Here is a 57159-nt window from a genome sequence, read left to right as displayed (position 1 = left end):
GCCTTCATTCAACCGCAACCCACTATCAGTGGAATTGCTCTTCCTCGGTAGAGCCGGTCAGCGCCGTCACCGACGACGCCCCACCCTGGATCACGGTGGTCATGTCATCGAAGTAGCCGGTGCCCACTTCCTGCTGGTGCGCCACGAAGGTGTAGCCCTTGCTGGCGTCAGCGAATTCCTGCTCCTGCAGCTTCACGTAGGCGGTCATGTCGTTACGGGCGTAGTCATGTGCCAGGTTGAACATGCCGTGCCACATGTTGTGGATACCCGCCAGGGTGATGAACTGATGCTTGTAGCCCATGGCCGACAGCTCGCGCTGGAACTTGGCGATGGTCGCGTCGTCCAGGTTTTTCTTCCAGTTGAAGGAAGGCGAGCAGTTGTACGACAGGATCTGGTCCGGGTACTCCTTCTTGATCGCTTCGGCGAAGCGGCGGGCTTCGTCCAGGTCTGGCTTGGCGGTTTCGCACCAGATCAGGTCGGCATACGGCGCGTAGGCCAGGCCGCGGGCGATGGCCTGGTCAAGGCCGGCGCGCACCTTGTAGAAGCCTTCACGGGTACGCTCGCCAATGACGAATGGCTGGTCGTACGGGTCGCAGTCGCTGGTCAGCAAGTCGGCAGCGTTGGCGTCGGTCCGGGCCAGGATGATGGTGGGCACACCCGCCACGTCGGCAGCCAGGCGCGCAGCCACCAGCTTCTGAACAGCTTCCTGGGTAGGCACCAGTACCTTGCCACCCATGTGGCCGCATTTTTTCACCGAGGCCAGCTGGTCTTCGAAGTGCACACCGGCAGCGCCTGCCTCGATCATGTTCTTCATCAGCTCGTAGGCGTTCAGCACACCGCCAAAGCCGGCTTCGGCGTCGGCCACGATCGGCGCGAAGTAGTCGATGTAGCCATCGTCACCCGGGTTCTTGCCGGCCTTCCACTGGATCTGGTCGGCGCGGCGGAACGAGTTGTTGATGCGCTTGACCACGGTGGGTACAGAGTCAACCGGGTACAGCGACTGGTCGGGGTACATCGACTCGGCCGAGTTGTTGTCGGCAGCAACCTGCCAGCCCGACAGGTAGATGGCCTGGATGCCGGCTTTTACCTGCTGCACGGCCTGGCCGCCGGTGAGGGCGCCCATGCAGTTGACGAAGTCTTTTTCTGGGCGGAAGGACGGGTGGGCACCTTGGGTGACCAGCTTCCACAGTTTTTCGGCACCCTGGCGCGCCAGGGTGTGCTCCGGCTGCAGGGAGCCACGCAGGCGAACGACATCGGCGGCGGTGTAGGTACGGGTCACGCCTTTCCAGCGCGGGTTCTCGGCCCAGTCTTTTTCGAGGGCTGCAATTTGCTGTTCGCGTGTCAGTGCCATGGAAATAAACCTCGTCGCATCGATCTTGGGGTAATTGTGCTGATGCTCGGGGCCGGTCAGGGGCCAGGCGGTTGTCCTGTATGCAGGCGTGCGACGACGAAGGTGAAGGCGCGAAGGGGAAGGGTGTGCAGGCCAGGCAAACATGTGCTTCGGCAGGTCGGCTCGTGGTTGCCTTGCTGCCCAGCGCTGCGGTTGCCAGTACTGCGGTGATGCGCTTCCGTCCCTCGGGACAACTTCTTCGTTGCAGTCGCAATCCTGTCGAACCGCCTTGTGGGCCGTGTGGACGCGAGGTTACCCCTGGGGTGAGCGGAGTGCACCTCGAAGGCCCCGTTCAGGGCCCCTGATTAGCGGGAGCGAGGCCATCATGCCCTTGGTAAAAAGAGCCTGTCAAACGTTTTGTAGTGCTTTTTTTGGTCTACTACATCTTTGGTCTAATACGACTCGTCAGTCAGTTTCAAGGCCGTTGGTCGAGCCCTTGAGTGGCCTGGATTCACTCCAGAAGCTCCACTTTCACCCGCAGCGTCATGCTATCCCCCCGCTGCGTGCCGTAAGTGCGGCTTGAATCGCTACGCCCTGCGATGCTTTGCGGGTTGTACCCTGCCAGGGGCAACCACTCGCCGAGCTTGCCGGTGACGGTCGTGTCGGTACTCTGTACTTTCACTACATCAGCACGTTCGCTGCTCATTCGGTCATTATTGGTGCTTATTTGCAGCCTGACGGTGTCGCCGCTCAGGCTTGGGGTCACGTAAAAACCCTGGGTTACATTGCGGTACTGGGTATCACTGCGCAGGCGCCCGTAGTCATCGGTGCCCACCTGGGTAATAGGGATGCTCTGGCCCAGTTGAATCAGTGCCGGTTGCCCCTCGCTGGCCTGGATTTGTTGCACGCCCCCTTCGCGGTTCTGCGTGCTGTGGCGGATGACCTGGCCGTTGCCGCGGTTATCCTGGTAGTTGCTGTCGTCATTGTCCACGCTGATGAGCAGGCGTTTCGGGGCGGTGTCCAGCTGCTGCAACAAGGTGCGCAAATCATCGATGCGCTGCGTACTGGCGTTCACTACCAGCTTGTTCTCGAAGGCGGTCACCGTTCCATCCCCGCCGATGAATGCCTTGGCGGTAGGCAGCAGTTCGGCGCTGCTGCGGTGTTGCAGTGGCAGTACCTCGGTGGCGGCGTGGGCAGCAAAGCTGGCAATGAGCAGCAGGCCGAAGGCAAGAGGGCGTAGCGGCATGGCGTTGATCCCCGCATGGTGGAATAGGCATGTTGGCAAATCTAAAGCACTGTGGCTGAGCCTGAGTGATCCAGGCCCCATTATCTATATTTATCCGTTAAGCTATAAAATATAGTCCGCTAGATAATAAAGGATAAACCTATGAGCCCGTCCCGCCCCATTTTCCGCCGTACCGCGCTGGCAGAGACCCTGGTGCGCGACCTTGCCGGTGAATCACTGGTGGATTACAGCTCGGGTATGTTCCTGGCCGCGCCCAGGCGCACCGGCAAGAGCACCTTCCTCAACAACGACCTTGTGCCGGCGTGCGTGCAGCGCGGCTGGTTGCCGGTATACGTCGACTTGTGGTCGGACCGCGATACGGACCCGGCCGAACTCATCAGCGGGGCCATCGGCACGGCACTGGCTGGCTTCGAGGGTACGCTGGCCAAAACGGCGAAGAAGGCCGGCATCGACAAGATCAACCTGCTGCGTACCTTGAGCTGGGACTTTACCCGGCCGCAACTGCCTGCCGGCACGACCCTGGCACAGGCACTGGCCGTGCTGCACCAGGTGGCTGGCCAAATGGTCATCCTGATCATCGACGAAGCCCAGCATGCACTCAACAGCGCAGGCGGGCTGAATGCCATGTTTGCCCTGAAGGCTGCGCGCGACCAGCTTAACCGGGGTGACCGGCCAGACGGCTTGCGCCTGGTATTCACAGGTTCCAGCCGCGACAAGCTGGCCAACCTGGTGCTCAAGAGCAAACAGCCGTTCTACGGCGCCAGCATTACCCCGTTTCCCTTGCTGGGGCGTGATTTTGTCGAGTTCATCACCCAGGTGTGGAACAGCCGGCTGGCAGACAGCAACCAGTTCAAGGTCGATGACCTGGAGGATGCCTTCGAGCGGGTAGGGCGGCGGCCAGAAATGCTCGGCAAGCTGCTGGCTGAGGTAAGCGTGGGGCTCGGCGCGGCGGGGAACCTGGGGGCGCTGTTGCGTACGGGGGCGCTGAACCACCAAGCCGGCGTGTGGAGCGACTACGAAAGTGCCTGGAACGACCTGTCGCCGCTGCAGCAGGCGGTGTTGGCGGTGATGGCTGGGCGGGCGCTGGCCGGCCAGCCTTTCACGCCGTTCAGCGAGCAGACCCTGGCCGACGTAAACCGCACCCTTGAGCGCCAGCAGGCGGAACCCAATGCCAGCACGCCGAACGTACAAAAAGCTTTGGACGCGTTGCGCGAAAAGGAACTGGTGTGGAAGGCCAACCGTGGCGAGTACGCGCTGGAAGATGCCTCCATGGCCGAGTGGCTGGTGAAAGGCAGTTTGGCGTAGGTGTCACCCCGGGCAGGCCGCTAACGATGAACGGTGGCCGCTGTCAGACAAATTCCGTAACATCGCGCCCCTGCTTTTTCACTGCCCTTCGCGGGCCGCAATACAGGATGCTCATGAAACCTGCCAACCAACGTGCCGACCTGCTGGCCGGCCTGACGACTTCGTTTGCGCTGGTGCCTGAGTGCATCGCCTTTGCCCTGGTGGCCCACCTCAACCCGCTGATGGGCCTGTACGGCGCGTTCATCATCTGTACCCTGACTGCGCTGTTCGGTGGCCGGCCGGGGATGATCTCCGGTGCTGCGGGCTCGATGGCCGTGGTGATCGTGGCGCTGGTGGTGCAGCACGGCGCCCAATACCTGCTCGCAACAGTATTGCTGGGCGGTGTGGTGATGATCCTGTTCGGTGTGTTGCGCCTGGGCAAACTGGTGCGCCTGGTGCCTTACCCGGTGATGCTGGGCTTCGTCAACGGCCTGGCCATCGTTATCGCCATGGCCCAGCTGGAGCACTTCAAGCAAGGCGAGCAATGGTTGACGGGCACGCCGTTGTACCTGATGGCCGGGCTGGTGGGCCTGACCATGCTGGTGGTCTACGGGCTGCCCAAGCTGACCCGCACGGTGCCCCCGGCGCTGGTGGCGATCCTCGGCGTGGGCCTGTTGGTGTACCTGCTCGACCTGCCCACCCGCACCCTGGGTGACATGGCGCACATTGCCGGTGGTCTGCCGCCGCTGGCGCTGCCCGATGTGCCCTGGAACCTGGAAACCCTGCGCATCATTGCCCCTTATGCGGTGCTGATGGCCATGGTCGGCCTGCTGGAAACCCTGCTCACCCTGAACCTTACCGATGAAATCACCGAGAGCCGCGGCTACCCCGACCGCGAGTGCGTGGCGTTGGGTGCGGCGAACATGGTGTCTGGCCTGTGCGGCGGCATGGGCGGCTGCGCGATGATCGGGCAAACCGTGATCAACCTCAGTTCCGGTGGCCGTGGCCGCTTGTCGGGGGTGGTCGCCGGGGTGATGATTCTGCTGTTCGTGTTGTTTCTGTCGCCACTGATCGAGCGGATTCCGCTGGCCGCGCTGGTGGGCGTGATGTTCGTGGTGGCCCAGCAGACGTTTGCCTGGGCATCGCTGCGGGTGTTGCACAAAGTGCCGGCCAGCGACGTTCTGGCAATCATTGCGGTGACCATCGTCACGGTGCTGACCGACCTGGCCATGGCTGTGCTGTTCGGCATCATTGTCGCGGCGCTGAACTTTGCCTGGCAGCATGCGCGGGAGTTGTATGCCGACAGCCATGATGACGGGGAGGGCGGCAAGCGTTACCAGGTGCATGGCACGCTGTTCTTTGCCTCCACTACGTCGTTTCTCAACCAGTTCGACACGCCCAACGACCCCGCCCAGGTTACGCTGGACTGCCAGCACCTGAGCTTTGTCGATTACTCGGCCATTGCCGCCTTGAAAACCCTGCGTGAACGCTATGCAAAGGCCGGCAAGCATTTGCGGGTGGTGCACCTGTCTGAGCGGTGCAAGAAGCTGTTGAAGCGGGCAGGGGAGCAGCATTAACGGTTCAGGGCGGGCTGTTTACAGCTAAAACCGCCCCTACCCGCCGCGGTTTTTCTTGACGAGGGTGTCGGCGATGCTGGCCGGTGCCTCGGCATAGCGGGTGAACTCCATGGAGAAGCTCGCCCGGCCCTGGCTCATCGAGCGCATCGACGTGGCGTAGCCGAACATCTCGCCCAGCGGCACTTCCGCGCGGATGACCTTGCCGGCCGGCGTTTCATCACCATCCTGGATAATGCCCCGGCGCCTGCTGAGGTCACCCAGGATGTCCCCCTGGTACTCCTCTGGGGTGACCACCTCTACCTTCATCACCGGCTCCAGCAATACCGCGCCCCCTTGTTGTGCCAGTTGCTTGGTGGCCATGGAGGCGGCGATCTTGTAGGCCATCTCGTTGGAGTCCACGTCGTGATAGGAGCCGTCATACACCGCAGCCTTCAGGTTGATGAGCGGGTAGCCGGCCAGCACGCCGTTCTTCATCTGTTCTTCGATGCCTTTCTGAATGGCCGGGATGTATTCCCTTGGCACCACGCCGCCCACAATCTCGTTGATGAACGTTAGCCCCTCGGTGCCTTCGTCACCCGGCGCAAAGCGAATCCAGCAATGGCCATACTGGCCACGGCCACCCGACTGGCGAACGAAGCGGCCTTCAATCTCGCAGGTGTTGCGAATTTTTTCGCGGTACGCCACCTGCGGCTTGCCGATGTTGGCCTCCACGTTGAACTCGCGGCGCATGCGGTCGACGATGATGTCCAGGTGCAGCTCGCCCATGCCGGAGATGATGGTCTGGCCGGTTTCCTCATCGGTGCGTACGCGAAACGACGGGTCCTCCTGGGCCAGCTTGCCCAGGGCGATGCCCATTTTTTCCTGGTCGGCCTTGGTCTTGGGTTCTACCGCCACGGAAATCACCGGGTCGGGGAAATCCATGCGTTCCAGCACGATGGGCTTGTCCAGGTCGCACAGGGTATCGCCGGTGGTCACGTCCTTCATGCCGATCAGCGCGGCAATGTCACCGGCGCACACGTCCTTGATTTCTGCACGCTGGTTGGCGTGCATCTGCACCATGCGGCCAATGCGCTCCTTTTTGCCCTTCACCGAGTTGAGCACGGCATTGCCAGAGCTGAGCACGCCGGAATAGACCCGGGCAAAGGTCAGCGTACCGACGAAGGGGTCGGTGGCAATCTTGAACGCCAGGGCCGAGAACGGCTCGTTGTCGTCGGCGTGGCGCTCCAGGTGCTTGGTGTCGTCGTCCGGGTGGGTGCCACGGATAGCCGGGATCTCGGAGGGGGCAGGGAGGTAGTCGATCACCGCGTCGAGCATCAGCGGCACCCCCTTGTTCTTGAACGATGAGCCCAGCACGGTGGGCACGATTTCGTTGTTCAGGGTGCGCTTGCGCAGGCCGGCCTTGATTTCGTCGGTCGTCAGCGGCTCGCCTTCCAGAAACTTCAGGGTGAGTGCGTCGTCGGCTTCGGCAGCAGCCTCCACCAGGTGCGCACGCCACTCATCAGCCAGCGCCTGCAGCTCAGCGGGGATGTCCTCTTCGCGGTAGCTGGTGCCCTGGTCGGCGTCGTTCCAGTAGATGGCTTTCATCTTCACCAGGTCGATCTGGCCCATAAAGTGTTCTTCGCTGCCAATGGCCAGCTGAATGGGCACCGGGTGATGGCCCAGGCGCTGGTCGATCTGCTTGACCACCCGCAGAAAGTCGGCGCCCTGGCGGTCCATCTTGTTGATGTAGGCCAGGCGTGGCACATGGTACTTGTTGGCCTGCCGCCACACCGTTTCGGACTGCGGCTCTACCCCGTCGGCGCCGCTGAACACCACCACCGCGCCATCGAGCACGCGCAGCGAACGCTCCACCTCGATGGTGAAGTCGACGTGGCCGGGGGTGTCGATGATATTGAAGCGGTACTTGTGGGCGAACTGCTTGGCCGAGCCCTGCCAGAACGCCGTGGTGGCGGCTGAAGTGATGGTGATGCCGCGCTCTTGCTCCTGGGCCATCCAGTCCATGGTCGCGGCGCCGTCATGCACCTCGCCCATCTTGTGGTTGACCCCGGTGTAGAACAGGATTCGCTCGGTGGTGGTGGTTTTGCCGGCATCCACGTGGGCAACGATGCCAATGTTGCGGTACAGCTCGATGGGGGTTGTGCGGGCCATGACAGACTACCTGCGCAGAGGCGGATCCCCCCACGTTAGCAGATGCGGGGGATCCTGCCGTACCGCCTGGCTGTCAGTCGGCCGGGGCCTGCAACTGCCACTGGCCGTCCACTTCGCGGGCCAGGCCACTGGCGGGCAACAGGGCCAGCAGGCGTGGGTGCAGGCTGGCCTCGGTGAAGGTTTTGACGGTGGTCAGGTCCAGCGGGCCGAACAGGCCCAGGTCAGCCTTGGTGTACGATAGCCAGGCCTTTTTCAGTACCTGGGCCACGTCGCTGGCGCAGGTGCTGGCGAAGCGCCGGTGCCATTGGCGGTTGTCGAAGGTAAAGTTGTGCGCAAGGCTGTAGCTGGCCTGGTCCTGGCCTTCGGTGCAGCGGTGGCAGCGGCACGGCCCTTCGCCGAAGGCATTGCGCAGGTAGCTGTTGAAATCCACCACAGGCTTGAGGGACAGGCGTTTGTCCACATCGAACAGGTCGGCGATCAGGGGTTCTTCGGCGCTCACTCGGTATCCTCGTGTGGTGTGGCGTGCATCGGCGGGCACCCTAACAGATCGGGGCAGGCAGATCATCTTTTGCAGGGCTGGCTGCAACATAGCTGGCCCCGTGATCAGGTCATTAGAGACAACCCCAACCACCTGCCGTACTCTACGCCCCTACAACCCTACCCACCCCCTGAGGTAACCCGTTTGAGCAGCAAGTACCCGTACACCGCCACCGTCACCATCAGCGCCGAAGACCGTGGCGGCGACGCCGAAGCGTCAGAAAATACGGCCATGCGCGTGGGCCTGGAGGCAGTGACCGAAACCTTGAAGAAGGTGCATTTCGTAGGCACCCTCGCTGCCCCGGACAAGCCAGCCACGCACATCTGCGTCACCCTGGAGAATGGCCTCACCTACTACGGCCCGATCGTGAACGGCCACGCCGAACTCGAAGGTGGCTGGATCGCGTTCGAGTCCGACATGCTCACCCCTGAAGAGCTGGGCCTGTAAGCCTCAGTTCAACGCCGCCAGGCACTGCTCGAGGATATCCAGGCCTTCTTCGAGCACCGCGGCCTCGATGGTCAGCGGTGCCAGCAGGCGGATGATGTGCCGGGCCTTGCCGCTGGGCATCAGCAGCAGCCCCTTGGCCCGCGCCGCTTCCAGCACCTTGGCCAGTTGGGCGGGCGCCGGCTTGCCCTCGGCGTCCACCAGCTCGATGCCACGCATGGCCCCCACGCCGGTCAGCCGGCCAAGCGCCGGGCACAGCCCGCTGGCCTTCCATTGCTCGAACCGCTGCGCAATGGCCTGGGTCTGGTGCTCACCCCAGGTCGCGATGTTGGCGTCGGTCATTTGCGCCAGGCTGGCCAGCGCTGCCGCACAGGCGATCGGGTTGCCGGAGTAGGTGCCGCCCAGGCCCCCCTTGGGCAGCGCGGCCAGTAGCGCCTGGCGGCCAACCAACGCCCCCAGCGGCATGCCGCCTGCAATGCTCTTGGCCAGCAGCACGAGGTCGGGCTCGATGCCCAGCCGGGTAAAGCCGAAGCGCTGGCCGGTGCGGCCAAACCCGGACTGGATCTCGTCAACGATCAGCAGAATGCCATGGCTATCACAGAAGCGGCGCAGCGCCTGGGCAAACCCAGGGTCCATGGCCAGGAACCCGCCTTCGCCCTGTACCGGTTCGAAAATGAACGCGGCCACGTCTTCTACGGCCAGCTCCACACTGAACAAGCGCTCCATGGCCGCCAGCGCCTGGTCACAGCTAACGCCGGTGTCGGCGCTGGGGTAGGGCAGGTGGTACACCGGGCCCGGTAATTCACCGACCCGCTGCTTGTAGGGCGCCACCTTGCCATTGAGGTTCAGGGTGGCCAGGGTGCGGCCGTGGAACCCGCCGTCGAACGCAATGACCGCGCGCTTGCCGGTGGCCGCGCGGGCTACCTTCAGGGCGTTTTCGGCCGCTTCGGCACCGCTGTTGGTCAGCATGCCTGCCACCGGGTAGCTGACCGGCACGAACTGGCTCAAGCGCTCCATCAATGCCAGGTAGGGGCCGTGCGGGGCGGCGTTGAATGCGTAGTGGGTCAGCTGGGCGGCCTGTGCCTGGATGGCCTGCACCACCGCTGGGTTGCAATGGCCCAGGTTGAGCACGCCGATGCCGCCGACGAAGTCGATGTAGCGCTTGCCGTCGGTGCCCCACACTTCGGCGTTACGGCCATGGGAAAGGGTGATGGGGTGAACGATGGCAATGGACTGGCTGATACTTTCCTGGAGCATGGGGACGGGCACCTGTGGTCGGTCAGGTGCTTATCCAAGCCTTTTGGCTGGTAGCCGCGCAAACGAATTATTCGATTGGGGTCATTCCGTGTATTCCTGCAAAATTGAGCTGAAGGGCAAGCTGAGCGCCGGGCTTCTTTGATGTAGTGGGGTTCTGTTAGCCGGTGATGAGGGCATGGGTACCCATATCATTCCCTAGCGGAATCACATACTTCTAAAAGGTCGTTTGTTGCCCCCCGTCGCAGGTTGAATACTGGCCCGGATCCATCAAAAGCATGGCCGATCCAGTAGAGGGTTCTCATGGCTTCCCCAAACAATAAGAAACAGCGTTCACTGCAACATGGCCTTACGTCCCGCCAGGTGTCGATGATTTCGATCGCCGGCATCATCGGCGCCGGCCTGTTCATCGGCTCGTCCAACGCGATTGCCACGGCAGGCCCCGCGATTCTCATCTCCTATGCCATGACCGGCCTGCTGGTGCTGCTGGTGATGCGCATGCTTGGGGAAATGGCCATTGCCAACCCCACCAGTGGCTCATTCTCCACCTACGCCAGCGAAGCCATCGGGCCGTGGGCCGGTTTTACCATCGGTTGGCTGTACTGGTGGTTCTGGGTGCTGATCATTCCGGTGGAGGCCATTGCCGGCGCCGATATCTTGCATGCGTACTTCCCTCAGGTGCCGTCCTGGCTGTTCGCTTTCGTGATCATGCTGGTGCTATCGGGCACCAACCTGGTCAGCGTCAAGAACTTCGGGGCCTTCGAGTACTGGTTCGCGCTGGTGAAGGTGGTGGCGATCATCGCCTTCATCGTGGTGTGCACCTTGGCCGTCACCGGCTTCTGGCCGCTGGCGCAGGTGTCCGGGGTCAGCCGCCTGTGGGACCAGGGCGGCTTCATGCCCAACGGTTTCGGCACTGTACTGGGCGGTGTGCTGATTACCATCTTCTCGTTCTTCGGTGCCGAAATCGTCACCATTGCTGCAGACGAAACGGCCAACCCCAAGGATAAGATCCGCCGTGCCACCAACCTGGTGGTGTACCGCATCGCCATCTTCTACCTGGCATCGATCTTCCTGGTGGTGTCGCTGGTGGCCTGGAACGACCCCGGGCTGAAAGCGGTGGGTTCGTTCCAGCGGGCACTGGAGGTGTTGAATGTGCCCGGTGCCAAGCTGCTGGTGGATGTGGTGGTGCTGGTGGCCGTGACCAGTTGCATGAACTCCGGCCTGTATACCGCCTCGCGCATGCTCTATTCGCTGGGTGCCCGCGGCCAGGCGCTCAGCGTTACCCGGCGCATCGCCGGCTCCGGCGTGCCGACCGTGGCGGTGGTGTTCTCTACCCTGGCCGGCTTTGCCGGGTGCCTGGTCAACTATGTGTTCCCGGGCAAGGTGTTCGGCTTCCTGCTGTCTACCACCGGTGCGATCGCCTTGCTGGTGTACCTGGTAATCGCCGTGTCGCAGTTGCGCATGCGGGCCCGCGCCGAACGGGAAGGGCGGCCGCTGGAGCTGAAGATGTGGCTGTTCCCCTGGCTGACCTGGCTGGTGATCGGCACCATCGTCATGGTGCTGGGGTACATGCTGTTCAGCGACGCCTACCGCTACGAGACGCTGATGACGGCAGCGGTGACGGCGTTCATTCTGCTGGTGTCGCTGACCCAGCGGCGCGGCGCGCAGCTTGCCCAAACGGCTTGAGGCTTCTGCTTTAATGGGGGCGTTGCGCGCCCCCATTCCAACAAGCACAGGAAGCGTATGAACCACACCCTCACTTGCCTGCAGGCCCTGGCTGCACCAGACGGTATCTGCTACGGCTGCGGTTGCGCCCACCCCAGCGGCCTGCACGTGCAAAGCCACTGGGATACAGACGGTATTCACCTGGTCTGCCGCCACACCCCCGACAGCACATTTACCGGTTGGCCCGGCCTGGTTTACGGCGGCCTGCTGGCAATGCTGGTGGACTGCCACTCCAACTGGACGGCCATGGCCTACCACTACCGCTGCGAAGGGCGCGAGCCTGGCAGCCTGCCCCGCATCGACTGCGTGACCGGCAGCCTCGGCCTGAACTACCTGAAGCCCACGCCCATGGGCGTCGAGTTGTTGCTCAAGGCCCGGGTAGAGGGGGAAGTGGGGCGCAAGAGCCGGGTGGTCTGCGAAGTGTGGGCCGGCGATACGCTAACCGTTACCGCCGATTCTGTTTTCGTACGGGTAGACACCGACAAGCTCAGGCTCAAGGCCCACGGGCACAGCTGAAGGCGTTCAGAACACCTGGCTCAACACCCAGTACAGGCAGCCGGCAAGCAACATGGCGGCGGGCAGGGTCAATACCCAGGCCATCAGCAGGTTCAGCAGTGTGCGTTTCTGCAGCCCTGAGCCGCTGGCCACCATGGTGCCGGCCACGCCCGAACTCAGCACGTGGGTGGTGGATACCGGCAAGCCGAACATGTCTGCCGCGCCGATGGTGCACATGGCCACTACCTCTGCCGAGGCGCCCTGGGCGTAGCTGAGGTGCTGCTTGCCGATCTTCTCGCCCACGGTAACCACAATGCGTCGCCAGCCCACCAAGGTGCCCAGCCCCAGGGCGATGGCCACCGCCACCTTGACCCACAGCGGAATGTAGCGGGTAGCGTCGTCCAGTGCCGCCTTGAACTGTTTCAGTTGCTGGGCAGTGGTGGCATCCAGCGCTACCAGCCGGTTCTTGTCGATCAGGCGGATGCTTTCGCTGGCCAGGTACATGTCATTGCGTATGTTGGCCATGGCCTCGGCGGGTACCCGCTTCAGCGAGCCGTAGCCTGCGACCTGCTCGCCAATCATGCCGCTGAGCGCGGCCAGCGCTGGCAGCAGTTGCGGGCTGGCCTGCGGCTGAACCAGAAACGCCGTGAGCACCTGGCGCGGGTCGCCCTGGATGGGCGCGGCACTGCCAAGCGCCTGCCGGGTACCCTGCGCTATGGCAGCAAAGCCTTGTGCCTGGTCATCCGGCATGGTCTTGTTGAGGGCATAGGCCATGGGCAAGGTACCCACCAGTATCAGCATGATCAGGCCCATGCCTTTTTGCCCATCGTTGGAGCCATGGGCGAATGACACACCGGTGCAGGTAAGGATGAGCACGCCGCGAATCCACCAGGGCGGTGGTGTGTTGCCTTCAGGCGCCTGGTACAGGGCCTTGCGCTTCACCAGCGCCCGCAGCGCCACCAGCAGCAGCGCGGCACAGGCAAAGCCAATCAGCGGCGAGAACAGCAGGGCGTAGCCCACCTTGCTGGCTTGCGCCCAATCCACGCCACTGGTGCCTGCCCGCCCGTGCATCAGGGCATTGGCCACCCCCACACCGATGATCGAGCCGATCAACGTATGGGACGACGAGGCCGGCAGCCCAAGCCACCAGGTGCCAAGGTTCCAGATAATGGCCGCCAGCAGCAGCGCGAAGACCATGGCGAAACCGGTGGTGGAGCCAACCTGCAGAATAAGCTCTACCGGCAGCAGGGCGACGATGCCGAATGCGACCGCGCCGCTTGATAGCAGCACCCCGAGGAAGTTGCACAACCCTGACCACACCACCGCAACGGGTGCCGGCAGGGCATGGGTGTAGATCACCGTGGCCACCGCGTTGGCGGTGTCATGGAAGCCATTGACGAATTCGAACCCCAGGGCGATCAGCAACGCCAGCCCAAGCAGCACAAAAGGGGTGAAGGTAGTGACCACGGTGCCGCTGGCGGTTACATCCTGCTTCAGGCTCCAGGCGGTGTAGGCAATGCAGGCAAGCAGTATGCCGAAAAACAGCAGTACAGCGGCGCGCCTAGGCCGATGTTGCAGTTGCGGGCGCGAATCACGCTGGGCCAGTTGCGGGTGCATGGCCAGTGACGGGGTTGCCATGGGGGCTCCAGTTGGCATTGGGCGAAGGTGCCGAATGGCCCCCAGCATAAAAACATACGCTGATGTCACCGTGACCTCGGTCAATGAAATACCCAGGCCGCAGGTAGCAGGTGGTGCTAGGTTGAAACTGAGGATGCCTGCACAATGATGGCCGCACGAAGGGTTCGGCTACCCGGCCTTTCACACTGCAGGTTTTCATAAAGGGCAAGTGAATGGCGCTGCAATTGACCCCCGCCACTGACCACGACCTGGATTTCGCCCGTAACCTCACCCGGCAAGCCATGCTGCCCTATTACCGGGAATACGACCTGCTGTGGGTTGAGCAGGCGTTCGACCAAGCCTGGGGCTGGCGCGAGCAGTGGCTGGTCACCCAGGGCGATACGGTGTTGGGTTTTTGCAGCCTGAGCCAGGACCGCCAGGCGCTGTTCATTCGCGAGCTGCACCTGTTGCCAGCGCACCGGGGCCGCGGCGTGGGTGCCTGGGTACTGGAAACCCTGGCCCAGTGGAGCCGCCAACGGCAACTGGGCTTGCTGCGGCTGATGGTGTTCCGCAGCAACCCTGCCAGGGGCCTGTACCAGCGCCACGGTTTCGTGGAAATGGGCGAGGACGAATGCTTCGTGCGCATGCAGCGCGTGATCGACCAATAACGCCAGGGTGGCTTGTGGTAGATGGGTTGCATCGGCATAGTGGCCCCATGGACCCATGTGGGGGTTGGCCCCCATGCACATGCCAAGGGATAAGGAGATGCCCGGATGAATGGAATCGGCCCGCGCCTGCGGGAAGAACGTGAAAGGCTGGGCATGACCCAGCGAGTATTCGGTGACATCGGCGGGGTTGAACCCAACGCTCAGGGCAAGTACGAAAGCGGCGAACGCACGCCGCGTGCGGACTACCTGGCAGCAGTGGCAGCCAGCGGGGTGGACGCGCTTTATGTGCTCAGTGGCCAGCGCACACCGCCCCCGCTGGCGGGCCTCAGCACGGGCGAAACCGGCCTGCTGAGTGCGTTCCGCCAGTTGCCGAGCGACGACCAGGCGGCGATCTGGCACCTGTTGGGGCGTTTGGCCGACGACAGGCAAGTGCAGCAGGGCACCAGGCGATCAGGCACCACCCGTCAGCCGTTTCTGACGGAAGCAAGGCGCTAGGCCCGCTGTGAAATTTTTTGTTAAGGTGGCGGGATCCAATCGCCCTGCTGAAGAGGTGTGTGCTTGATTAGGGTTTTGGTGGTCGATGACCACGATCTGGTACGAACCGGTATTACGCGCATGCTGGCCGATATCGACGGCCTGCAGGTGGTGGGTGAGGGTGATTCAGGCGAATCGGCGCTCAAGCTTGCCCGCGAGCTGAAGCCCGACGTGGTGCTGATGGACGTGAAAATGCCCGGCATCGGCGGCCTCGAAGCTACCCGCAAATTGCTGCGCAGCCACCCGGACATCAAGGTAATTGCCGTTACCGTCTGCGAAGAAGACCCGTTCCCCACGCGCCTGCTGCAAGCCGGCGCAGCAGGGTACCTGACCAAGGGCGCCGGCCTTGACGAAATGGTCCAGGCCATTCGCCTGGCCTTCGCCGGCCAGCGCTACATCAGCCCCCAGATTGCCCAGCAGTTGGCGTTGAAATCGTTCCAGCCCCAGGGCTCACCGTTCGATACGCTGTCTGAGCGCGAAATCCAGATCGCGTTGATGATTGTCGGCTGCCAGAAAGTGCAGATCATCTCCGACAAGTTGTGCCTCTCGCCCAAGACCGTCAATACTTACCGGTATCGGATCTTTGAAAAACTCTCGGTCACCAGCGACGTCGAACTGACCTTGCTGGCCGTTCGCCACGGTATGGTCGACGCAAGCCTGTAAACCTCATGTCCCAAGTTTTTGATGCCAGCGCATTCCTGGCGACCTGCAGCGGTCGCCCGGGCGTTTACCGGATGTTCGATGCCGACGCCCGGCTGCTGTACGTTGGCAAGGCCAAGAATCTCAAAAAGCGCCTGGCCAGCTATTTTCGCAAAACCGGCCTGGCGCCCAAAACGTCTGCGCTGGTAAGCCGTATCGCCCAGGTAGAAACCACCATCACCGCCAACGAAACCGAGGCGTTGCTGCTGGAGCAGAACCTGATCAAGCAATGGCGGCCGCCGTACAACATTCTGCTGCGCGACGATAAGTCCTACCCCTACGTGTTCCTGTCCGATGGCGAATTCCCCCGCCTGGGCATCCACCGTGGCGCCAAGAAGGCCAAGGGCCGCTACTTTGGTCCGTACCCCAGTGCCGGCGCCATTCGCGAGAGCCTGAGCCTGCTGCAAAAGGCATTTTCGGTGCGCCAGTGCGAAGACAGCTACTACGCCAACCGCACCCGGCCCTGCCTGCAGTACCAGATAAAACGCTGCAAGGGCCCCTGCACCAACCTGGTCACCCCCGAGGAATACGCCGAAGACGTGCGCCACTCGGTGATGTTTCTGGAAGGGCGCAGCCAGCAATTGGGCAACGAACTGAACGCCGAAATGGAAAAGGCCGCCATGGCCCTGAATTTCGAAAAGGCCGCCGAGCTGCGCGACCAGATCGGCCTGCTGCGCCGCGTACAGGACCAGCAGTACATCGAGGGCGGCACGGGCGACGTCGACGTCATCGCCGCCTTCGTCAACCCGGGCGGCGCCTGCGTGCACATGATCAGCGTGCGCGGCGGGCGGGTGCTGGGCAGCAAGAACTTCTTCCCCCAGGTGGGCATCGAGGAGGACGTGGCCGAGGTGATGGCGGCGTTCCTGTCCCAGTACTACGTGGGCAACCCCGAGCGCGAGCTGCCGGGCGAGCTGATCGTCAACGTGGTGCACGAAGACTTCGTCACCATCACCGAGGCGCTGCACGCCCTGCGCGGCCGCGAGCTCACCATCAGCCACCGGGTGCGCGGCACCCGCGCCCGCTGGCAGCAGCTGGCGGTGACCAATGCCGAACAGGCGCTCAACGCGCGCCTGGCCAACCGCCAGCACATGGCGGCCCGTTTCGACGCCCTGGCCGAAGTGCTGGGCCTGGACGAAGTGCCCCAGCGCCTGGAGTGCTACGACATCAGCCACTCCAGTGGCGAAGCCACCGTGGCCAGTTGCGTGGTGTTCGGCCCTGAAGGCCCGGTGAAGTCCGACTACCGCCGCTTCAACATCGAAGGCGTCACCGCAGGCGACGACTACGCCGCCATGCACCAGGCGCTGACCCGCCGCTATGGCCGCATCCGCGACGGCGAGGGCAAGCTGCCAGACGTGCTGCTGGTGGACGGCGGCAAAGGCCAGCTGAACATGGCCCGCGACGTGATGCAGGAGCTGGGCTTCAGCGAGCTGACCCTGCTGGGCGTTGCCAAGGGCGTCACCCGCAAGGCTGGCTTCGAAACCCTGTACCTGAACGACGTGCACCACGAATTCACCCTCAAAGGTGATTCCCCGGCGTTGCACCTCATTCAGCAGATCCGTGACGAAGCCCACCGCTTTGCCATTACCGGCCACCGCGCCAGGCGCGGCAAGGCACGGCGGGTGTCCAGCCTGGAAGATGTGGCCGGTGTCGGCCCGAAGCGCCGGCGCGACCTGCTGAAACATTTCGGCGGCCTGCAAGAGCTCAACCGCGCCAGTGTCGACGAGATCGCCAAAGCCCCGGGCATCAGTAAAAAGCTTGCCGAGTCGATTTATGCCAGCCTGCATAGCGAGTAGAATGCCGGGTTCAACCCGCGGCCAGTCGTACCGATGAATATTCCAAACCTGCTCACCGTTCTACGCGTTCTGCTCATCCCGATTTTCATCCTGCTGTTCTACATGCCGTACCACTGGAGTTACATGGCGGCCAGCAGCGTGTTCGCCGTAGCCGCCGCCACCGACTGGCTGGATGGCTACCTGGCGCGTCGGTTGCAGCAGAGCACCCCGTTCGGTGCCTTCCTCGACCCGGTGGCAGACAAGTTGATGGTGGCCGTGGCCCTGGTGCTGCTTGTGCAAACCCACGCCAACTTCTGGCTCACCCTGCCAGCGGCCGTTATCATTGGCCGCGAAATCGTGGTGTCGGCACTGCGTGAATGGATGGCCGAACTGGGCGCGCGGGCGCACGTGGCCGTGTCCAACCTGGGCAAGTGGAAAACTGCCGCACAAATGCTGGCGTTGGTGATTCTGCTGGGTAACCCACCGGCTGTTACCTTCTGGGTGATTCTGGGTTACGGGTTGTTGCTGGTGGCGGCGGGGCTCACCCTGTGGTCGATGGTGCATTACCTGCTGGCCGCCTGGCCGCACTTGCGCGAAGGCTCGGAGCAGAAATAAAAGTTTTTTTGAATCAAGGGGTTGACGCCGTTTTGGATATCGCTAAAATGGCACCCATCACGACGCGGGAATAGCTCAGTTGGTAGAGCACGACCTTGCCAAGGTCGGGGTCGCGAGTTCGAGTCTCGTTTCCCGCTCCAGTTATAGATCTACAGAGTTCCATGGAAGTCTGTAAGTCGTTGAAAAAGGGCCGAAAGGCCCTTTTTTCGTTCCAGCGAAAACCACCGAAAACCGGGGGTAGCCGGACAAAATGAGTCCAGAAATGAGTCCAGAATTGGAAATCGGCTCATTCGGTTTTCCGGTGGAGCAGGGTAGGTAACGAGACGAGCATTTGGCCTCTGACAGGTTCAGGAGGTCACCATGGCACTCACGGAAATGGCGATTCGGCATGCTCGAGTCACTGCCAAGGAGTACACGCTCGCAGACAGTGATGGCTTGTTCCTCAACGTCACTGCCCAGGGCAGCAAAATCTGGCATTTCCGTTATTACTGGGAAGGTCGGCAGAAGCGCATGTCCTTCGGCAGTTACCCGCAGGTGGGGTTGCGTGACGCGCGGGAGCGGCGAGATGAGGCACGAGCGCTGATTGCTCAGGGATTCAATCCCTGTGAACAACGCAAGCAGCAGCGTGTGGCCCTGCGCCTTGCCAATGATCAGACCTTCGATGCGGTGTTCGAGCAGTGGATTGCCTTTCGCAGGTTGAGTCTCAAAGAAGGGCGACAGAGCACGCTGTCGCAGATACTGCGCATTTTTGCCAAAGACATTCAGCCCTACATCGGCGAGCAGTCGATCCATGAGATCAATCGGCATGTACTCATGGATCTGCTCAGCCGTATCGAATGCAGGAAAGCCTTCACGACTGCGGAGAAGTGCCGGACCTGGCTCAATCAGTTGTTCCGCTACGCACTGGTACGCATAGCGGGCCTTGAACACAATCCTGCCGCAGATCTCGATGTGGTGGCGGTGCCCAAGCCGCCGGTGGAGCACAATCCCTTCCTGCGCATGGAGGAGCTTCCGCACTTCCTGGGTAAGCTGCGTGCGTTCCGCGGCTCGCAGCAGACGCAACTCGGTATCCGCTTGTTGCTGTTGACCGGCGTGCGTACTGGTGAGTTGCGTCTGGCGACCCCTGACCAGTTCGACCTGGAGCGTAGGCTTTGGATCATCCCGCCGGAAGTGGTCAAGCAGCTCCAGCTCAAGATGCGCAACACGCGCCGCCAAACCGCCAAGGTGCCGCCCTATATCGTTCCGCTGTCTATCCAGGCGGCCGAAGTCGTGCGCCTGTTGCTCGATCAGGTGGTGCCCGCTCAACGGCATTTGCTCACCCATCGAAGCGATCTGAGCAAGCGCATCAGCGAGAACACCCTGAACAGTGCGTTGCGACGTATGGGCTTTGCTGACCGGCTCACGGGGCACGGCGTGAGGGCGACGATCTCAACGGCACTCAACGAGATCGGTTACCCGAAGATCTGGATCGATGCGCAGCTGTCACATGCTGATCCGGACAAGGTGAGTTCAGCGTACAACCATGCGGAATACGTTGAGCAACGCCGTACGATGATGCAAGACTGGGCCAACCGATTAGATCTCTGGGTGCAAGGACATACCAAGGCGGCAGCCTCACCGTTAACTATTCGCTTGGAGGGGGTATCGCAGCTGTCGTTCGGGCTACAGAGTTTACTTCTCCCTCCCGTACGCAGTGGCATGAAACCAGAAATGAGTTCGTTAGACGTTGAAGGTAGTAAGGCTTTAGCGGATCGATTCGGCGCGTCGGAAGTGTCTGCCGTCCGGCTGGTTTCTGATATCCAAAGAGAGCGTGCGGAGATGCTTGAAATCTACGAAGCAGCGACCAATTTACCTCTTCTCTCTTTTGCACGGCTGGCTGGAAAATCGCGAGATCAAATCAACCGTGATATCAAGGCACGACGTCTGCTGTCACTTAGCTTGGGGAATCGGGGCCAGCGTATTCCAGACTGGCAGTTGGATCCGGTGAAGCATAAGCTGGTTCTGGCAATCTTCAAGTCGTTGCCTCAACTCGAAGCCTGGGAAGTCTACCGTCTGCTCAGTGAGCCACACGATAGGCTGAGAGGGCGTATACCGCTAGATGTGGTGCAAACAGAGAATTTTGAGACTACCTTGGCTTCACTGATTCGGGTGCGACAAATAGCATAGTTCGTGTTCGTCATTCTTTTTTGTATGGCTTACAATGGTCCGAATGTTTGGTTTATTTGTAGTGGTCTACTAACTCCGGACACCCATTTAGGCGAGAATGCTCGCCCCAGAGAGGTGTCTAATGACCAAGGCTGTACCTTTACCTGCAGTCAAGCAGCAGCTTGACAAGGCATTGGTGAAAATTTGTCACCATCACACCATTTATGTTATCTGGAGTTTCGCTGAGGTTGATCCGTGTGGCAGCGGTACTATCCTCAACTTTCATGGCGCTCCAGATACTGGCAAGACGCTGACCGCCGAAGCGTTTTCCGGAAGCATCGGTAACCGGCTTATCAGCGCGAGAATTGCCGACCTTGAAAGCAAGTTTGTGGGGGCACCTCAAAGAACATCGCCCAGCTATTCGAGTCGGTATGTGCCGAAGACGCCGTGTTGTTCCTGAGCGAGGCCGATGCGTTGTTGGGTAAACGCTTGTCGTTGGTTACCCAGGCATTGATAACGAGGTCGACGCCATACGCTCAACGCTGCTTGTCGAGTTGGAGAAGCAAGCTGGTGTCGTGATTTTTGCGACCAACTTTCGCGTAACTACGATAGCGCCTTCGGATCAATCGCGGAAGCTACGGAAATTTTGATTTATAAAGAATTACTATCGATTAAAAATCGAATATTGTAAGTCAGTGAGTGGGTCGGCGGGGAGGTGGTCAGATTCAGGTTTGTTGAGAAGCCGGCATAAGTGGGAGCTTATGCCGGCTAAGCTGTTTTACAGCATGTGGAAGAATGTTCTTTGGCTCTTGAATTTCAAAGTGTCATTTACCGTGATTGTATTCGGCTTTCTTCGGGTGCCGCCCCCAGGAGTGATAACCTCAATTTCGGGGCTTTGGATGATAGCAGCATGTACATCGTCGGTATGAGCAGGCGTCTCGTTGTAGATACTTGCATAGAAATCGCTAACAGACACGGCATCACCCGATTCAGATATGATCCGAGGGATATCTTCTTGGAGTTCATTTCGAGCATTTTCTCGATCTGACTCGCCGAATAAGTAAAGTGAGCCATCTTCCGCTGGGTCATAAGAGAGCATGTTCAGGCCCGATCTACCAAAGTGGGCTTGAGAGCTACTATTGTCGTGCAGAATGTTATTGTAGACTTGGCGGGCTTTGTAAGAGTTGGCGAAGTGAATTAGCCAGTATCTCCAGCCTGACGGATTATTGATGGAGAAGGGGCTTACATAAGGAGCACACTCTTTGAATGCCTGGAATACTAGTCGCTCCGCCGCACCAAGCCAACTTTTTTTGGTTAGATGGTTTTCGAGATTTCTAATGTCGTCTTCCCTTAAACCAATTGGGGCTAGCTGGCTTATTAGCATTGTGGGGTCTGATTTTTTTAGATATGAAACCAGCGCTTCGATCGCAAAGGTATAGAAAATTTCGGCCGATGGGTTTGATCGAGTTATGTCGAGGATCGTTTTTCTATCGACATGGCTATGGCCGCACTGATCTAAATTGAAAAGAACGTTTCGGCAGCGATATTTTGATAGGAGTTCTTTGACTTTTGGATAAAGCTGTTCGAATGGCTCGCTGAAAAATACGGTATTTAGGATAAGTCTAGATTCTGTATCTTTGGCCTCGGCGATTATAGGTGCTAGATTTTCCTGTAGGAATGCAGTGACATTTTTGTCTGCATCATTGAGTATCAAAAAACACTCAATAGTTACCAGTCCAAGCCCCTGTGATCCACGGTTGATATTTATATGGCGCAGAGCTCTCTTCAACTCTTCAATGAAAATGACTGGCGACCCAGCTGCTCCGCACTGGTACCGACCGCCACCAGAGAACCCATCAATTACCGCTAGTTTAAATCGTGACTGCTGAGGAAGTTGGCATCTCACGGTTAAATACTGAAAGAAATACTCTCTAAGTATTTTGTGTTTTCGGCGTGAATGATCATCTAAAACAGCTCCAGAGAGCCATTCATACAGTTTTCCAGCCATTCGATCTAGAATTCCCTATCAGATTGAAGCCTGCCCCAGCTCGCCTAGGATTGTGATAGGCATTTCGTCCCAGGTACGACCACGGTACTCTCTGCCATTATCTTTTTTAGATCTTTTCTTATTGTCTTTTCCCCAAGCGCCCCATTGCTTGAAGAAAAATGCGGTTTCGCTGATCAAGCATTGTTCGTAAATTTCGTCAATCCACTCTTCTTTTATTGGTCGTGCGGATCGTCCGCTTTCACCGCCAACGATTGCCCAGTCGATGTTTTTAAGATTGACGCCGGCTACTGAGTTTATGAGCGGCTCGAACGAAATGAATCGAATGCTTGCAGGTATGTCGCGAAGACTATCAATTCTATCTAGGACATCGGCGTTTTCAACACTGGTGCCTATCCAAACGTTGGGTAGAATGTCTTTGATCTTGCTCTGCAATATGTTCTTCATGCGCTCAGGGCGCTTTGTCAAAATTTGATAGCTGTGGCGCGGTGTTTCGCGCATGACATTCCAGACTTTAAGGATAAACTCATCGCTTACGTCGTCGTGGAATAGGTCGCTCATCGAGTTGACAAAAATTTTCCGCGGCTTTTTCCAGCTGTAAGGAATGGCTAATGATTTTTCGTCTTCGCGTATTACACCGTTCCAGACTGTGCGCTTGCCAGACTTTCTAGTAAGTCCAGCATATTTTTCAACGCGCATCGCTTCTAGGCGCTTGGCCATTTCCATGGCGTAACAGTTTTTGCACCCATCACTAATTATTGAGCAGCCCGCAACAGGATTCCATGTGGAGTCCGTCCACTCGATTTGGGTCTCAGCCATCTCTGCACCTGCACGATCGGTTCTACATCTAGTAAGTAGGCGCGTCGCACTGCTCCGGCCCAGGGTGGCGCATCGCGTGCTCCTGCATGCAGACCGCCCATTAGGACATTATGCCCTAACGCATCAAAGACGTCCGCTTTTTGGGCGCGATGCCACTACAGCCGGTGGTGTATGGCGCGCGCAATCGTCCTTCGCCAAGCCTGCGGCCTAAACGTGTGAGGATTTCTGCAACCCTGCGGAGCGATGAAGGTGAGCTTGTGACTGGCGCGGATGGCACCTGAGCGGGAGAGATCAACCCTGCGAATCCCAGCAGGAATCCCCTCATTGAAGGGTAGAGGCCGCACCGGCCAACACTCGGAATTGATAGGCACTGACGGCCTGGAAAAAGAACTCAGCTTCAACGCGCAGCTCTTCGACTTGATCGACAGGTAGCCCCCCCTGCGCCTCATGAAACTTCAGAAGAACGTCCATCGCCTTCTGCATCAGCGGTTCGCCTTGGATCACTGCCACATGCAGACGCTTTCCGAAGAACATTTGGACAGAGCTCTGGGGCGGTATTTTGGGTTAGCGAATTAAAAAATGTACCCCCAGAAATACCCGTCGATACCCCCAGAAGAATGCACGATCGAGAATGGCGACTTTTGAGCACGCTCGCCATGCCGACGGCGGTCTGCATTCGCTCGATGATCACCCAGGCCAAGCGATGTTGGGAGGGGAGACCTGCAGCATCGCCAGCACCCGGGCAGCGCCGAGGCGGTCGGCGATCCGGCCGATGGGCACCGTGCAGACGAGCCCGCAAAGCCCCGCCAGGGCCAGGTCGATGCCCACCTGGACGCTGCTCAGGCCGACCACCTAGGTATAGAAGAACGTGGCGCCTGCGAGGAAGAGGCCGCGCCCGGAAGCATCGACGAAGGCAATGAGCAACAACAGGAGAGAGGCACGAACGTCCTGAAAATGTTGAAGGCTAGCGTTTTTCCGATTGGCCGGGCGGCTTAGGTCTTGCGGATGATCAGCATGTACATCTGGCCGTGCAGGCTCGGGAATTTGGCCTTCAGCGCAAGATCCATGTCCAGCAGGTTGTGGATCCTGGCGGGCCCGTCCTGCTGCAGGTCGAGCTCGTAGCCCAGCGATTCGGGGAGCAGGCCCAGCGGACGGATTTCCTCGACCGCGAAGCCCTGCGCCCGGGCGATCTCAATGGCCTCGCCACGGCTGATGGCGTTCTGTCGCATCAGTTCCTTCTGCTCGTGGGAGTAGATCGAAAGGTAGGTCAGGTGTGGACACTCGATGTCCCAGGTCGAGATCACGCAGAACCCGCCCGGCACCAGGCAGCGATGGATTTCCGACATGACCCTGGAGAAGTCTTGCCTTGGGAAGTGCGCCGCCGTGCCCATCATGCAGGTAATGAGGTCGAACTGAGTGCTTTCGAACGGCAGCGCCCTGGCGTCGCCTTGGTGGAAGTCCGGATTGAGCGCGCCGCCGGTCTTCTGCCGGGCATACTCGACCGCCCTGGGTTCCAGGTCGACGCGAAAGGCCTGGATGCCTTGTCGGGCCAGCAGGGTCGGGTAGCGGCCGGTCGCGGCAGGCAGTCGAGCATGTTGACCAGCTCGAGGGATTTCTTGGCTTCGTCCTCAGGCACGGAGCAGTCGTAGCGCATGTAGGCCGCCACGTCATAGTCCAGTGCGGCATCGGCGGCATCGGCGGCCTTGTCCTGCGCGAACTCGGCGATCACCGAGAGCAGCCGCCCGCGCTGTTCGGCAACGCCCGCCAGTTGGGTGGCCCGTACGGTGCTTGGGGTAAAGCCGCGTTGCGCGGCGGGGTCGAGCAGTTCCAGGATCAGGTTGGCGTACCAGTCCTTGTCGTCGCTTGGGCGCAGGCCTTCAGGTTGTGCGCCCTGGCGTCGGAGGTGCTGCAGCCGGGCGTCGACGTCGAGGTAGTCGGGGCTGAGGGTAAACACCACTTCGTAGTATTTCTGGGCCTCGGCGAAGGATCCCTGCTCCTGATGGATGCGCCCCAGGGTGTAGAGGGTTTTCTTGGCTTCTTCGCTGACGGTCAGTTCGCGGGCGCGGCGGAAGGCCGATTTCACGGCGAAATGATAGCCGGCCATGAGGAAGCTCTCGCCGGCCAGGGTGAAGCTCTTGAGCTTCATCCGGTCATCCTGGCCCGCCCAGGCGAAAGGGCGATTTAGCCCCTCAAATTTATGGCCAAATGACATCTCCGTCGGTACATTCCTGTACTCGCTGTGCCATGGAAAGAAAAATGGGGGCTCGGCCCCACCGTTACACGGGTATGGACTGAGAGATGGAAGGATGAAGGATCCAGATGCTAGCCCCAGCGCAGCGGGGTATGGCTACCAGTACGAACGCGCGCTGTACCGAATCTTCACGGCCCCCAACGCGCAGACCAGATTCGGCATTGAAACGGCTGATGATGTTGAAGAGATCAGCCAGACCGCTACAGGTTCTCGGCGTGTGTCAGAACAAGCGAAGCTGTCTGTCCGGCCCCACAAAAACCCACTGCAAGACAGCAGTAAAAACCTGTGGAAGACACTCCGCATCTGGTTGAACGGGTTAGCGGCTGCTCGGAAGGAGCATGACGAGTTGCAGTTTCTCCTCGTCACGAACCGAGTGCTTAAGAAAGGCACACTGGCCATGCGGCTTTCTGATGCCCTTTCAAAGCAAGACGTGGCAGACGCGGTCGTTGCGCTTCGAACGCATGCCGGCGGCATGACAGGCAAGCCTGGCGAGATCGCTCGGGATGTCATCGCCTACTCGGACGCCGACTTGGTATTTCTGATCGAGCACATGTCCATTGAGGACGGCCAACTCAATGCCCAGATGAAGCAGCGGGTGATCGCGTCCCTCCACCTCCCGGAAGACGCAGTGGCGAATGCTGAGGACATCTACCATGGTCTGGTCGGTTTCCTGTTCGACCGTTGCCAGGAATCCTGGGTAGCCCGCAAGCCTTTCTGGACGACCGCTCAGCCTTACTACAACAAGCGTCAAACGCTCGTTGAAGCGTTCATGAATGGCCCTTGGGAACCTCTGCCCTTCGAGAAAACCGAGTTCGCAGAGTGGGCCGAGAAGATCGACCCCGCGGACATGCTTTTCGTGGAGCAACTCACCAAAATCAACATGCCGAAAAACCTGCTGATGAAGCAATTCGGCTTCTACTGTGCCGCCTACTCTGAGCGCATCCGCCTCCTGGAATCAGGTGGAGTTCTGGCCGAGGACTTTGATGTAGCTGAGCGTGTGCTCAGTGATCGCTGGGAAGCGATCAACGACCGCCACCAGCTGGACAATATGACGTCGCTGGATGACTACGACACGGCTGATTACAGGTCTGTGATGACCAAAACCTTGTTTCCAGAAACCTTTCCCATGAAAGTGGGACGGGTGAGCTCCACGGCTCAGTACCTGTTCAGCGGCACCTACCACCGGATGGCCAATGCCGATGGAACACAGTCCCCCATTCATTGGCACCGTGAAGCGCCGACCTCGGAGGAGGAGTCATGAGTGAGGTGTATCTGGATCATCAATTGATCCACAACTCGTCATTGGCCTGCTTTCTGCTGACACACTTCATAGGCGAATACCAAGAGGCAGGGCTTGGGCAAACCCCGGATCTACCGAAACTGATGTTGGTGCTGCCCTTGGTGTGGAATCAGCGCTCACGCGATGCGTTGAGCCCGCGCACCAGCCGCTCCACCTTGGGTGCTGTGCTCAGGGAGACCCCGGTGTTGAAAATTGATCTGCAGCGAAGGGTGTCCGCCCATGCGGCTACCACCCTACAAGGGCTCAATCTCGCCGTTTCTTCGCGCCTGATTGGAAAGATCGGCACCAAGGGGAGTGAGACCAGCTTCCAAGTCTTGGTCGACCGTTGGCCACGAGGCATCAAGAACACCATTCCCTCGGCCATGCTGCAGACCACTGAGAAACTGGCGAAGTGGTTTGCCACCGACACGACAGAAAACCTGTACAAGCTCTTGTTTGGGATTCCCAATGAAATTCACGATTGACGCAGTCATCCTCTGGCCACGCTGCCCTGGCTTGGAGCCACGAGTCATTCCCTTTCAAGACGGGAAGATCAACATCATTTACGGGCTGAGCGGCACCGGCAAGTCGTCAATTGTGCACATCATTGACTACGTGCTGGGCGCGACCAAGTGCCATATTCCGATCGGCATCATCCGCGACACAGTGGATTGGTTCGGGATGAAAATCCGCGTTCTCGGTACGACCTACATCGTCGCGCGACGCACTCCAGGAAACTCCCAAGGCTCCAACGAGCTTTGCATGCTGGAGGTGGACGATGAACAGATCCCGGACTCCGTTTACCGTACCCATTCCCTGGCGCAGTACAAAGCCGCCTTTGATGGCATGGTTCGGGTCAGTGACCTGCCCCACTCCGATGAGGAAGAGCCGTCCAGCTTTGATCGCCGCAGCTCCTATCGCGACATGGCAGCGTTCAATTTCCTGCCTCAGCACATCGTGGCAAACCCCAACACCCTGTTCTTCAAAACCGACTCGTTTGCTCACAAGGAGCGCCTGACGCGAGCCATGCCCTACGCGCTCGGTATGGTGGATGCAAACTACATCATGAACGAACGGCGTCGGGATGAAGCGCAGCGCGAGCAAGATCGGCTGCGCAAGCAGCTAGCAGTCCACGATGCGGCCAAGGCGAGCCAATATGCTGACGTCGACCAACTGTTTGATCGCTGCATTCAGCTGGGCTTGCTTGAGCGCACCAGCACCCAGGGCGCTCAGAAAGTCGAACTGCTCAAGAAGGTCGTCATCGCGACCCATGAAGGACGGCTTGAGCAGACACTTCTGGAACCTCAACGACTGCATATCTCAGAAAAGCTGAAGGTGATCATCGAGGAAGTCGGGAAGCAACAACGTATCGTTGACGAATTTGATGCCCAGATCGATGGCTTCGACCACCTGGCACGTAACAGCAAGCGATTCGTCGCGGCCATTGATACTGAGAAGTCCCATGTCATTGGTCTCGACTGGCTCAAACAGAGCGTCTCTGACGGTGGGCACTGCGTGGCCTGTGGCTCGTTCACCAACGCCTTGCCTATGGTGATCGAGAATCTGGAAGAGAAGGTCAACAAGGTTACCCGGATTTCGGACGCGCTCAAGGACAATCCCGTCGTCGACAAGCAACTGGCCACGCTGAAACGGCAGCGCGCCAAGGAGGAGCGTGAGCTGTCGCGTTTGATGCGAGAGCAGAGTCGCTTGATCCAAGAGGATGAGCGTACCCGAAATGCCATTGGCCAGATCTACTATGTGGCGGGTGAGATCAGCCGGCTAATCAAACAACTGGACGGCGCTGAAGCAGACGAGGGTCTGACCAAGCGCATGACCGAGCTGGAAAGCCTGATTCGGCATTACAACTTCCAGATGTCGTTGACTGACATGGCTGAGCAAGAGCGGAAGGTCGATGCCCAGCTGGCCCCGATGTTCGAGGACTATGCGGATCAGTTCGGCTTGAACGGAACGCCTGGCGCTCAGATTTATCTCGATCGGAAAGAGCTCACGCTTCGCTTCGACTCCCACGGCCAGCGGGATTTTCTCTGGGAAATCGGCAGTGGTGCGAACTGGATGGGCTATCACATCGCGACGTTCCTAGGCATTCATGAATACCTGTCGAAGGAGGAGAATCGCAAGCTCCCACCTTTCAGCTTCATCGTGATCGACCAACCGAGCCAGGTCTATTTCCCAAGCAATACCGGTGGCATCAACGCACTGGATGCGGGTTTCGAAGCGGTGAATCAAGCCCGGCCAGCGGATGTCGTTGCCACGCGCCGAATCTTCGAAGTCTTGGCTGAAGGCCTCAAGCGTGCCGGCCATTTCATCCAGATCATTGTCCTTGAACATGCGGGCCCAGACATCTGGGGACAGGTCGCTGACACCGTGCCCGTAGCGGCGTGGCAGAGCAAAGACGACGGGCTCATCCCTGCCCACTGGATCCACCGTCACAATGACTTAGCGTAAGTACCCGTGGCCAGTTGTGTTGCTCGGGTACAACTGGCTCAGGTGTTAATAAAACCAGTAGTCTTTAGAGTGAAATAAAGAGCATCTTGGCAAAGGAGCCTGTATGTAAATAATGCGTATGAATGAACCATCCCTGGTTTCGTAGATACCTCCAAGCCAGGTTCAGACAGGGGACTTTTTGTATGCGAGTACTCGTCCGACCATGCTGCTGACCACCAAGTACGTTGATGGTTTACCCCTTTATCGTTTCGAAAAAGGTACTGGACCGTCACGGTACCAATATTCCAAGGCGTTTAATTCAGATGAGTTGGATTATTAATTATAAAAAAGTCCAGTTCTGCATGTGTTTCTGGCGCCAGCTTATTGGCGCTTGGGCTTCACTATTTCTCATTTCCTTTCAAGACGACCTTGGTAGAGCAGCGAATAGCGTAAATATTGGCGTAGCGTTATTTGGCGGGCTGGGTAACGGCTCATGGATCTGCGTCGAGAGGCTCTGTCGCCGCAGTTTTGCCGTATTCGGCGTGCTACTTTGGGAAGTCGTTTCATGCGTAAGAAATTTTCACCAGAGATTGAGATTTTCATCAGGCGCTACGTTCGTGACTTGAACGAAGGTGTTGCAGCAGTTTTTGCAGGAGCAGGGCTCTCCAGGAACAGTGGTTTTGTGAACTGGCCGGAGCTGATGCGCGAGGTGGCCGAAGAGGTAGGGTTGTCAGTCGACAAAGAGCACGACCTCGTGGCCCTCGCCCAGTTCCATGTGAACGAGCGCAGCGGCTCGGGTGGCTTGGCTCGTCGTATTATCGAAGAGTTTTCTGAGCATGCGGAACCGTCAACTTCGCATCAGATCCTGGCGCGGTTGCCCATTCGTACCTACTGGACAACCAACTACGACCAACTGATTGAGGACTCCCTGAGGAAGCATCAGCGTGTACCGGATGTGAAGCACAAGATTGATGACTTGTTGACCACCCGGCCCAAGCGTGATGCTGTGGTTTACAAGATGCACGGTGACGCGTTGTCCCCGACCCAAGCGATCCTCTACAAATCACAGTACGAGCAGTACTACAAGACCCACGAAGCCTTTGTGACGGCTTTGAGCGGCGATCTGATCTCCAAAACGTTCCTTTTCATCGGGTTCAGTTTCACGGATCCGAACCTTGACTACGTGCTCAGTCGCTTGCACGTGCCGCAGCATGCTCGCCGTGAGCATTTCTGCTTCCTGCGTCGCGAGCCTTCCAGCCTGTATGAGAACGAAGACGAAGAAGCGGCTCGGTACCGCCGGCGTAAGCAGGAACTGCACATCCAGGATCTGAAACGCTTCGGCATTCAGACGCTGCTGGTGGACGAATACGCCGATATCCCAGCGATCCTGCGCGCCATCGAAGAGCAATTCTTGAAGAAAACCATCTTCATTTCCGGCAGCGCCGAGGAGTATGGCGACTGGAAAAAGGATGAAGCACTGGATTTCATTCACTCCCTCTCATCCAGTTTGGTGAAGCATGGTTATCGGGTGGTGAACGGCTTCGGCTGGGGGGTGGGCAGCGCTGTGATCAACGGTGCTCTGGATGCAATCTACTCCAACCCTGAGAAGTTCTCAGAAGACCAGCTTGTGATGAGGCCCTTCCCGCAGGTTGCTTCCCAGGGGCAGGACCTGAAAGTGCTATGGCAGCAATACCGTGAGCGGATGATCGCACTCTCAGGCATCGCGCTTTTCGTCTTCGGCAACAAGACTGAAGGCGGGGAGATCGTGAGCGCGCCTGGTGTGGAGCGAGAGTTCGACATTGCTGTGCGCCAGGGGGTTGTTCCGGTGCCGATCGGTGCTACGGGGTACAAGGCCAAGGAGCTTGCAGAGAAGGTCATGGCTGATCCGGCCAAGTACGCTCCTGATGATCAGTGGCTGGCTGAAAGCCTTAAGAATCTGAACGATCCGGCTGCCGGTGCGAAATCCATCGAAGCTGCAGTGCTCACCATCATCAAGAAGCTGGAAGGGGTATAAGGCGATGAAGCGTAACGTGTTTTATAGCTTCCACTTCGGCAAGGATGTGTTGCGCGTGCAGCAGATTCGCAACATGGGGGTGATCGATGGTGATGAACCCGTGAGCCCAAACCACTGGGAGGAGATCAAGCGTTCGGAGGAGGGGGTCAAGCGTTGGATCACCGAGAATCTCAAGCGCAAGACCTGCCTGGTGGTACTGATTGGTGAAGAGACAGCATCACGCAAATGGGTGAAGTTCGAGATCATGAAGGCCTGGGAGTTGGGCATCCCTGTGGTTGGTGTTCGTATCCACAACCTCAAGTGTCCAAATGCTGGCACTGGGGCATACGGCCTCAACCCCTTCGACTACGTGACGCTCAAGCGGGCTAACGGAACGGTGTACAGCCCACGGGTTTACGACCCCCGGGCAGATGATGCTTACGGTTCTATAAAAGCGAACCTGCCAGCATGGATTGAAACTGCCATCAAGGAGTGCGCGTAAGCGCACCCCTTTAAAGATAAGGGAGCAAGGCTTACGTGGCTTTCTTTACTAAAGAACAGGCGCGAGCTGCGGCGAAGCGAACCAAGGTCACGCTTGGGTCGGTTACCGGCACGCAGTCCTATTCCAGTGAGCAATATGATCCGACCCAACGGTTTGACATCTTCCTGTCGCACTCTATCGCCGACAAAGATCTGGTGCTCGGGGTCAAGGAGCTTCTGGAGGAAAAGCACTATACGGTTTATGTCGACTGGGTGAACGATGAGGAGCTCGATCGTACGCAGGTCAACAAGGAAACAGCGGATCTACTGCGCAACCGTATGCAGCATTGTTCCAGTTTGGTCTACATTGCCACGGATAACGCCGAGAACTCCAAGTGGATGCCTTGGGAACTGGGCTATTTTGACGGTCAAAAGGCAGGCGGAGTCGCGATTATGCCTCTGGTAGAGAGCGAACGATCAGGGTACAACGGACAGGAGTACCTCGGGCTGTATCCGCTGGTGATTGAGGATGATTCACAGATTTACGTTGAGGGGGTATCTGAGGGCAGGATTGGTTTGTATGCCTTTGTGAACGATACCTCTAGATAGTAAGTCCTTGTCTTGATCTAATCCGAACTCTTTGCTCATCGCCAGATGGGTGAGAAGTTCTAAAAGTAGAATAATATGGTTCGTAACGTAACGAAATCTGAGCTTCGAAATATTTCCTCCCAGGCGACGCAGAACCGGACTTTTGCCAAGTCAATGGCGTCCACTTATAATATGACGTTCATTTCTCACTCGAGTAAAGATAAAGACTTGGTGATGGGGGCAATTGAAGTCATCGCCAATCATGGTGGAATGCCGTACATCGACGAAGTCGATCCAGAAATGCCGAAACACACATCTGAAGAGACTGCTGAGCTTCTGAAAAAGCGAATCACGGACTGCAAACGCTTCGTTCTGCTCACTAGCCCTAACAGCAAAGACAGTCGCTGGGTTCCATGGGAATTGGGCGTTGCTGATGGTAAGAAGGGTGTCAACCGAATAGCCATTTTTGCTGCTTCAGATTATGAAAGCGACGATAGCTGGTCGTCGTGGGAGTACATGGGGCTTTATCCTCGGATCGTCTGGGGCAAGCTGAAAGGCTATCCAAATGAATTGTGGATGGTCTATACGGAGAAGACGAACACGGCTGAAACTCTGGAGTCCTGGCTGCGTCGCTGAGCCAAGAACGCTGGTGCCAGTCAAAATTGGCTAGTCATTGGATTGTATATGTACATCGGCTTTGAGCTTGAAAATTACAAGCCTTTTGAGATGATTAGTGGGTCGGCGGTTAATAACTTTCGTGATCAAGCGCGAGATGTGGTCGTGAATGATCTGGCCGATTATGTCATCGGTCAGATCGACAACAAAGATATCATAGATGTCAAGGAGCTAACGCTGAGGATTTTCCCTCAGCAAGATGCCCAGATTTTCCTTTCACATTCGCACCGGGATGAGCGCAAAGCTATTGAGTTTGCTTTGTCCTTGGAGAAGCGAGGTGTCAGCGTGTTTGTTGATTCATGCGTTTGGGGTTACGTTGGTGACCTCTTGTTAAAAGTCAACAAGCATTACTCCGACAGTGAAGTGGTCGGGGATTTTACCAATTTTTCCTATGAAAAGTGTAATGAGGTCGCAGCCTCACTTTATTTGATGTTGAATGAAGAGCTGCATCGAATGATTGACGCGGCTGAGTGCTTTATTTTTTTCAATACCAAAAATTCGATCCCGATTAAAGGTCACGAGGGCTTTGCAGAGGGTGACCGTACGTTGTCTCCCTGGATTTACTCCGAGCTCGCTTTCAGTGCCAAGGTACGTTACAGGCCATTGGTGCGTAAGCGCTTACGCAGAAAGATCGTAGGCGCAATGGAGTCTTACTTAGTGGAGAAGGCGTTTGGATCAGCTTCTTTTGCATTCGAGGTCGTCAACGAGCACCTTCCAAAGCTCGATGGGAGTACACTGAGGACATTGGCTCAGACGACGCCTGAGACCGGCGATTTTTGGCTAGATGCTTTGTACTATGCGTATGAGCTCGAAGCTAAGTTCAAAGGTCTCTGTGAGGCCCGTGCTCTTGAGCCCATTGCATAGCGGGTGCAGTGTCAAGATTTTCATGTGTAGGGCCCGGATTCATGTAAGGTCGAATTCCATTACTCGATTGAGGCCCAGGCATGGCATACGGGGCTATTGTGTGCGATGTCTGTGGTATGCACGTTACGGTGACGCGAGAGCGGCAGCTCTTTCGCTCCCGTTTCAATATATGAAGCCGATTCTGATACGCACTGGAGAGCAGGAGGCTACATGCGCAGAAATGAGATAGAGGATGATTTTTCGAGGATCGCGTTTGAGTTCTTTTATCGGTTCTCTCGATTCGAGTTCTGCCTCAAGGAAAACCGCTACTTGAAGAACAAGAGACCTGGTCTCAGCGCAGAGCCAGGTTGGAAATGTTTTGTCGTAGAGCACGCTGAGGCGTATGAGCTATCGATGGAGGCCGAGGCTTTGCTTGCATCGCCTCCCGACCAGCAGATCGTCTCTGACAATCTGGAACTGGCTTGGCAGCCTATTAGTTTTGAAAAATGTACATCTGATCTTGATAAGGTTGTTAAGTCGGTCAAGACCGTTCGCAACAACTTGTTCCATGGCGGCAAGCATGGTGCTGCTGGCTGGGATGATCCGGTTCGCGCGCGCTTGCTTATTGAAATGAGTACTGCCGTTCTGGCAGTCCTTGCTGTCCTTGGCGGCTTCACGGACGACTACGAACGGTTTTATTAGACAGTGTCTTCTTGCAGCTAGGCAGCGCCCTCTGTCCGCATGGAGGTCGACTCAACCAAGATCTGGTGGTAACAGTTTCGCGCAGTGTTCTTACACGTATCAACTGCCGCAGGCTCCGCGTTAGCAGTCGCTCTTTTCATGCTCATACGCTTCTCGTAAGGAAGAGTCTGTGTGCCAATGTTGAGGTCGTTGAGGATGTGAGTGCACTGTAAGCGGCCGCCCAATTCACTTTGCGTAAGTCAGGCCGGAACCCATTGATGCGGTAGCAATTGCCCGATCTCACTGGCCCGCTGCGTCGGCAGCCGCGTCAGCACATCTTTGAGATAGGTATACGGATCATTCCCATTCCTGCGGTCGGGATACCTTTGTCGATAGCCTGCGCCGGCACCGTCGTCTGGATCAGTGTTTCGCACTGATGGCAGGTTCACTTGCCACGTACGTGTTGCTCGACGGTAAATACGCCAGGCGTGTAATCCAGCTTCTCGCTGAAGTCTTCGTCGATGCGTTGGAGTTAGCAGCCACACGCGCACTGGGTGTTTTCGGGTTCGTGACGAATCACAGTGCGTGGAAATTGCGACGGCAAGGGCGCGCGTTTTGGGGATTGCAGTGATTCGGCCTGCGACGCAGTTGGAAGGAGCTGTATTAGCTCGGCCTCGATCGCTTCAAGGTCTGTGTCGAGCAGGTCATCCAGCAAGCTGCTTTGCACCGGGCTACTCTCCAGCTCAACGGACCAATATCGCATTGGAATGATCGATGATGGGAACCGACTCTAGATTTCGCCGTGCTCCTAACCACTCCCGCATGCGCTCAGTATCGAAAATCTGTCCCTCTTCCATCATCACTCGGATGAGAGCTTGGGACATTCGATAACGCCCGCATTGGGAGCAACGGCGTTCCTCCCATCCACGGGGGCACTCGCTGGACTCAGCCTGCGTCGCACATATCAAACAATTCATAGATAACTACGGTTTCCTTGAGTCGGCGCAGGTCGTGGCCGCCACGGCCTGCGCATTGGCCGTGTACATCGACGGCCGCGGCAAATGAACTATATCGTCCGCCGGACGCCTCGACGCGTAATTATTGCCCCGAATAGACCGTGTACTACTCCGGAAAGCTGTTCGTGATCGGTGCGTAAATCACACCTGTTTTCAGAAAACTGTGCGAGATACCGCCGTAAATCGTGTTGTCGCCGAGAAAGTACGGATTCTCCGATGAGTTGCGAGAGCAGGTGTTCATACCCAATCTTCAGATTTCGACATGATAGTCGTTCAGATTGCATTATGTGTTCCGGGCTTAGAGTTGATCATCCGTCAATGCTAATGTGCTGGCAGCGCCATGAACTACGATGTCTCGTAGCGTGGAGGCCCCTACCAGAATGTGCGTCGCGTAGTGAGTGGCCGTAATGATCTTGGCCTGGAGAAAGTCCGTGTCGCTCGGGGTGCATGACAATTGTGTCGTGGCGGCCTCGGCCATGCGCGCCGAAAGCCAGCCGCCGATTACTGTGCCCACCAGCCGTAGGAACGGAACGGCACCTGCAGCACAGTTCTGCGACTGCGTTTCACTGTTAATGAGCAGCCAGTCGACGCTTTCCTCGAGGGCCATGGCCGCCCTCATCAGGGCGTGACCGATTGGCGACAACTCAGGGTCGTGCGCATCCATTAGCCGGCGAGCATCGCTGTCTATACGGGTCAACAACGCTTTTATCGTGCGTCCACCCTCTCGTGCGATCTTGCGGCCAATCAGGTCATTGGCCTGGATGCCAGTGGTGCCTTCGTAAATTGTTGTGATGCGAGCATCGCGGAAGTACTGCGCGGCACCGGTTTCCTCTACGTAACCCATGCCTCCATGTATCTGCACGCCGTCGGAAGTGATGCCCTCTGCGTTGTCAGTACACCAACCTTTGACTACCGGTGTCAGTAGGCCGACTAGGTCCTGTGCCTGCGTGCGCTCTTGCGCGTCGGGGTGGCCGGCTGCTCGATCCATCTGGCCGGCGCAGAAGTAAGCCACTGCGCGCATGGCCTCGGTGCGTGCCTTCATGTCCATCAGCATACGCCGCACGTCGGCGTGGCCGGCGATGGTACTGCTACCGGCCAGCGTCGGTTTTCCCTGCACGCGCTGGAGCGCATAACTGCGCGCATGCTGGTAGGCTCGCTCGGAAACACCTACGCCCTCCAGTCCGACGTTTAGGCGCGCGTGATTCATCATAGTGAACATGCAGGCCAGCCCCTGGTGAGGCTCGCCGACGAGATAGCCTATAGCACCTCCGCCGTCGCCAAAGCTCATGGACGCTGTGGGGCTGCCATGGATGCCTAGTTTGTGCTCAATGGACGTGCAGATTAAGTCATTGCGTTCACCAAGAGAGCCGTCGGCATTGATCAGGAATTTGGGGCATAGGAACAACGAGATGCCCTTCACGCCCGGCGGCGCATCGGGCAGGCGAGCGAGCACCAGGTGAACGATGTTCTCGGCCATGTCGTGCTCACCCCAGGTGATGAAGATCTTGTTGCCGACGATACGATAGTGATCGCCCTCGGGTACGGCGCGGCCGCGCAGTGCCGCGAGATCTGACCCGGCCTGCGGCTCGGTAAGATTCATGGTCCCGGTCCAGCGGCCGGCGACCATAGGTTCGAGAAAGCGCTGCTTGAGCGCATTGCTGCCGTGATGAGCGATCGCCTCCACGGCACCGAGTGTGAGCATCTGGCACAGACTGAAAGCCAAGTTGGACGATTTCCACATTTCCAGCACGGCGGTAGACACCAGCGTCGGCAGGCCGTGTCCACCCCATTCGAGGGAGGCCGGCATGCCGATCCAACCGTTCTCGCAAAAGCTGGACCAGGCCTCGCGGAAGCCCTCGGCGGATGTGACTTCGCCATCGTGCCAGCGCGCGCCCTGTATGTCTCCCGAACGATTCAACGGATCCAGTATGCCGGCAGCGTAGTTGGCAGCCTCCTGCAGGATTGCCTCGACCAATTCAGGCGTAGTCTCCTCGTTGCCAGGCTGGGCACAGATCGCCTTTAAGTTTCCAACTACCTTCATCGTGAACAGCATGTCACGCAAGGGTGCAGTGTAGACAGACATAGTGAACTCCCGTTGTAATGGCGATTAGGCGTCTAGCAGAGTCAGTCGAGGTCGGTGCTACTTCAGCACTATCGACGCTGAGCGGTTATGGATGAGAAGGGGGAGGCCGATCGCACTAATGTGGATGCATGATCCACCATGCGTCTCAGAATCCGCAGAAGCGTGTGAAGTTTTTGACTGGCTCACGCTCGGTGCGCATGCTGTTTTCTGCAGCCGCTGGGTCGGCATAGCCCAGTGCCATGCCACACAGCACCATGTGTTGGTCTGGGATTGCCAAAATTTCGCCCAAAATACGTGGGTAGAGGGCCCATGCCATCTGTGCGCAGGTGTCGAGCCCTCGAGCGCGGGCAGCCAACATGATGTTCTGCAAGAACATGCCGTAATCCACCCAACTGCTCAAGGCCATACGCCGGTCCAAAATAAATATCAAACCTACCGGTGCATCGAAAAAGGTAAAGTTGCGCGTATGTTGGGCGCGCATTGCAGCCGTGTTTCCCTTAGAAATTCCGACAGCAGCATAAAGCGCAAGACCGCACCGGCGCCGCCTAGTCAGGTAGGGTTCCACGAACTCGGCCGGATAGATATCGTATTCGGACTGATGCTCTCCTTGTTCATGGTTGAAGGCCTCCACCACACGGTCACACAAGCGTTTCCTGACCTCACCTGCTACAGCGATAACCTGCCAAGGCTGGGTATTGGTGCCGCTGGGCGCGCTGGCTGCCGTCGACAGAATGTCAGCCACCATTTCCTGGGACACAGCGGTCGGCAGAAAGGCCCGAACCGAACGACGTCCGCGCATTACCACTTCAATCGGTATGTCGCTCGTAGGCGCGTTATTGCCAGACATAACATACTTTCCTGGTAGCTAAGTTATACGGCGAGTGCTCCGGATAGTTTCGCGGTACCGAGGACAGGTGGTGCGAAAGCGTAAGTACCGAATACCCATGGGTGACAAGAGGCACGCGATCTCGCTCACTTTGTACGAGAGGGATGCACCGGCGACGATCAGCAGATCTGGATTGCGGAGAACACGTCGTAGCCGGGGTCAACTTGGCAACTGAACCTTGAAGTGACTCCCGCTGACGTCTCGGCGCTGACTTGCTCATTCTCGCTTACGATCGTTTCTTGGATGTGCTGCCGAGGAGTATTCTGGGCACTCAGTCCGGACGCGTCTTGCCCGCTAGCGCATGGTGAGTTGATTTTGTGTGCGCAGGGGCAAGCGAATCTGCCCTGCCAACCGGCACGGATGCTTATTTGGGTAGCGCTGTGCAGAGGGCATCTCAATTCGGAGTCATTTAGTGTAGGCTTGGGTTCTGTGCCAACAATAAAAGTTGCTTGCATCGATCATGTTAAAACCTGTCGACACTGTTCCTGTCTTCGCCGTGCATGGTCTGCTTGATGGTGCGCGCGAAAAAAGACTAGCCACTGAGTCTTGGCTGTGTGGCGTTCTGGCGCAGGCCCGTATCGCCGAATCGCTTCTGCATCTGGGCCAGTCGCGTGTGACCGTCGAGCAGTACATCGCGCTATTTAGCGCCGTGAAGGAAAGCCTAAATGATGAATGTCTGGGCTATCTACGTGGTCGGCCGTTGCGTAGTGGCAGTTTCGCGTTGATAGCTCGTTCAACGCTCGGGGCAAAGACAGTTGCGGCCGCCCTTGAGCGCGTCAGCGAGTCCTTCGCCCTCTTGCAGGATGATATTGATCTTGTTCCGGTTTCCGATGACTCGCTTAGTGGAGCAGCTCTTTGTGCGCGTGACGTCTCAGTTGAGCACTCCGATTTCCTGCATGGACTGCTGTTGCGGGTTTTCTGGCGCCTGCTTGTATGGTTGCACGGCGGTCGCCTGGTGCCTAAGAGATTCGATTTTGCCTTTCAACCACCTCCACATGCCTCAGATTACTCCCGAATCTTTACTGGTACTTTGAGGTTCGGGCAGGAGAGGTCGGCGGTCTGGTTTGAAACCACGGCATTTGCGCAGCCGATGCGCCGTGACACCGTCGCACTCCAAACATTTCTGCGCGCCACGCCAAGTAATCTAGTCGGACCACATTTAAATGAGCGAACATCCAGCGCGCGCGTGCGAATGCTATTGCAGCATGCGTGTCCTGCGTGGCCTGATCTGGCTGATGCTGCGCAGCGGTTGCATGTATCAGTCAGTGCATTACAGCGGCATCTGGCTGTGGAGGGGAAATCGTTTCAAATGTTAAAAGACGAGTTGCGGCGCGACATGGCGATTGTTCGATTGACCAGCACTGATGCCACGCTGAGCGCCATCGCTGTCGAGTTGGGGTTCGCTGACAGTACCGCATTTCAGCGGGCCTTCAAATCGTGGACTGGTTGCGCACCTGGTGTTTATCGATCACTTACGAGGCAGTATTAGTTCTGTATCGACGTAGTTTCAGAAAGGCATATAGCTGCTGCTAATTTGGCAAGGGCGATGCTTTCCAGGTAATTAGAAACCCACTAAAGTCTTCAAAGCGATGAACACAGGTGAGGGCCGTCGACAGGGATGCATGTCCCCGTCAATCATGATCCGGCCTCGGGTGTGAGTAATAGAAAAAGTCCGTTGAAGTCCTCTGGATTAGCCAGGCGGCGCATTGGGATACGCTTAATGAGTGCCTTGCCATAGTCAGTGTATTACATGGTATTAGTAATGTCTGTGTCAGTGTGGCCAGGTTCGATTGCGTTGACTCAGATTAAATACAGTGCCCATTCGAGGGCCAAACTCTTTGTCTTGTGGACGACAGCTGCTTTGGAAGTCGAATATAGCATGTGGCTCGGCATCACACGTTCGCCTAGTGTTGAGGCAATATTAATGATCGAACCTCCTCGCCCAGAGTCTGCCCGGCGTTGAGTTGCGCACGTTGCAACTAGCCGTGCACCGCGTACGTTGATAGCTATCAACGAGTGGAATCGCTCGCTGTAAGTACGAGCGAAAGACTACCGATGGAACCCCCTGCATTGCTTACTACAACTTCAAGGATGGCACCCGAGATGTCCAGCTCGGCGAAAGCTTGGTCGAGGGATTGTTCGGATGTCACATCCATTTCCAGTACGCTGATCTGTGGGGAGCCAGGCCTCTCCAGTTCCTTGGCGAATTCGTCTAACCGATTCTTGCGCCGTGCTCCGATCACCATATTGGCTTTGCAGTCGATAGCCAGCCGGGCGAAGTTCTCGCCCAGACCTGAAGAGGCCCCCGTTACCAACACCTGCTTGCCGGTAAGCATTGCACCAAGATCCATCACCATCTCCGTGCGTTTGCAGTGGAACATCAATGCCCAGTGGTTAGCGTAGGTTCGATAAGTTGGGGCTGCCACCCGCAATGCTTTGTCGAAAGAGGTAATTTGTCAGTTGATCGAGACGATCCGTCATTGCCGCACTAGACACCGTTTCCTACGATCTTCTACATGCCTGTGGCGCCATCACCGTTGCACCGAACGTAAGCGTTACGTGCAGACGACCGGGGCTGATAGGCAACTGCGCCTGGAAGAAAATTCTGGAGGCAACAAGTGCAAAAACAGTCACTCACGGAATTGCCCACTAACCACGTTTCCATCGATGGCAGGAATGATGCGTTGGAGGCAATGGAACATAGTTTTCAAGGCTGCTTCCAGCGTTGGAATCTATCCTCATCGGCGGAGCTTACTGAGTTTCAACGTAAGTTGCGAGCAAATGGGCTCGGAGTAGTCTCCCAGGTGCACATTGTGGTCGATCCCTGCGTTGGCCGGTTTCCACTTGCATATTCGCAATGGGGCGATGAGCTCTACATAGCTCTGCAGTTGCATCTGAGCGGTCGTGTGCGGATGCGGCAATGGGGTGAGCAGATCTGTGCGGGTGATATGTTCGTCTGGCGCTCTGATCGGCGGCAAGACTATGAAGTGTTAGAGCGAGCATGCAGTGTGTCTCTTATGATTCCGTGGCAACTTTTGCGCGAGTATCTGCCGGGGCGCAAGCAGCCGCCTTCAGCTTGTCGTATCGATACCCGTACAGGCGTGGGTTCGTTGCTAAGCCGCCACCTGGTCGGGTTGTCCGAAGAGATCGATGCTGTACCGCCTTCTGCACACTTCACTCTATGCCGCACGGTGATCGGGCTGCTGGACATTGCACTGCCCGAACCGCCGTGCGCTAGCAAACTTACGGCAAAGAATGCTTTGAGGGAGCGAGTGTTGTCCTACATCGCTCAGCATTTGCATGAAGATAACTTGATCCCGACGCGCATCGCTGCGGCACAGGGCATTTCGGTGCGCTACCTTCATGCGCTTTTTGCGCAGAGCGATACCACGGTGGTCGGCCATATCTTGGAAAGCCGATTGTATGCGTGTCGGCAGACACTCGCCGATCCAGCTTGCAAGCACCTGCAGATCTCCGAGATTGCTTTCCGCTGGGGCTTCAACTCCACCAGCCACTTTTGTCGCACGTTCAAACAATTCTTTGGAATGTCGCCGAGCGAGTTACGCCGTAGGGCTGCTGCTTGCTACCCCTATCTACCCGGTAGACGTATCAGGTTTTTCCCTCATGTACAAGAAGACAACTCACAGTGTATTGGCAGGCAGGTCGCGCAGCCCTATGCCAACGAGGGGCCTTGTATGGTCTCAGAACGCAAAGATTCAACTCTTCGCCAGCACTCGCAGTGTTTTGCTGCAACGCAACTCGGGCCCTTGTTTCAGGCCAAGCCCTAATACTCCACCGTACCATTCTTTTGAGGAGCGTTCTCATGCTGCCACAACTACATCGTCATTCCTGGATGGACAGCGATATCGAGACCTTTCGCGAACAGGTGCGCCGCTATATCGCCGCCGAAATGGCTCCCAAACTGCCCGGCTGGCGTGAACAAGGCTATATCCCACGCGAGACCTGGCGTCCCTTCGGTGAAATGGGCTTTCTGCTACCGGAATTGGACGAAGCGTACGGCGGTGCTGGAGCCAGCCTTGCTTATCAACTGGTAGTGCAGGATGAGCTAACTAAGGCTGAAATGCCTAACAACGTCACAGTGCATAGTATCGCGTCACATTACATCATGGACTTCGGTACTGAAGAGCAAAAACAGCGTTGGTTACCCAAACTGAGCAGCGGTGAGATGTTGGCCGGTATCGCGATGACCGAGCCTGGTTGCGGTACCGATCTCAAGGCCATCGCCACACGTGCCCGCCGCGATGGCGATCACTATGTGATCGACGGAGCCAAGACGTTCATCACTAATGGCTTTACTTGCAGTCTTTTAATCGTGGTCGCACGCACCGGCGAGGTGGGTAGTAAGGGACTGTCTCTGATCGTGGTGGAGACCGAGGACTTACCTGGATTCCGCGTAGGCCGATTGCTCGAAAAAATTGGCATGCCAGCCTCGGACACAGCCGAGCTCTTTTTTGGAGACGTGCGCGTGCCGGTTGATCAATTACTTGGTGGTGTCGAAGGGCACGGTTTCAAGCAACTCATGGGCCAATTGCCCTATGAACGTATGTCGATCGCAGTACCAGCTGCAGCCGTCATTGATCGGGCGTTGGAGCTCACCATTGAATACACGAAGGAGCGCAAGATCTTCGGTGCTCCGCTGTTCGATATGCAGGCCACGCGCCATAAACTGGCCGAGCTAGCCACCATCGCTCACGTTGTGCGCACTTTTGTTAACGATTGCATTCAGCGTCTACTGGACGGAACGCTCGACGACGAAGCGGCGTACATGGCCAAGTGGTGGTGCACTGAACAGCAGTGCCGCGTGACCGACGAGTGCCTGCAATTGTTTGGCGGTTACGGCTTCATGGCTGAATACCCAATCGCACGCATGTACGCAGCCTCGCGCGTACAGAAAATCTATGGTGGCGCGAACGAGGTCATGAAAGAACTGATCGCGAGGAAGCTATGAGCGCGCTTCAGCTGCTGCATATGCCGCTTCATGGTATCCAGATAGTTGAGTTTGAGGGCATCGGCCCAGGTCCGCTGGCGGCCAGAATGCTGGCCGACATGGGGGCTGAAGTGATCGTACTTGCCCGAGCCGAGCAGGCGGCTGCGGCGCAGCGGCTGGGTGGAACAGTGGCAAACCCGTTGCACCGCGGAAAGACGATCGAGGTCGTTGACCTGAAGTCGCTCCACGGCAAGGCCCGCGCCCTGGAGTTGATCAGTCAGGCCGATGCACTGATTGAGGGATACCGTCCTGGGGTGATGGAACGGCTGGGGATTGGGCCTGTTGAATGTGCGGCGCGCAATCCTAGGCTCGTGTATGGCCGGATGACAGGTTGGGGACAGGAAGGCCCGCTCGCACAGGCCGCCGGTCACGACCTGAACTACGTAGCGCTAACAGGATTGCTGTCATTGTCGGCGCACAAGGGGCAAGCGCCTATTGTACCGCCCACCGTACTCGGTGACGCAGCCGGCGCTCTGGGCCTCGCCTTCGGCGTCGCCTGCGCCTTGGTGGATGCGCGTGCCTCCGGGCATGGCCGAGTAGTAGATGCAGCGATCGTCGATATTGTGGCTATGTTAGGCACACTGGTGCATTGGATCCGTGCAAATGGACAGATCGATAGCGACCGGCCGAGCCCATTTCACGACTCGCCGTTCTATGACGTGTACTCCTGCTCCGACGGAGGTTACATCAGCCTCGCAGCGGTGGAGCCTGGGTTCCATGCACTGTTGCTGTCGAAGCTGGGTCTATCTGACGTGGATCCTACCGATCAGTACGACATAGCAACGTGGCCATCGCTCAAAGATCGCATCGCGACTCTGATTCGCAGTCAGCCCCAGGCGTATTGGTGTGAACTGCTTGAAGGCAGCGACACCTGCTTTGCTCCCGTGCTCAGCTTGGCCGAAGCAGTGCTACATCCGCACAACGCAGCACGGGGCATTTATCAGTCCTCACCTTCGGGTGCCATCGAAGTTTCTCCGGCCCCACGGTTCCAGGCACTGAACACAACAACAATATAGGAGACGAGAAAGTGATGGATACTGCCCGGCGCACCCAGCCCCTTCGCGGCTGCCCCTCCACCATGGGCGATACGCGTCAGCTCAACACTACGACACTGATCCGGCACGCCGTTCGCACTCACCCTGAGCAAGAGATTGTTTACCGTACACAAGATGGAGGCTGGGCTCGTTACACATATGCCGACTGCTATGTGCGGATCTGCCGCAGCGCCAATGCCCTTCGCGCGCTTGGCGTCAGGGTAGGTGATCGGGTGGGTATCTTGGACTGGAACAGCCGACGGCATTTCGAGCTCTACTGGGCGATTCCTGGTCTGGGCGCGGTGATGCTGCAAATGAACTTGCGACTGGGCAACGAGGATCTGGGGTACGTGGTCGGCCACAGCAACGTGTCCTACGTTTGTGTGGACGAATCACTGTTGCCAGTGGCCGAGTCAATCGCTGCACATTCTCCTCAGATCAAGGGCTGGATCGTCATGACTGACAAGCCGTTAGCCCAGCTTAAGACTTCCCTGACGCCGCTGTTGCATTACGAGGATCTCCTGGCAGCCTCCGATAATACGGTTGACTGGCCCGAAATCGAGGAAAGTTCAGCCTACAGTGCCTGCTACACCACCGGAACAACGGGCAGACCTAAAGGTGTGTATTACTCGCACCGTGGCATCTACCTGCATTCCACGGCCATGGCCACCAATCTTGGCATTACGCTAGACGACTGTACCATGCTCATTACGCCCATGTTTCACGGGCAGTGTTGGGGCTTGCCGCAAGCTGCGGTACTGGTGGCCAACAAGATCGTGTTACCAGGCCGTTACGCCGCCGAGGACACTAGGCCATTGGTGGACGCGATGATTGCTGAAGGCGTAACAGTCGCCAACGGTGCACCGGCCATCTTCCAACCCATGCTGCAGTACATCGAGACTTTGCCGGTCAAGCCAGACTTTAACCGCATGCGCATGCTTTCCGGTGCCAGCGAGCCGCCGCTGTCGATGATGATAGGGTTCCACGAACTCACTGGAGCTGAGGTGGTGCATGCCTATGGCGCCACCGAAACCACGACGCTGGTATCTCTCAACCGCCTCAAGCCCATCCTGAAGAAGCACTTGACGCTGGACGCGCAGTGGAACCTTAAGCGCAAACAGGGCCTGGTCGTTACTGGTGTAGAAATCCGCATCCTAGGCGAGGAAGGCCAGGACCTACCGCATGATGGAAAGTCAGCAGGCGAAATTTGTCTACGTGGCCCCTGGATCACGACGAGCTACCACAACACGCCTGACTCCACTGATCGCTTCTTAGAGGGTGGCTGGTGGCGCTCAGGAGATGTCGGAACGATCGACGAAAACGGTTACCTCAAGCTCTCCGACCGTATCAAGGATGTGATCAAGAGCGGCGGTGAGTGGATCTCCTCCATCGACATGGAAAACCTGCTCATGGGCCACCCGGCCGTGTGCGACGCCGCAGTTGTCGGAATTCCTCATACAAAGTGGCAGGAACGGCCGCTGGCCATGGTGGTATTGAGGCCCCGGCATAACGTGACCACAGAACAACTGCAAGAACACCTCAGCAGTGCCTTCGCCAAATGGCAGTTGCCAGACCAGATCTTGTTCGTCGAGGCCATCCCCAAGACCAGTGTCGGCAAGATTGACAAAAAACGTATACGAGCTGAACAGGCAGATCGCTACGCCCAGTAGCACCGACTTTCTTGGATAGGAAACCAGCATGAATAACCTTGAACCCGTCATCGTAGGTGCGGTCCGCACCCCCGTGGGTAAACGCGGGGGGCGCTTGCATAAATGGCATCCCGTGGACCTATTGGCCGAAACGCTGCGCCAGTTGGTGGAACAATCTGGTATTGACCCATTAGACCTAGACGATGTGATCGTTGGGTGTGTACTTCAATGGGATCAGCAGCACGGCAACTTAGGTCGTCATGCCGTGTTGGCTGCAGGGTTGCCCGAATCTGTTCCTGCGGTGACGGTCGACCGGCAATGCGGGTCTGGCCAGCAAGCGGTGAGTTTTGCAGTGCATGGCATCCAGGCAGGCGCTTACAAATTGGTTATCGGTGCGGGGGTGGAGTCGATGTCGCAAGCTCCCATGCCTCCGTCGTTTAAGCCCGGAGCGCCGCTTGGATTGCAATATAGCCCGCGCGAGCTAGCACGTTACCAGAGTACCCCACTGACTCCGCAAGGCGTGTCATCAGAATTGATGAACAAGCGTTTTGGCCTCACACGCGAGACTCTGGATGCGTTCGCCGTACGCAGTCATCAGCGTGCCCACCAAGCCGCACAAGCCGGCAACTTTAGTGCCCAATTGGTCCGGCTCACCGAGGATCCAAGTGATCCGAATAGCGCGCTGATCAGCGTCGACGAAGGTGTGCGCCCGGATACCAGCCTAGAGAAGATAGCCAAGCTCAAGCCGGTGTTTGCCGATAACGGAGGTACCACAGCGGCCAACGCATCGCAACTTAGCGACGGAGCCTCCGCGCTTATGATTGCCAGTCGCGGCTATGCCGAGCAACACGGGCTGAGGCCGCGAGCGCGCTTCGTTAGTACCGCTGTGGCCGCAGCAGATCCTGTAATCCAGTTCACTGCTGTTCTTGACTCGACTCGTAAGGCCTTAGAGGAAGCTGGGCTGGGTCTCGACGACATCGATCTGTTTGAAGTCAACGAAGCCTTCGGTGGAGTGCCTCTTATGTTCCAGCAGGAATTTGGTATCCCGGACGATCGGCTCAATGTCAACGGCGGTTCGATAGCGATCGGCCACCCGCTGGGTTCCACCGGTGCCCGCATGCTTACTGACTTGCTGTGCGAACTCGAACGCCGAGGCGGACGCTATGCCCTGCAAACTATCTGTGAAGCGTCGGGCACGGCCAATACCACCATCATCGAGCGACTGGAATGAACGAGACCATCATGAGCGAAGTACTTGTCAGCCGTGAAGGTGCCACGGTTATTTTGACCATCAACCGCACAAGCGCAAAGAACAGTTTGAACAGCCTGGTATTTGAAGGCCTCCGTGCACAGTTTGCGCAACTGCGTCACGACGATACTGTGCGAGTAGTCATAGTCACCGGTGCCGAGGGCATGTTTTGCGCTGGAGCCGATATCACGGCGTTCGATGCAATTCGTACCGAATCGTTGTTGGGCGATCGAACTGCGGCGGGTGGCACATTCTGGTCGGAACTAGGCAGTTTCCCAAAACCCGTCATCGCAGCGGTGGAAAGGTTTGCGCTCGGCGGTGGTATGGAACTGGCATTGGCATGCGACATCGTGATCGCTGGCGAGTCAGCTAAGTTCGGTGTGCCGGAAGTCAAGCTGGGCGCCATCCCTGGTGCGGGAGGTACCCAACGCCTGATTCGCACCACAGGTAAATCAAAAGCTATGGCCTTGCTGCTGACTGGCGATTTTGTCGATGCTCGTACGGCGTGTGATGCCGGAATCGTAGCTCAAGTGACAGTGGATGGAGAGGCGTTGTCCACTGCGCGAGCTATGGCCGATCGAATCGCTCTCAACTCGCCGTTGGCTGTGGCTCTCGCAAAAAATGCGGCCTTGACCAGCTTCGAAACACCGCTGGCGCAAGGTTTGGAACATGAGAAACGCAATTTCTTCGTCGCTTTGCGTTCAGCCGACAACCTAGAAGGGCAAGCGTCATTTTTGAGCAAGCGCGCTCCCAAGTTCACTGGCCAGTAACGCATATTTGTTACCAAACGAGGAGGTTATCATGGAACTGAATTCAGACATTTCTGCCGTTGTCACAGGAGGTGCTTCTGGTTTGGGGGCTGCCACAGCAAGGCGTTTGGCCAGGTATGGCGTGAAAGTCGCCATTTTCGATATGAACGAGACAGTAGGCTTGGCGCTGGCAAACGAAATCGGTGGCATTTACTGCAATGTAGATGTGACTTCTGACGAGCAAGTGGACAAGGCATTTACCAAAGCCCGTGCTGCTATCGGACAGGAACGCATTTTGGTTAACTGTGCGGGTACTGCCGATGCTGTTAAAACCGTTAGCCGAGACAAGAAGACTGGTGAAATTCGTCCATGCACTACAGATCGATTTAATCGCATCATTCAAATTAACCTGCTAGGCACTTTCCGTTGTATCACCAAATCGGTCGCCGGCATGATGACGCTTGCGCCGCTGGACGATGGCGACCGCGGTGTCATCATCAACACCGCTTCGGCGGCTGCACAGGACGGTCAAGTCGGCCAGGCCAGTTATGCTGCAAGCAAGGCGGCTGTTGTAGGCATGACTTTGCCGATCGCGCGTGACCTGATGGACGAAGGTATCCGAGTCAATACCGTTATGCCTGGGCTGTTTGGTACGCCACTGATGCAAAGTCTTCCTGACAACGTGCAACAGGCGCTCGCGGCATCTGTGCCATTTCCTAAGCGCTTGGGTGAGCCTGACGAATTCGCGAGGACCGTCGAGTTTCTCGTCAATTGTGGCTACATGAACGCCGAGTCTCTCCGCGTGGACGGCGCCATTCGCATGGCACCACGTTAAGACGCTTATATTTTTAAAGATTTTATTGCAACTAGCAATGCAGAGAAATAGGCAGCGCGTGTCCCGTGCCTCCAGCAGTAAGGCGGCAAATTTGAATTATGGGGCAGCGCTGTATTTAACTCGGCGGAAGGCTGTTTTGTTAGGCATGCGAGGTCGTCAAGCTATCAGGAAAACGCACTGTGCCTGCGGTCTCAGTGGGTTTTAAAAGTAAATGGCATCTGTCCAATGAGTAGATGTCCATATAGATTCCGTTCGTGATTAGTTGAGTCGCAAACAAAACTCTCGCCTGGTGGTGATCGCGCTGCTGGTATGAGGTTAGTGCTCTAAAAACAAGAATAAAAGGGTGATATTGTGAGCGTAGTTAAAGGTCTTTTGTATCCGTTGCCTCTCTTGATTGGTTTTGCTTGCGCGCCCTCTGCACTTGGTGCTTTTCTGAAAGATTCAAAGCTAAATCTTAATCTGCGTAACTTCTATATAAATACGGACTATCGAGAGGGACATGCCGGAACCTCGAAGGCCGAGGAGTGGGGACAGGGTTTTCGATTGTTGTATGAGTCCGGTTATACCGATGGAAAAATTGGAGTTGGTGTGGATGCTCTTGGCTTGTTGGGTGTGAAGCTGGATAGTGGGAAGGGTCGTCATCAGGGTAGTACCACACTTACTTCTGACGGTGACCATGCCGCTGACCAGTGGAGTCGATTTGGGGCGACGCTAAAACTTAAGGCATCAAAAACCGATCTGCGCGTTGGTACGTTGATGCCTAAGTTACCCGTTCTCGTGTTTACCGATACTCGACCTCTTCCACAGACCTACCAAGGGGGCATGGTGACTTTACGCGAGTTAGACGATATTACGCTAACGGCAGGTAAGATCACCCAAGTTACAGGAGTCGCTTCAGCTGATCGTACTGGTATGGCTGTTGCGGGAGGACGGCGACAGAGTAATGACTTCCGTTTCGCAGGGGTCGACTACCGAACACGGGACAATTTTTTGCTCCAGTATTATCAAGCCGCCCTAGAGGATTACTATAGCCAACAGTTTCTGGGTGTTTCCCATATTTGGAAAGTTACCGAAGGGCGAAGCTTGAAGAGTGATCTGCGTTACTTTCGTTCGCGTGGTATCGGAGCCAATGCTGCCGGTGAACCAGGCTATCAGATAGCGGGATATACTCCTGACCACCGTGGTGAGATCGATAACGATACTTGGAGCTTGGCGTTTACCTATGCTGTTGGCGGGCACAGTTTTATGCTGGGGTATCAGAGCGTATCGGATGACAGTGATTTTGTTCACCTTAATCAGGGCAGCCTGAGCGGTGACCTTGGAGCGAGAGGTGCAAGTACATACTTGATCGCCGAGCGGTTGCAGTCATATTTTGGTCGTGCTGGTCAAGACACACAGATCGCCCAGTATAGCTACGATTTTGCAGCGAAGGGTATCCCAGGCTTGAATGTGACTGTTGCTCACCAAGATTCAGAGGGTATTCAGAGTTTCGCTGGTAGCTCACTTCGTGAGCGAGAAACTGACATTATACTTACCTATGCAGTCCGAAGCGGGCCGTTACGGGGCTTAGGTCTGGGCTTGCTTTATGGAGAGCTGAATAGTGAAGTAACTCCAGATCAGAATCAGCTTCGGTTGATGGTGAGCTATAATGTCGAGTTGTTTTGAGTTAGTGCTTTATCGTTTGTGTTTCAAGTGTGGTGAGGTGCGTTGTTTGTTAAGATTTGTCTGGGGTGGTGTCTAGGTGGTAAAGTATCAATAAGTTATCTTGGTTGTAGGGGCGCTAATTTAACATTCAAGGCTAGAGTAGTCAGAGGAATCGCGACGTATTCAGGGTTGTGATGGCCCGCCTATTAAATCTCCTGGAGAGGTTTTGGTGTTGAACTTAAAGTGTTCAGTGCTGTTCACGGTTTGTAGGTCGCGGATAGTGTTGTTTGAGCTTTTGGCTAGAATAAAGAAGCACTAGATTGGCTGTTTTCTGGTAGGTTCACTCTGATTGAGGTTGGTGCGGATGTTGCTGAAAAATAGTAGGGGTTAGTGTTTGGTTGTTTGTGTTTTGAACGATCCAGGCGGTTTCATTTTGGGGTTGGAAGACTTTGATTGTTGTTTGTCTTGCTGGCGATCAGGGCTGATCGTTCACGAGTCCGGTTTGCTTGAGGCACGTCTGGCGATCCATGGGTCTCATGTCATCCCGAGCGAGATCAAATCACTCCTGAAAAGTGGAAAGCTGTCGACTAAGGCTATGCCGGTTGGCCGATTCAACGAGCTGCACCAAGACTACGTTTGTAGCTGCGCTCTGCGGGTAGCTCGCGAGCTGTTGGCGATCCTGCCTGATGATCTGGTGATCGTAACGGCGCTCGATAATGTGCTCAACAGTTCAACTGGCCACGTGGAGGAATTACCGATCCTGAGTGTGGCGTTCTCCCGAATCACCTTGAACTCGCTCAATCTGGACGCCATCGATCCATCCGATGCCATGAAAAATGAAGAAGGCCCCGTATTGGACAGTGTCTTAGCTCGGCGTATTGCTCGAGCGCATGGCTGGGTGCGTACAGGAGCGCGGATCCGAGATCGTGTCGATCAGCTTGCGCATGCTCATTTCAGGGCACATGAGGAGGAACAACTGGGCACGTTCTTCTGGCCTGCCAGCCTCCAATCAGATTCGGCGGTCGTATTCCGTCGTCCTGGTGACGATGACTCTGTACGTAGCCTTGTAGAAATCTGCTTGCAGGAATTGGCCGCACTTGTGGGTTAAATGGAGACCAAAGGGCACGCGGCTGAAGCCTTGATCCACGCCGTTGCTAGAGAGGCCGGTGTTATGAGGCTCGCACACGCAGGCCGCTTGCGGATCGAGAACGCTATTCGTCATCGCGGGGAAGATTAGGTTGATGTGTTCAGGGTATGAATTGTTCAAACCCTGGGCACTTAAGGAGGCTCCACCGCTGCTTTATTTAATCAATGTGAGGAATGGGTTGTCCGTTGGTGGCTCTCGAGATATGGCTGCTTTCTCTCGCAGGAGGTAGCCATTTAATAAGCTTGTTTTGCGAGGACCTCGAACCTTGCAAGTCCAAATATTCTGCCTATTGGGCTTTCTTAGATGAGCATCCAGCTTTTCAAAGTGACGTTGGATTCGTCGCCATGCGTCGCTTTGAGGGTCTGCTTCGGCTAACTCGGGGTGTTCGGCAGCGTAGCGTTGGAAAATGCCCGGGGTGACCAGGAAAAATGTGCCGTCTACGGTGTGGATCTTGGCATTGCTGTCGTTGACCACCAAACGATGATTGAGAACCCCTTTGCGCAGCCAATCGAGGAAGTCCAGCCCCTCGGCATCCTTGGATGGCGGAGCGGTGGATTGCAGGTTTCCCGCGCTTGGTCCAGTTTCGAGCTCGCTCGGTTCTTGCAACATGTTCATCAAATCCTCGAGATAGTCGAAATCCTGACTTTGGGGAGAGGCGACCGGCTGCTTCTCATCTTCAGCAGTTTGCGGCCTAACTGTCTTGGCTTCGCTGGTCTGTAGTGGACCGTCCATCATCGGTTCTACCGTGCCTGCAAAGCAGTCCGGCCTCGACTCATTGGCCCAAATAAGACTTGGCTGCAGGCGGAGAAAGGTAAAGCGCTGTTGCCAGACATCGTCTGTTACGGTGGCGCTCCATACCGCTTTGCCTCCTGGTGTCGCATCCACCAGCCCATGTGATTGCAGCTCATCGAACAGGGCGATATTGGAGGAAGGGATGCCATCCACCGCCTGAGCTAACAGAAAGGCGCGCAGTTTGTCGGTGGCGGTCTTGCTGACCAGCCACAGATGGTCTTGGGTAAGCCAGCCGACCGCGCCGGGCTGGTTGAGCTTGAACTCGTTTTTGACCAGGTGACGCAGGCCCGTGAGCAGGTGATGCTGCAACGAGTGTTTGGGTGCCTGAAGGGCCTTGGTGGGGTTGGCGCCGATGTTCTGCGCAGTGGAGACCCGGTCAGCTTGCATCACCAGTTCCCCGAGGATGCCGGCGTGCTCGTAGTGGTTGGCCAGCAGAAACAGTAGGTGGCCCCACAGGATTGGATAGTTGCTGAGCCAGTCGAGCTGGCGGGGCGTCAATATCTGTGTGTACAGCAGCCCGGCAGCGGCGCCGTGAAGTTTGTAGTCGCGACCGGTCACGTAGCGAAAGCGGTAGGGCTGGTTCAAAGGGCCGTGCCAGGGGTGCCACACCTCCCCACTCTGATACTCCACTTGAAGGTCGACGGCAATCTTGCCAATGTCGTGGAGCAGGGCGCCATAGGCAATCGCCGCGCTCCAGGCATCGGCCTGCGCGGCCTGGTCTTCTGGCGCAGCGCCGCTGGGTAGCAGGTACGACTGGCGCAGCTTCAGGCTGCAGGCCACTAATTCTAGTCCATGGTCGAGCATGCCGCCCGAGTAGGCATGGTGGTGGCTTTCGCTGGCGGGGAGTTGCTGTACAAAGGCGGCGTAACGGCGGATCGGATCAAGGTAGAGCTGTTCAAACTGAGGCTCGGAGAGCGCTGTGTACTGCCAGATGCGCTCCAACAGCTTTTTCCGGTGGTCGGCACAGAGCAGGGATTCAGGGGCCAGTGGAAGGAAATATCCCTCAGGCGATGGAGCGAGCGTGGGCTCTGCAGCATTGCCTTTTTTACGTTTGAACCACCTGCGTTTCATCGTGGTACCTGCTTTACGTTCAGAAGGTCCTTTTGCCTTTCGGATAGAGCTTTTACCCTTGTGCCCCTTCCATTGCCGCCGTTACCCTTTACCCTGTAGGCCCTTTTCGCGAACGCGAAAATTTGAAGCCTGGCGCATCGAGTTATGGGCTGGACCGGCATGGCCTGTCCTTTTTTCGCGAGGTAGACTATCCGGTATTATTTGGGGGAAGGTAGCCTGATGACGTTGAGCGATGCCATATTGATCGTGCTACTGGCCGACCGGATTCATGGTACCGATGCTGCCATTCGATCAGCAGCCAAGCGCTGTGCGAAACAGCTGCCACGCAGTCAGCGCGATATGCTTTTCAAGATCGGCAACAGTGCTGCGCCTCGTGAATTAGTGGGTCACCTTTGCCAGTTCTTGCCGGACTGATTAGTCACATAGATATGTGCATATTTGAAGGATGAAAAGTTGGATGAAGAGCTAATTAACGCTCGGCTAGTACTTTTGCCTAAGGTACTATTGCCCCACATGCCCCAACCTTAGGAAAGATTTCACATGTCCAAACTTGCCGAATTCAAAGCACTGGAAGCTCAACTGGCTGCTCAACTTCAACAGCTGGACGCGATGAAAAACGATTCCGGCCTGAAGCAGGAAATCGAGTTTGAACAAAAGCTCAAGGCTTTGCTGGACCAGTACGGCATGAGCCTGCGCCAAGTCATCACCATTCTCGACCCATCCAGAGGTGTGAGTGTGAGTGCTGCCTCCGCCTCCACTGGCGCTCAGCGCAAGCCGCGCGAGGTCAAGCGCTACGAGAATCCGCACAGTGGTGAGGTCGTTGAAACCAAGGGCGGTAACCACAAGATCCTCAAGCAGTGGAAGCAGGAACACGGCTCGGATACCGTCGAGAGCTGGCTGCAGTAATCGCTAGCTCAATTGCAGCGGCCGATGCTCGGCGTTGCAGGCAAAACAAAGGCCCCGGTTGGGGCCTTTCTATTTGAAGTGAAAAGTCACGCCGTTAGCCGTTCGGTCGTCTCGCTGGCCTGATCCGACTGCAGCGCTAACAGGTACTCGGACGCCTCACGTGCCTGACCGCTGGCGCGGAAAATGGTGCGTTTATCTTCCTTGAGGATTTTCAACCAGGACGCCAGATACTCCTCGTGGCGCAACTCGCCCTGGGTGCCGGTGAAGGCGCAGAGAAACGCTGCGCCCATCTCCGCGACCAACTCCTCGAAGGCGTACGCCGCAGAGCCGAACGCATGCCCGCCCGTGATGCCTTCCCGGTTGAGGCGGGCGTGGTGACCCGACCAGTGCGTCAGTTCGTGTAACGCGGTTGCGTAGTAGCTGCCGACGTCCACGAACTGGGCCTTGGTGGGCAATTGGATGAGATCCCGAATCGGCAGATAGCATGCGCTATCGCCGTAACGGTGTTCGATGCGTGCGCCGCTGGCGATCAGCAGTTGCTCGGCGGGGGCATGATCGATGAACGCTGTCGAATCTATGCTCTCATCCCATGGCTGTTCTTCGTTGGGAAGTCCCTCGGTCTGCTCGATGTTGAACAGGCAATGCGTCCGCAGCAGCGCGAACTGCACCATCTTGATATTACCTTGCTCATCGCGGACGACCTGACCCTCTTCGTCGTGCGCTTCCTTGCTCATGGGTTTGTACAGCACCGCAAGGGTCGATTGCTCGCCCTTGCGCACATGGCCGCCGGCCTTGCGCGCCTGGTTGTAGGTGAGCCAGAGATCCTGGCGGTACCCACGCAGGCGGGCTTCGGCCCACAGCAGTGGAATGTTGATGCCGGCGTAGGGACGTCGGGTAATCGCGTTGATGGGAAAAGGCGAGTCATTCTGCAAGCCTGTAGTGGTCCAGGGCTTGATCCACGGGATCACCCCCTGATTCAGGGCGTTGACAATCTTGTTGGTGACGTCCAGGTAGATATCGGACATGACGTTCTCCAGTGCAAAAAGGGGGAACGCTGCCCGGCCGGGAAGGGTTCCCGGTGGGGTAAATGGACAGTGGTAGTGCGGGTGTTCAGGCCGACGAGATGTCCACACCGATCTCATGTGGCAACCGGATGTGCAGAAAAACAGGGCCGGTTTCTGGCGTGATGTGAGTTACCTGAAACTGAGTGGCTGTCGTCGAGGAGCGTGAGTCGCGCTGGGAAGCATGATCGAGTAGCAACTCGCGCGATTGGCGCAACTGGTGATCTACCGAAGCCAGAGCGATGCCCAGTACGGCTTGCAAGCGCTGTTCTGATTGCGCGACTGCATCAGTAGCAGTACCAACCTCGGCGATGAATTGCCATACCCCAGGGCTCAGGACAATGGCGGGAAAGGAGCGGTTATTCCTGGACACTTGTGCCTCCTGGGTTAGTTCCATCGCCACAACCCTCACTAAAAACAGGGCGTGTCCAGGCATTAAAACGCGCTTGCTTGTGGGGTCAATGCCCAATCCAGACTGCCTAGCAGGTCGAGTTTCCAGCCGCTTCCAGAGAAGGTTTTCCATCCCAAAACTTCAGATGAGTGGCTCGTTGCTGTTGGCGTGGAGATTGAAATGAGCGATATCCCAGAGAGGCACAAAATCGTGCTTCTCTGGAACATCGCCTGTGTCTCTAGAACGCTCAGGATTTGCCAGTTAGGGCAACCTCGGCAGCGATGTACAAGTGCGTGGAGGTGGCCTCAATCACCAGCGATCCTGCTGTTCCTCGAAGACTTGCGAGAACAGGATCGTCAATGTCGAAGTACTCGGCAAAATCATCGCCGCCGAACTCATCGCGGGCTCGATTCCACCAGGCATCAAATTCGTCGACCTCAGGGTTGCAGCCAGTGGCATAGGCCACGCGTTTACGGCCGTTGCCATCCGGTTTGCTTTCGCCGATCTCGGACATAAGGTAGACACCGTGATCCTTGACCAGTATCACTCTGCAACCATTGATGCCGGCTTCGGCCAACACAGCGTGAAGTTCAGTTCCTGTGAAGCGCAACATGGTGATTTCCTCCAGGCAGTGCGGAGGAATGCCACCCATGCGGGAAGAATTCCCAGCACGGAAATGGAAAAGGAGCTTCAACGGAGCAGGGCTCAGTGAGGCCGATGTGAAAGGGCGCTCATCACCGCGGGAGCGGCAACCGGGCGAGCCACCGAACGCTAATCGCCCTTGGGACAACCATCACGGGAGTGACGTGGCCTTGAAGGTTGAGGCCACCTGGGGTGCTGGATTTCCAGTGATTGCAGGTCCGGTGTATCAAGCGAGTTGGCGTAGCGTCAATGATGATTTTTAGAAGGGTGCGGTGAGCTGATCCATGCAGTGCCACTGGCGATCAGCAGCGTAAACCAAGTGATCAACGGTCATGGAAAACTGCGGGAGAGGAGTAAGCTAAGCTTGGATCCAAATTATCTGTAGCGGTTTGGCCGCGAGTACGACGTAGTAAACGGAGGTACGAAAATGACGGCCCCAGCTTCTTCAAGCCCCAGCCGTACTCCTTTCGGCAAGTACTTGATTCGTGCCGCAGGTCGAGCGGGACGATTGGTCAATCAGCTAGAAACCAGCGTATTGCACTCATCGATTTTGGCGAAGGTGCCGCTTAGGTATCGCCGGGTCGGCATGCAACTTGTTAAGTTGATTCTCTTGCTTGCTGTCGCATCAGTCGCTTTCTTCCTGGCGATCGGAATGGTTGCCCTGTGGACCATCGCGGCGCTGCCTATTAGTACAGATAGGCAACCTGGGATACATGAAATGAGTCACCCTCGACATCATCTCAGGTATCCAGAAATGTACGATGACAATGGGGCCCCGAGGTAATCAGTCATTTCGATTTTCGGGCTGCCGACATTAGCTGCGATGTTCCTTTTTCAGCCTGTGCC

Annotated in this window: 54 protein-coding genes, 1 tRNA gene and 2 pseudogenes (1 of these 57 only partly in view); 35 read left to right on the top strand and 22 right to left on the bottom strand. The window is 57.3% G+C overall.

All coding sequences use genetic code 11. The features are described from left to right. Positions 1-25: 25 nt before the first annotated feature. Together aceA and APH25_RS06905 are read right to left on the bottom strand one after the other, a co-directional pair. Complete coding sequence (aceA, locus tag APH25_RS06910) at positions 26-1351, bottom strand: isocitrate lyase (RefSeq protein ID WP_028632280.1); 1326 nt, start codon at positions 1349-1351, stop codon at positions 26-28. A 490-nt stretch (positions 1352-1841) separates the two neighbouring features. Then, positions 1842-2576 carry a secretin N-terminal domain-containing protein gene (locus APH25_RS06905; protein ID WP_060481464.1) on the bottom strand — a complete coding sequence of 245 codons (735 nt, stop codon included), beginning with the start codon at positions 2574-2576 and terminating at the stop codon, positions 1842-1844. Positions 2577-2717: 141 nt separating this feature from the next. Between APH25_RS06905 and APH25_RS06900 the strand changes: the two genes are divergently transcribed. Continuing rightward, positions 2718-3881 carry a hypothetical protein gene (locus APH25_RS06900; protein ID WP_028632282.1) on the top strand — a complete coding sequence of 388 codons (1164 nt, stop codon included), beginning with the start codon at positions 2718-2720 and terminating at the stop codon, positions 3879-3881. Between the two features lie 113 nt (positions 3882-3994). Next, a complete protein-coding gene (locus tag APH25_RS06895) occupies positions 3995-5437 on the top strand; it encodes a SulP family inorganic anion transporter (protein ID WP_060481463.1) in 1443 nt (480 codons plus the stop codon). Positions 5438-5473: 36 nt separating this feature from the next. On the opposite strand, the gene fusA is transcribed toward APH25_RS06895, so the two are convergent. Together fusA and APH25_RS06885 are read right to left on the bottom strand one after the other, a co-directional pair. Then, positions 5474-7585 carry an elongation factor G gene (gene fusA / locus APH25_RS06890; protein ID WP_060481462.1) on the bottom strand — a complete coding sequence of 704 codons (2112 nt, stop codon included), beginning with the start codon at positions 7583-7585 and terminating at the stop codon, positions 5474-5476. Between the two features lie 73 nt (positions 7586-7658). Further along, the gene (locus tag APH25_RS06885; RefSeq protein ID WP_060481461.1) at positions 7659-8084 is read right to left on the bottom strand and encodes a hypothetical protein; all 426 of its coding nucleotides are present in this window, start codon (positions 8082-8084) and stop codon (positions 7659-7661) included. A 183-nt stretch (positions 8085-8267) separates the two neighbouring features. On the opposite strand from APH25_RS06885, the gene APH25_RS06880 reads away from it, so the two are divergent. Next, the gene (locus tag APH25_RS06880) at positions 8268-8570 is read left to right on the top strand and encodes a hypothetical protein (RefSeq protein WP_028632286.1); all 303 of its coding nucleotides are present in this window, start codon (positions 8268-8270) and stop codon (positions 8568-8570) included. Between the two features lie 3 nt (positions 8571-8573). Here APH25_RS06880 and APH25_RS06875 read toward each other — a convergent pair whose 3' ends face one another. After that, positions 8574-9824 carry an aspartate aminotransferase family protein gene (locus APH25_RS06875; RefSeq protein ID WP_060481460.1) on the bottom strand — a complete coding sequence of 417 codons (1251 nt, stop codon included), beginning with the start codon at positions 9822-9824 and terminating at the stop codon, positions 8574-8576. 300 nt (positions 9825-10124) lie between these two features. Between APH25_RS06875 and APH25_RS06870 the strand changes: the two genes are divergently transcribed. Both APH25_RS06870 and APH25_RS06865 read left to right on the top strand, forming a co-directional pair. Next, positions 10125-11507 (top strand): amino acid permease, encoded by a 1383-nt coding sequence (locus APH25_RS06870; RefSeq protein WP_060481459.1) that lies wholly within the window; start codon positions 10125-10127, stop codon positions 11505-11507. A gap of 57 nt (positions 11508-11564) precedes the next feature. After that, positions 11565-12062 (top strand): PaaI family thioesterase, encoded by a 498-nt coding sequence (locus APH25_RS06865; protein ID WP_028632289.1) that lies wholly within the window; start codon positions 11565-11567, stop codon positions 12060-12062. Between the two features lie 6 nt (positions 12063-12068). On the opposite strand, the gene APH25_RS06860 is transcribed toward APH25_RS06865, so the two are convergent. Then, positions 12069-13679 carry an inorganic phosphate transporter gene (locus APH25_RS06860; RefSeq protein ID WP_060481458.1) on the bottom strand — a complete coding sequence of 537 codons (1611 nt, stop codon included), beginning with the start codon at positions 13677-13679 and terminating at the stop codon, positions 12069-12071. A gap of 212 nt (positions 13680-13891) precedes the next feature. On the opposite strand from APH25_RS06860, the gene APH25_RS06855 reads away from it, so the two are divergent. The 8 genes from APH25_RS06855 (at position 13892) to APH25_RS25875 (ending at position 20551) form a co-directional block, all read left to right on the top strand. Next, entirely contained in the window at positions 13892-14326 is a 435-nt protein-coding gene (locus APH25_RS06855) for a GNAT family N-acetyltransferase (RefSeq protein ID WP_028632291.1), read from the top strand. Positions 14327-14431: 105 nt separating this feature from the next. After that, positions 14432-14821, top strand: coding sequence for a helix-turn-helix domain-containing protein (locus APH25_RS06850; RefSeq protein ID WP_060481457.1), 390 nt, complete (start codon positions 14432-14434; stop codon positions 14819-14821). Positions 14822-14884: 63 nt separating this feature from the next. Continuing rightward, on the top strand, positions 14885-15523 hold the full coding sequence (uvrY, locus tag APH25_RS06845; RefSeq protein WP_028632293.1) for a UvrY/SirA/GacA family response regulator transcription factor: 639 nt from the start codon (positions 14885-14887) through the stop codon (positions 15521-15523). A gap of 5 nt (positions 15524-15528) precedes the next feature. Next, on the top strand, positions 15529-17352 hold the full coding sequence (uvrC, locus tag APH25_RS06840) for an excinuclease ABC subunit UvrC (RefSeq protein ID WP_060481456.1): 1824 nt from the start codon (positions 15529-15531) through the stop codon (positions 17350-17352). A 33-nt stretch (positions 17353-17385) separates the two neighbouring features. Continuing rightward, positions 17386-17946: a CDP-diacylglycerol--glycerol-3-phosphate 3-phosphatidyltransferase gene (pgsA, locus tag APH25_RS06835; RefSeq protein WP_028632295.1), complete on the top strand. Its 561-nt coding sequence runs from the start codon at positions 17386-17388 to the stop codon at positions 17944-17946. Positions 17947-18010: 64 nt separating this feature from the next. Then, positions 18011-18086: transfer RNA gene (locus APH25_RS06830), tRNA-Gly, on the top strand. A 220-nt stretch (positions 18087-18306) separates the two neighbouring features. Then, positions 18307-20112, top strand: a complete 1806-nt coding sequence (locus APH25_RS06825) for an integrase arm-type DNA-binding domain-containing protein (protein ID WP_012315212.1) — start codon at positions 18307-18309, stop codon at positions 20110-20112. Between the two features lie 121 nt (positions 20113-20233). Continuing rightward, positions 20234-20551 carry an AAA family ATPase gene (locus APH25_RS25875; RefSeq protein ID WP_012315211.1) on the top strand — a complete coding sequence of 106 codons (318 nt, stop codon included), beginning with the start codon at positions 20234-20236 and terminating at the stop codon, positions 20549-20551. Positions 20552-20869: 318 nt separating this feature from the next. Here the strand turns inward: APH25_RS25875 and APH25_RS24865 are convergent, their stop codons facing one another. The 5 genes from APH25_RS24865 to APH25_RS25865 all read right to left on the bottom strand — a co-directional run bounded on the left by APH25_RS24865 (position 20870) and on the right by APH25_RS25865 (position 24453). Further along, the gene (locus APH25_RS24865) at positions 20870-22099 is read right to left on the bottom strand and encodes a three-Cys-motif partner protein TcmP (RefSeq protein WP_012315210.1); all 1230 of its coding nucleotides are present in this window, start codon (positions 22097-22099) and stop codon (positions 20870-20872) included. An 18-nt stretch (positions 22100-22117) separates the two neighbouring features. Next, the gene (locus tag APH25_RS06820; RefSeq protein WP_012315209.1) at positions 22118-22915 is read right to left on the bottom strand and encodes a DUF5131 family protein; all 798 of its coding nucleotides are present in this window, start codon (positions 22913-22915) and stop codon (positions 22118-22120) included. Between the two features lie 321 nt (positions 22916-23236). Then, entirely contained in the window at positions 23237-23449 is a 213-nt protein-coding gene (locus tag APH25_RS06815; RefSeq protein WP_012315208.1) for a hypothetical protein, read from the bottom strand. Between the two features lie 153 nt (positions 23450-23602). Next, a complete protein-coding gene (locus tag APH25_RS25870) occupies positions 23603-23743 on the bottom strand; it encodes a hypothetical protein (RefSeq protein WP_225521856.1) in 141 nt (46 codons plus the stop codon). 164 nt (positions 23744-23907) lie between these two features. Beyond that, a complete protein-coding gene (locus tag APH25_RS25865) occupies positions 23908-24453 on the bottom strand; it encodes a methyltransferase domain-containing protein (protein WP_323757193.1) in 546 nt (181 codons plus the stop codon). Between the two features lie 768 nt (positions 24454-25221). Between APH25_RS25865 and APH25_RS06805 the strand changes: the two genes are divergently transcribed. The 10 genes and pseudogenes from APH25_RS06805 (at position 25222) to APH25_RS06765 (ending at position 34171) form a co-directional block, all read left to right on the top strand. Continuing rightward, complete coding sequence (locus APH25_RS06805; protein ID WP_012315204.1) at positions 25222-26427, top strand: ABC-three component system protein; 1206 nt, start codon at positions 25222-25224, stop codon at positions 26425-26427. Beyond that, on the top strand, positions 26424-26930 hold the full coding sequence (locus APH25_RS06800; protein WP_012315203.1) for a three component ABC system middle component: 507 nt from the start codon (positions 26424-26426) through the stop codon (positions 26928-26930). The genes APH25_RS06805 and APH25_RS06800 overlap by 4 nt, the downstream gene beginning before the upstream one ends. Continuing rightward, on the top strand, positions 26914-28911 hold the full coding sequence (locus APH25_RS06795) for a DUF3732 domain-containing protein (RefSeq protein WP_012315202.1): 1998 nt from the start codon (positions 26914-26916) through the stop codon (positions 28909-28911). Before APH25_RS06800 ends, APH25_RS06795 begins: the two co-directional genes overlap by 17 nt. 202 nt (positions 28912-29113) lie before the next feature. Then, positions 29114-29228: pseudogene (locus APH25_RS25635) on the top strand (transposase); the annotation flags it as partial. A 227-nt stretch (positions 29229-29455) separates the two neighbouring features. Continuing rightward, positions 29456-30904: an SIR2 family protein gene (locus tag APH25_RS06790; RefSeq protein WP_012315201.1), complete on the top strand. Its 1449-nt coding sequence runs from the start codon at positions 29456-29458 to the stop codon at positions 30902-30904. 4 nt (positions 30905-30908) lie between these two features. Then, positions 30909-31385, top strand: a complete 477-nt coding sequence (locus tag APH25_RS06785; protein ID WP_012315200.1) for a TIR domain-containing protein — start codon at positions 30909-30911, stop codon at positions 31383-31385. A gap of 35 nt (positions 31386-31420) precedes the next feature. Beyond that, positions 31421-31972, top strand: coding sequence for a toll/interleukin-1 receptor domain-containing protein (locus tag APH25_RS06780; RefSeq protein ID WP_012315199.1), 552 nt, complete (start codon positions 31421-31423; stop codon positions 31970-31972). Between the two features lie 75 nt (positions 31973-32047). After that, a complete protein-coding gene (locus tag APH25_RS06775; protein ID WP_012315198.1) occupies positions 32048-32587 on the top strand; it encodes a toll/interleukin-1 receptor domain-containing protein in 540 nt (179 codons plus the stop codon). A 48-nt stretch (positions 32588-32635) separates the two neighbouring features. After that, positions 32636-33490 carry a toll/interleukin-1 receptor domain-containing protein gene (locus APH25_RS06770; RefSeq protein ID WP_012315197.1) on the top strand — a complete coding sequence of 285 codons (855 nt, stop codon included), beginning with the start codon at positions 32636-32638 and terminating at the stop codon, positions 33488-33490. A gap of 210 nt (positions 33491-33700) precedes the next feature. After that, complete coding sequence (locus tag APH25_RS06765) at positions 33701-34171, top strand: hypothetical protein (protein ID WP_012315196.1); 471 nt, start codon at positions 33701-33703, stop codon at positions 34169-34171. A 239-nt stretch (positions 34172-34410) separates the two neighbouring features. On the opposite strand, the gene APH25_RS26215 is transcribed toward APH25_RS06765, so the two are convergent. The 4 genes and pseudogenes from APH25_RS26215 to APH25_RS06750 form a co-directional block, all read right to left on the bottom strand. Next, entirely contained in the window at positions 34411-34485 is a 75-nt protein-coding gene (locus APH25_RS26215; RefSeq protein WP_225522085.1) for a hypothetical protein, read from the bottom strand. 29 nt (positions 34486-34514) lie between these two features. Then, positions 34515-34883, bottom strand: a pseudogene (locus tag APH25_RS25860) (IS66 family transposase zinc-finger binding domain-containing protein); the annotation flags it as partial. Between the two features lie 581 nt (positions 34884-35464). Beyond that, the gene (locus tag APH25_RS06755; protein ID WP_012315194.1) at positions 35465-37249 is read right to left on the bottom strand and encodes an acyl-CoA dehydrogenase; all 1785 of its coding nucleotides are present in this window, start codon (positions 37247-37249) and stop codon (positions 35465-35467) included. A 145-nt stretch (positions 37250-37394) separates the two neighbouring features. Next, positions 37395-38096, bottom strand: a complete 702-nt coding sequence (locus APH25_RS06750; protein WP_012315193.1) for a nitroreductase — start codon at positions 38094-38096, stop codon at positions 37395-37397. A 499-nt stretch (positions 38097-38595) separates the two neighbouring features. Between APH25_RS06750 and APH25_RS06745 the strand changes: the two genes are divergently transcribed. Then, positions 38596-39624, top strand: coding sequence for an AraC family transcriptional regulator (locus APH25_RS06745; RefSeq protein ID WP_012315192.1), 1029 nt, complete (start codon positions 38596-38598; stop codon positions 39622-39624). Between the two features lie 311 nt (positions 39625-39935). Here APH25_RS06745 and APH25_RS25790 read toward each other — a convergent pair whose 3' ends face one another. After that, the gene (locus APH25_RS25790; RefSeq protein WP_012315191.1) at positions 39936-40148 is read right to left on the bottom strand and encodes an SDR family NAD(P)-dependent oxidoreductase; all 213 of its coding nucleotides are present in this window, start codon (positions 40146-40148) and stop codon (positions 39936-39938) included. After that, entirely contained in the window at positions 40145-40486 is a 342-nt protein-coding gene (locus tag APH25_RS25785; protein WP_012315190.1) for an SDR family NAD(P)-dependent oxidoreductase, read from the bottom strand. Before APH25_RS25785 ends, APH25_RS25790 begins: the two co-directional genes overlap by 4 nt. A gap of 267 nt (positions 40487-40753) precedes the next feature. Here APH25_RS25785 and APH25_RS06735 point away from each other — a divergent pair, with 267 nt between their 5' ends. From APH25_RS06735 to APH25_RS26210, 9 genes are all read left to right on the top strand, one after another. Next, entirely contained in the window at positions 40754-41923 is a 1170-nt protein-coding gene (locus tag APH25_RS06735) for a helix-turn-helix domain-containing protein (RefSeq protein ID WP_012315189.1), read from the top strand. A gap of 35 nt (positions 41924-41958) precedes the next feature. Beyond that, on the top strand, positions 41959-43104 hold the full coding sequence (locus tag APH25_RS06730) for an acyl-CoA dehydrogenase family protein (RefSeq protein WP_012315188.1): 1146 nt from the start codon (positions 41959-41961) through the stop codon (positions 43102-43104). Beyond that, positions 43101-44159: a CaiB/BaiF CoA-transferase family protein gene (locus APH25_RS06725; protein ID WP_012315187.1), complete on the top strand. Its 1059-nt coding sequence runs from the start codon at positions 43101-43103 to the stop codon at positions 44157-44159. Before APH25_RS06730 ends, APH25_RS06725 begins: the two co-directional genes overlap by 4 nt. A gap of 14 nt (positions 44160-44173) precedes the next feature. Then, positions 44174-45847: a long-chain-fatty-acid--CoA ligase gene (locus tag APH25_RS06720; RefSeq protein WP_012315186.1), complete on the top strand. Its 1674-nt coding sequence runs from the start codon at positions 44174-44176 to the stop codon at positions 45845-45847. Between the two features lie 28 nt (positions 45848-45875). Beyond that, complete coding sequence (locus APH25_RS06715; RefSeq protein ID WP_012315185.1) at positions 45876-47057, top strand: thiolase family protein; 1182 nt, start codon at positions 45876-45878, stop codon at positions 47055-47057. Next, a complete protein-coding gene (locus tag APH25_RS06710) occupies positions 47054-47845 on the top strand; it encodes an enoyl-CoA hydratase/isomerase family protein (RefSeq protein ID WP_012315184.1) in 792 nt (263 codons plus the stop codon). The genes APH25_RS06715 and APH25_RS06710 overlap by 4 nt, the downstream gene beginning before the upstream one ends. A gap of 31 nt (positions 47846-47876) precedes the next feature. After that, positions 47877-48659, top strand: coding sequence for an SDR family NAD(P)-dependent oxidoreductase (locus APH25_RS06705; RefSeq protein ID WP_012315183.1), 783 nt, complete (start codon positions 47877-47879; stop codon positions 48657-48659). Positions 48660-49010: 351 nt separating this feature from the next. Further along, on the top strand, positions 49011-50324 hold the full coding sequence (locus APH25_RS06700; RefSeq protein WP_012315182.1) for an OprD family outer membrane porin: 1314 nt from the start codon (positions 49011-49013) through the stop codon (positions 50322-50324). A 388-nt stretch (positions 50325-50712) separates the two neighbouring features. Continuing rightward, complete coding sequence (locus APH25_RS26210; protein ID WP_307606309.1) at positions 50713-51411, top strand: DUF3320 domain-containing protein; 699 nt, start codon at positions 50713-50715, stop codon at positions 51409-51411. A 192-nt stretch (positions 51412-51603) separates the two neighbouring features. On the opposite strand, the gene mobH is transcribed toward APH25_RS26210, so the two are convergent. Beyond that, positions 51604-53313 carry a MobH family relaxase gene (mobH, locus tag APH25_RS06690; protein ID WP_012315180.1) on the bottom strand — a complete coding sequence of 570 codons (1710 nt, stop codon included), beginning with the start codon at positions 53311-53313 and terminating at the stop codon, positions 51604-51606. A 219-nt stretch (positions 53314-53532) separates the two neighbouring features. On the opposite strand from mobH, the gene APH25_RS06685 reads away from it, so the two are divergent. Further along, the gene (locus APH25_RS06685; RefSeq protein ID WP_012315179.1) at positions 53533-53727 is read left to right on the top strand and encodes a hypothetical protein; all 195 of its coding nucleotides are present in this window, start codon (positions 53533-53535) and stop codon (positions 53725-53727) included. A 126-nt stretch (positions 53728-53853) separates the two neighbouring features. Further along, the gene (locus APH25_RS06680; protein WP_012315178.1) at positions 53854-54219 is read left to right on the top strand and encodes a histone-like nucleoid-structuring protein, MvaT/MvaU family; all 366 of its coding nucleotides are present in this window, start codon (positions 53854-53856) and stop codon (positions 54217-54219) included. 86 nt (positions 54220-54305) lie between these two features. On the opposite strand, the gene APH25_RS06675 is transcribed toward APH25_RS06680, so the two are convergent. From APH25_RS06675 to APH25_RS06655, 4 genes are all read right to left on the bottom strand, one after another. Further along, a complete protein-coding gene (locus APH25_RS06675; protein WP_012315177.1) occupies positions 54306-55244 on the bottom strand; it encodes an ArdC family protein in 939 nt (312 codons plus the stop codon). Between the two features lie 85 nt (positions 55245-55329). Further along, complete coding sequence (locus APH25_RS06670; protein WP_052293025.1) at positions 55330-55803, bottom strand: hypothetical protein; 474 nt, start codon at positions 55801-55803, stop codon at positions 55330-55332. 115 nt (positions 55804-55918) lie between these two features. Beyond that, positions 55919-56284, bottom strand: coding sequence for a DUF3085 domain-containing protein (locus APH25_RS06665; protein ID WP_012315176.1), 366 nt, complete (start codon positions 56282-56284; stop codon positions 55919-55921). Between the two features lie 817 nt (positions 56285-57101). Then, positions 57102-57159, bottom strand: partial view of a conjugal transfer protein TraG N-terminal domain-containing protein gene (locus APH25_RS06655; RefSeq protein ID WP_012315175.1) — the 3' end only. It continues 1481 nt past the right edge of the window; 58 of the gene's 1539 nt are visible here — the last part of the coding sequence; its start codon lies beyond the right edge, outside the window; the stop codon is at positions 57102-57104.

This window comes from Pseudomonas sp. NBRC 111119 (genome assembly GCF_001320125.1).
GTDB lineage: Bacteria > Pseudomonadota > Gammaproteobacteria > Pseudomonadales > Pseudomonadaceae > Aquipseudomonas > Aquipseudomonas parafulva.
This window is presented reverse-complemented; position numbering and strand designations above follow the sequence as displayed.

Bases quoted from the DNA above. Each gene is read 5' to 3' on its own strand.
- aceA (WP_028632280.1), bottom strand. From the start codon at position 1,351: ATGGCACTGACACGCGAACAGCAAATTGCAGCCCTCGAAAAAGACTGG.
- APH25_RS06905 (WP_060481464.1), bottom strand. From the start codon at position 2,576: ATGCCGCTACGCCCTCTTGCCTTCGGCCTGCTGCTCATTGCCAGCTTT.
- APH25_RS06900 (WP_028632282.1), top strand. From the start codon at position 2,718: ATGAGCCCGTCCCGCCCCATTTTCCGCCGTACCGCGCTGGCAGAGACC.
- APH25_RS06895 (WP_060481463.1), top strand. From the start codon at position 3,995: ATGAAACCTGCCAACCAACGTGCCGACCTGCTGGCCGGCCTGACGACT.
- fusA (WP_060481462.1), bottom strand. From the start codon at position 7,585: ATGGCCCGCACAACCCCCATCGAGCTGTACCGCAACATTGGCATCGTT.
- APH25_RS06875 (WP_060481460.1), bottom strand. From the start codon at position 9,824: ATGCTCCAGGAAAGTATCAGCCAGTCCATTGCCATCGTTCACCCCATC.
- APH25_RS06870 (WP_060481459.1), top strand. From the start codon at position 10,125: ATGGCTTCCCCAAACAATAAGAAACAGCGTTCACTGCAACATGGCCTT.
- APH25_RS06865 (WP_028632289.1), top strand. From the start codon at position 11,565: ATGAACCACACCCTCACTTGCCTGCAGGCCCTGGCTGCACCAGACGGT.
- APH25_RS06860 (WP_060481458.1), bottom strand. From the start codon at position 13,679: ATGGCAACCCCGTCACTGGCCATGCACCCGCAACTGGCCCAGCGTGAT.
- APH25_RS06855 (WP_028632291.1), top strand. From the start codon at position 13,892: ATGGCGCTGCAATTGACCCCCGCCACTGACCACGACCTGGATTTCGCC.
- APH25_RS06850 (WP_060481457.1), top strand. From the start codon at position 14,432: ATGAATGGAATCGGCCCGCGCCTGCGGGAAGAACGTGAAAGGCTGGGC.
- uvrC (WP_060481456.1), top strand. From the start codon at position 15,529: ATGTCCCAAGTTTTTGATGCCAGCGCATTCCTGGCGACCTGCAGCGGT.
- pgsA (WP_028632295.1), top strand. From the start codon at position 17,386: ATGAATATTCCAAACCTGCTCACCGTTCTACGCGTTCTGCTCATCCCG.
- APH25_RS06825 (WP_012315212.1), top strand. From the start codon at position 18,307: ATGGCACTCACGGAAATGGCGATTCGGCATGCTCGAGTCACTGCCAAG.
- APH25_RS25875 (WP_012315211.1), top strand. From the start codon at position 20,234: ATGACCAAGGCTGTACCTTTACCTGCAGTCAAGCAGCAGCTTGACAAG.
- APH25_RS24865 (WP_012315210.1), bottom strand. From the start codon at position 22,099: ATGGCTGGAAAACTGTATGAATGGCTCTCTGGAGCTGTTTTAGATGAT.
- APH25_RS06820 (WP_012315209.1), bottom strand. From the start codon at position 22,915: ATGGCTGAGACCCAAATCGAGTGGACGGACTCCACATGGAATCCTGTT.
- APH25_RS06815 (WP_012315208.1), bottom strand. From the start codon at position 23,449: ATGTTCTTCGGAAAGCGTCTGCATGTGGCAGTGATCCAAGGCGAACCG.
- APH25_RS06805 (WP_012315204.1), top strand. From the start codon at position 25,222: ATGAAGGATCCAGATGCTAGCCCCAGCGCAGCGGGGTATGGCTACCAG.
- APH25_RS06800 (WP_012315203.1), top strand. From the start codon at position 26,424: ATGAGTGAGGTGTATCTGGATCATCAATTGATCCACAACTCGTCATTG.
- APH25_RS06795 (WP_012315202.1), top strand. From the start codon at position 26,914: ATGAAATTCACGATTGACGCAGTCATCCTCTGGCCACGCTGCCCTGGC.
- APH25_RS06790 (WP_012315201.1), top strand. From the start codon at position 29,456: ATGCGTAAGAAATTTTCACCAGAGATTGAGATTTTCATCAGGCGCTAC.
- APH25_RS06785 (WP_012315200.1), top strand. From the start codon at position 30,909: ATGAAGCGTAACGTGTTTTATAGCTTCCACTTCGGCAAGGATGTGTTG.
- APH25_RS06775 (WP_012315198.1), top strand. From the start codon at position 32,048: ATGGTTCGTAACGTAACGAAATCTGAGCTTCGAAATATTTCCTCCCAG.
- APH25_RS06770 (WP_012315197.1), top strand. From the start codon at position 32,636: ATGTACATCGGCTTTGAGCTTGAAAATTACAAGCCTTTTGAGATGATT.
- APH25_RS06765 (WP_012315196.1), top strand. From the start codon at position 33,701: ATGCGCAGAAATGAGATAGAGGATGATTTTTCGAGGATCGCGTTTGAG.
- APH25_RS06755 (WP_012315194.1), bottom strand. From the start codon at position 37,249: ATGTCTGTCTACACTGCACCCTTGCGTGACATGCTGTTCACGATGAAG.
- APH25_RS06750 (WP_012315193.1), bottom strand. From the start codon at position 38,096: ATGTCTGGCAATAACGCGCCTACGAGCGACATACCGATTGAAGTGGTA.
- APH25_RS06745 (WP_012315192.1), top strand. From the start codon at position 38,596: ATGTTAAAACCTGTCGACACTGTTCCTGTCTTCGCCGTGCATGGTCTG.
- APH25_RS25785 (WP_012315190.1), bottom strand. From the start codon at position 40,486: ATGGATCTTGGTGCAATGCTTACCGGCAAGCAGGTGTTGGTAACGGGG.
- APH25_RS06730 (WP_012315188.1), top strand. From the start codon at position 41,959: ATGCTGCCACAACTACATCGTCATTCCTGGATGGACAGCGATATCGAG.
- APH25_RS06725 (WP_012315187.1), top strand. From the start codon at position 43,101: ATGAGCGCGCTTCAGCTGCTGCATATGCCGCTTCATGGTATCCAGATA.
- APH25_RS06720 (WP_012315186.1), top strand. From the start codon at position 44,174: ATGGATACTGCCCGGCGCACCCAGCCCCTTCGCGGCTGCCCCTCCACC.
- APH25_RS06715 (WP_012315185.1), top strand. From the start codon at position 45,876: ATGAATAACCTTGAACCCGTCATCGTAGGTGCGGTCCGCACCCCCGTG.
- APH25_RS06710 (WP_012315184.1), top strand. From the start codon at position 47,054: ATGAACGAGACCATCATGAGCGAAGTACTTGTCAGCCGTGAAGGTGCC.
- APH25_RS06705 (WP_012315183.1), top strand. From the start codon at position 47,877: ATGGAACTGAATTCAGACATTTCTGCCGTTGTCACAGGAGGTGCTTCT.
- mobH (WP_012315180.1), bottom strand. From the start codon at position 53,313: ATGAAACGCAGGTGGTTCAAACGTAAAAAAGGCAATGCTGCAGAGCCC.
- APH25_RS06685 (WP_012315179.1), top strand. From the start codon at position 53,533: ATGACGTTGAGCGATGCCATATTGATCGTGCTACTGGCCGACCGGATT.
- APH25_RS06680 (WP_012315178.1), top strand. From the start codon at position 53,854: ATGTCCAAACTTGCCGAATTCAAAGCACTGGAAGCTCAACTGGCTGCT.
- APH25_RS06675 (WP_012315177.1), bottom strand. From the start codon at position 55,244: ATGTCCGATATCTACCTGGACGTCACCAACAAGATTGTCAACGCCCTG.
- APH25_RS06670 (WP_052293025.1), bottom strand. From the start codon at position 55,803: ATGGAAAACCTTCTCTGGAAGCGGCTGGAAACTCGACCTGCTAGGCAG.
- APH25_RS06665 (WP_012315176.1), bottom strand. From the start codon at position 56,284: ATGTTGCGCTTCACAGGAACTGAACTTCACGCTGTGTTGGCCGAAGCC.